The organism is Candidatus Ozemobacteraceae bacterium (assembly GCA_035373905.1).
GTDB lineage: Bacteria > Muiribacteriota > Ozemobacteria > Ozemobacterales > Ozemobacteraceae > MWAR01.
Window position 1 is genome coordinate 1 of the sequence record DAOSOK010000016.1, and the last position, 56,653, is coordinate 56,653.

51 protein-coding genes and 1 riboswitch (1 of these 52 cut by a window edge) are annotated in these 56,653 nt (G+C 59.9%); of the genes, 20 read left to right on the plus strand and 31 right to left on the minus strand.

Annotation, left to right across the window (positions count from 1 at the left end):
* Nucleotides 1–101: 101 nt before the first annotated feature.
* Nucleotides 102–1,412 carry a DUF2252 family protein gene (locus PLU72_09375; GenBank protein HOT28388.1) on the minus strand — a complete coding sequence of 437 codons (1,311 nt, stop codon included), beginning with the start codon at nucleotides 1,410–1,412 and terminating at the stop codon, nucleotides 102–104.
* A gap of 189 nt (nucleotides 1,413–1,601) precedes the next feature.
* On the opposite strand from PLU72_09375, the gene gltX reads away from it, so the two are divergent.
* The 4 genes from gltX (at nucleotide 1,602) to PLU72_09395 (ending at nucleotide 5,294) form a co-directional block, all read left to right on the plus strand.
* Nucleotides 1,602–3,053 (plus strand): glutamate--tRNA ligase, encoded by a 1,452-nt coding sequence (gltX, locus tag PLU72_09380; GenBank protein HOT28389.1) that lies wholly within the window; start codon nucleotides 1,602–1,604, stop codon nucleotides 3,051–3,053.
* 33 nt (nucleotides 3,054–3,086) lie between these two features.
* A complete protein-coding gene (locus PLU72_09385; protein HOT28390.1) occupies nucleotides 3,087–3,716 on the plus strand; it encodes a Maf family protein in 630 nt (209 codons plus the stop codon).
* 37 nt (nucleotides 3,717–3,753) lie between these two features.
* On the plus strand, nucleotides 3,754–4,245 hold the full coding sequence (gene coaD / locus PLU72_09390; protein HOT28391.1) for a pantetheine-phosphate adenylyltransferase: 492 nt from the start codon (nucleotides 3,754–3,756) through the stop codon (nucleotides 4,243–4,245).
* 143 nt (nucleotides 4,246–4,388) lie between these two features.
* Nucleotides 4,389–5,294 carry a response regulator gene (locus tag PLU72_09395; protein ID HOT28392.1) on the plus strand — a complete coding sequence of 302 codons (906 nt, stop codon included), beginning with the start codon at nucleotides 4,389–4,391 and terminating at the stop codon, nucleotides 5,292–5,294.
* Nucleotides 5,295–5,449: 155 nt separating this feature from the next.
* Here PLU72_09395 and nifS read toward each other — a convergent pair whose 3' ends face one another.
* Entirely contained in the window at nucleotides 5,450–6,667 is a 1,218-nt protein-coding gene (gene nifS / locus PLU72_09400; GenBank protein ID HOT28393.1) for a cysteine desulfurase NifS, read from the minus strand.
* 16 nt (nucleotides 6,668–6,683) lie between these two features.
* Nucleotides 6,684–7,544, minus strand: a complete 861-nt coding sequence (gene nifU / locus PLU72_09405; GenBank protein HOT28394.1) for a Fe-S cluster assembly protein NifU — start codon at nucleotides 7,542–7,544, stop codon at nucleotides 6,684–6,686.
* A gap of 363 nt (nucleotides 7,545–7,907) precedes the next feature.
* Nucleotides 7,908–8,052: riboswitch (cyclic di-AMP (ydaO/yuaA leader) on the plus strand.
* A 47-nt stretch (nucleotides 8,053–8,099) separates the two neighbouring features.
* Between nifU and PLU72_09410 the strand changes: the two genes are divergently transcribed.
* Entirely contained in the window at nucleotides 8,100–8,771 is a 672-nt protein-coding gene (locus tag PLU72_09410) for a M23 family metallopeptidase (GenBank protein HOT28395.1), read from the plus strand.
* A gap of 526 nt (nucleotides 8,772–9,297) precedes the next feature.
* Here PLU72_09410 and PLU72_09415 read toward each other — a convergent pair.
* Entirely contained in the window at nucleotides 9,298–9,858 is a 561-nt protein-coding gene (locus PLU72_09415; GenBank protein HOT28396.1) for a hypothetical protein, read from the minus strand.
* A gap of 149 nt (nucleotides 9,859–10,007) precedes the next feature.
* On the opposite strand from PLU72_09415, the gene PLU72_09420 reads away from it, so the two are divergent.
* The 3 genes from PLU72_09420 to mazG all read left to right on the plus strand — a co-directional run bounded on the left by PLU72_09420 (nucleotide 10,008) and on the right by mazG (nucleotide 12,076).
* Nucleotides 10,008–10,544, plus strand: coding sequence for a hypothetical protein (locus tag PLU72_09420; GenBank protein ID HOT28397.1), 537 nt, complete (start codon nucleotides 10,008–10,010; stop codon nucleotides 10,542–10,544).
* 69 nt (nucleotides 10,545–10,613) lie between these two features.
* Nucleotides 10,614–11,207: a shikimate kinase gene (locus PLU72_09425; protein HOT28398.1), complete on the plus strand. Its 594-nt coding sequence runs from the start codon at nucleotides 10,614–10,616 to the stop codon at nucleotides 11,205–11,207.
* 35 nt (nucleotides 11,208–11,242) lie between these two features.
* On the plus strand, nucleotides 11,243–12,076 hold the full coding sequence (gene mazG, locus PLU72_09430) for a nucleoside triphosphate pyrophosphohydrolase (GenBank protein HOT28399.1): 834 nt from the start codon (nucleotides 11,243–11,245) through the stop codon (nucleotides 12,074–12,076).
* Here the strand turns inward: mazG and PLU72_09435 are convergent, their stop codons facing one another.
* Complete coding sequence (locus tag PLU72_09435; GenBank protein ID HOT28400.1) at nucleotides 12,077–13,873, minus strand: tetratricopeptide repeat protein; 1,797 nt, start codon at nucleotides 13,871–13,873, stop codon at nucleotides 12,077–12,079. It abuts the gene before it with no gap.
* 154 nt (nucleotides 13,874–14,027) lie between these two features.
* On the opposite strand from PLU72_09435, the gene PLU72_09440 reads away from it, so the two are divergent.
* Entirely contained in the window at nucleotides 14,028–14,444 is a 417-nt protein-coding gene (locus PLU72_09440; protein ID HOT28401.1) for a hypothetical protein, read from the plus strand.
* A gap of 59 nt (nucleotides 14,445–14,503) precedes the next feature.
* Here the strand turns inward: PLU72_09440 and PLU72_09445 are convergent, their stop codons facing one another.
* The gene (locus PLU72_09445; protein ID HOT28402.1) at nucleotides 14,504–14,662 is read right to left on the minus strand and encodes a hypothetical protein; all 159 of its coding nucleotides are present in this window, start codon (nucleotides 14,660–14,662) and stop codon (nucleotides 14,504–14,506) included.
* Nucleotides 14,659–15,252: a tetratricopeptide repeat protein gene (locus PLU72_09450; GenBank protein HOT28403.1), complete on the minus strand. Its 594-nt coding sequence runs from the start codon at nucleotides 15,250–15,252 to the stop codon at nucleotides 14,659–14,661. Before PLU72_09450 ends, PLU72_09445 begins: the two co-directional genes overlap by 4 nt.
* Between PLU72_09450 and PLU72_09455 the strand changes: the two genes are divergently transcribed.
* Complete coding sequence (locus tag PLU72_09455; protein HOT28404.1) at nucleotides 15,251–15,781, plus strand: gamma carbonic anhydrase family protein; 531 nt, start codon at nucleotides 15,251–15,253, stop codon at nucleotides 15,779–15,781. The two genes, PLU72_09450 and PLU72_09455, sit on opposite strands and share 2 nt — an antisense overlap.
* On the opposite strand, the gene PLU72_09460 is transcribed toward PLU72_09455, so the two are convergent.
* Together PLU72_09460 and PLU72_09465 are read right to left on the minus strand one after the other, a co-directional pair.
* Nucleotides 15,782–16,429 (minus strand): hypothetical protein, encoded by a 648-nt coding sequence (locus PLU72_09460; GenBank protein ID HOT28405.1) that lies wholly within the window; start codon nucleotides 16,427–16,429, stop codon nucleotides 15,782–15,784.
* A gap of 37 nt (nucleotides 16,430–16,466) precedes the next feature.
* A complete protein-coding gene (locus PLU72_09465) occupies nucleotides 16,467–17,096 on the minus strand; it encodes a 4Fe-4S binding protein (GenBank protein HOT28406.1) in 630 nt (209 codons plus the stop codon).
* A gap of 176 nt (nucleotides 17,097–17,272) precedes the next feature.
* Between PLU72_09465 and PLU72_09470 the strand changes: the two genes are divergently transcribed.
* The 4 genes from PLU72_09470 (at nucleotide 17,273) to PLU72_09485 (ending at nucleotide 21,038) form a co-directional block, all read left to right on the plus strand.
* Nucleotides 17,273–17,785 carry an MTH938/NDUFAF3 family protein gene (locus PLU72_09470; protein ID HOT28407.1) on the plus strand — a complete coding sequence of 171 codons (513 nt, stop codon included), beginning with the start codon at nucleotides 17,273–17,275 and terminating at the stop codon, nucleotides 17,783–17,785.
* A 74-nt stretch (nucleotides 17,786–17,859) separates the two neighbouring features.
* Nucleotides 17,860–18,498, plus strand: a complete 639-nt coding sequence (locus tag PLU72_09475) for a HEAT repeat domain-containing protein (protein HOT28408.1) — start codon at nucleotides 17,860–17,862, stop codon at nucleotides 18,496–18,498.
* Nucleotides 18,499–18,557: 59 nt separating this feature from the next.
* Complete coding sequence (gene hydF / locus PLU72_09480) at nucleotides 18,558–19,769, plus strand: [FeFe] hydrogenase H-cluster maturation GTPase HydF (GenBank protein HOT28409.1); 1,212 nt, start codon at nucleotides 18,558–18,560, stop codon at nucleotides 19,767–19,769.
* An 87-nt stretch (nucleotides 19,770–19,856) separates the two neighbouring features.
* Nucleotides 19,857–21,038 (plus strand): molybdopterin molybdotransferase MoeA, encoded by a 1,182-nt coding sequence (locus tag PLU72_09485; protein HOT28410.1) that lies wholly within the window; start codon nucleotides 19,857–19,859, stop codon nucleotides 21,036–21,038.
* Between the two features lie 80 nt (nucleotides 21,039–21,118).
* Here PLU72_09485 and PLU72_09490 read toward each other — a convergent pair whose 3' ends face one another.
* The 4 genes from PLU72_09490 to PLU72_09505 form a co-directional block, all read right to left on the minus strand.
* The gene (locus PLU72_09490; GenBank protein HOT28411.1) at nucleotides 21,119–22,642 is read right to left on the minus strand and encodes a sodium:solute symporter; all 1,524 of its coding nucleotides are present in this window, start codon (nucleotides 22,640–22,642) and stop codon (nucleotides 21,119–21,121) included.
* 208 nt (nucleotides 22,643–22,850) lie between these two features.
* Nucleotides 22,851–23,750 carry an MBL fold metallo-hydrolase gene (locus PLU72_09495; GenBank protein HOT28412.1) on the minus strand — a complete coding sequence of 300 codons (900 nt, stop codon included), beginning with the start codon at nucleotides 23,748–23,750 and terminating at the stop codon, nucleotides 22,851–22,853.
* 14 nt (nucleotides 23,751–23,764) lie between these two features.
* The gene (locus PLU72_09500) at nucleotides 23,765–27,055 is read right to left on the minus strand and encodes a methylmalonyl-CoA mutase family protein (protein ID HOT28413.1); all 3,291 of its coding nucleotides are present in this window, start codon (nucleotides 27,053–27,055) and stop codon (nucleotides 23,765–23,767) included.
* Between the two features lie 133 nt (nucleotides 27,056–27,188).
* On the minus strand, nucleotides 27,189–28,205 hold the full coding sequence (locus tag PLU72_09505; GenBank protein ID HOT28414.1) for a beta-ketoacyl-ACP synthase III: 1,017 nt from the start codon (nucleotides 28,203–28,205) through the stop codon (nucleotides 27,189–27,191).
* A gap of 202 nt (nucleotides 28,206–28,407) precedes the next feature.
* On the opposite strand from PLU72_09505, the gene PLU72_09510 reads away from it, so the two are divergent.
* From PLU72_09510 to PLU72_09520, 3 genes are all read left to right on the plus strand, one after another.
* Nucleotides 28,408–28,896 (plus strand): DUF1311 domain-containing protein, encoded by a 489-nt coding sequence (locus PLU72_09510; protein ID HOT28415.1) that lies wholly within the window; start codon nucleotides 28,408–28,410, stop codon nucleotides 28,894–28,896.
* A gap of 34 nt (nucleotides 28,897–28,930) precedes the next feature.
* Entirely contained in the window at nucleotides 28,931–29,362 is a 432-nt protein-coding gene (locus PLU72_09515; protein ID HOT28416.1) for a hypothetical protein, read from the plus strand.
* 77 nt (nucleotides 29,363–29,439) lie between these two features.
* Nucleotides 29,440–30,456: a metal-dependent hydrolase gene (locus PLU72_09520; GenBank protein HOT28417.1), complete on the plus strand. Its 1,017-nt coding sequence runs from the start codon at nucleotides 29,440–29,442 to the stop codon at nucleotides 30,454–30,456.
* Here PLU72_09520 and PLU72_09525 read toward each other — a convergent pair whose 3' ends face one another.
* From PLU72_09525 to PLU72_09555, 7 genes are all read right to left on the minus strand, one after another.
* A complete protein-coding gene (locus PLU72_09525; GenBank protein HOT28418.1) occupies nucleotides 30,457–31,470 on the minus strand; it encodes an NAD-dependent epimerase/dehydratase family protein in 1,014 nt (337 codons plus the stop codon). It lies immediately after the preceding gene.
* Nucleotides 31,471–31,484: 14 nt separating this feature from the next.
* Nucleotides 31,485–31,715 (minus strand): hypothetical protein, encoded by a 231-nt coding sequence (locus PLU72_09530; GenBank protein HOT28419.1) that lies wholly within the window; start codon nucleotides 31,713–31,715, stop codon nucleotides 31,485–31,487.
* A gap of 126 nt (nucleotides 31,716–31,841) precedes the next feature.
* The gene (locus PLU72_09535) at nucleotides 31,842–32,504 is read right to left on the minus strand and encodes a tetratricopeptide repeat protein (GenBank protein ID HOT28420.1); all 663 of its coding nucleotides are present in this window, start codon (nucleotides 32,502–32,504) and stop codon (nucleotides 31,842–31,844) included.
* A complete protein-coding gene (locus PLU72_09540) occupies nucleotides 32,480–33,031 on the minus strand; it encodes a hypothetical protein (protein ID HOT28421.1) in 552 nt (183 codons plus the stop codon). Before PLU72_09540 ends, PLU72_09535 begins: the two co-directional genes overlap by 25 nt.
* Nucleotides 33,028–33,573: an RNA polymerase sigma factor gene (locus tag PLU72_09545; protein HOT28422.1), complete on the minus strand. Its 546-nt coding sequence runs from the start codon at nucleotides 33,571–33,573 to the stop codon at nucleotides 33,028–33,030. Before PLU72_09545 ends, PLU72_09540 begins: the two co-directional genes overlap by 4 nt.
* Nucleotides 33,574–33,693: 120 nt before the next feature.
* Nucleotides 33,694–34,614 (minus strand): UDP-N-acetylmuramate dehydrogenase, encoded by a 921-nt coding sequence (gene murB, locus PLU72_09550; protein ID HOT28423.1) that lies wholly within the window; start codon nucleotides 34,612–34,614, stop codon nucleotides 33,694–33,696.
* A 65-nt stretch (nucleotides 34,615–34,679) separates the two neighbouring features.
* Complete coding sequence (locus tag PLU72_09555; GenBank protein HOT28424.1) at nucleotides 34,680–35,210, minus strand: peptidylprolyl isomerase; 531 nt, start codon at nucleotides 35,208–35,210, stop codon at nucleotides 34,680–34,682.
* Between the two features lie 402 nt (nucleotides 35,211–35,612).
* On the opposite strand from PLU72_09555, the gene PLU72_09560 reads away from it, so the two are divergent.
* Entirely contained in the window at nucleotides 35,613–36,956 is a 1,344-nt protein-coding gene (locus PLU72_09560) for a phospholipid carrier-dependent glycosyltransferase (GenBank protein HOT28425.1), read from the plus strand.
* Between the two features lie 70 nt (nucleotides 36,957–37,026).
* On the opposite strand, the gene PLU72_09565 is transcribed toward PLU72_09560, so the two are convergent.
* From PLU72_09565 to PLU72_09590, 6 genes are all read right to left on the minus strand, one after another.
* Nucleotides 37,027–38,031, minus strand: coding sequence for an energy transducer TonB (locus tag PLU72_09565; GenBank protein ID HOT28426.1), 1,005 nt, complete (start codon nucleotides 38,029–38,031; stop codon nucleotides 37,027–37,029).
* The gene (locus PLU72_09570) at nucleotides 38,018–38,440 is read right to left on the minus strand and encodes a biopolymer transporter ExbD (GenBank protein ID HOT28427.1); all 423 of its coding nucleotides are present in this window, start codon (nucleotides 38,438–38,440) and stop codon (nucleotides 38,018–38,020) included. Before PLU72_09570 ends, PLU72_09565 begins: the two co-directional genes overlap by 14 nt.
* Complete coding sequence (locus PLU72_09575; protein HOT28428.1) at nucleotides 38,421–39,080, minus strand: MotA/TolQ/ExbB proton channel family protein; 660 nt, start codon at nucleotides 39,078–39,080, stop codon at nucleotides 38,421–38,423. The genes PLU72_09570 and PLU72_09575 overlap by 20 nt, the downstream gene beginning before the upstream one ends.
* A gap of 9 nt (nucleotides 39,081–39,089) precedes the next feature.
* The gene (locus PLU72_09580; GenBank protein ID HOT28429.1) at nucleotides 39,090–40,703 is read right to left on the minus strand and encodes a hypothetical protein; all 1,614 of its coding nucleotides are present in this window, start codon (nucleotides 40,701–40,703) and stop codon (nucleotides 39,090–39,092) included.
* A gap of 287 nt (nucleotides 40,704–40,990) precedes the next feature.
* Nucleotides 40,991–43,111, minus strand: coding sequence for a tetratricopeptide repeat protein (locus PLU72_09585; protein ID HOT28430.1), 2,121 nt, complete (start codon nucleotides 43,109–43,111; stop codon nucleotides 40,991–40,993).
* A gap of 7 nt (nucleotides 43,112–43,118) precedes the next feature.
* Nucleotides 43,119–43,301, minus strand: coding sequence for a twin-arginine translocase TatA/TatE family subunit (locus PLU72_09590; protein HOT28431.1), 183 nt, complete (start codon nucleotides 43,299–43,301; stop codon nucleotides 43,119–43,121).
* A 215-nt stretch (nucleotides 43,302–43,516) separates the two neighbouring features.
* Between PLU72_09590 and PLU72_09595 the strand changes: the two genes are divergently transcribed.
* Nucleotides 43,517–46,822 carry a mechanosensitive ion channel gene (locus tag PLU72_09595; protein HOT28432.1) on the plus strand — a complete coding sequence of 1,102 codons (3,306 nt, stop codon included), beginning with the start codon at nucleotides 43,517–43,519 and terminating at the stop codon, nucleotides 46,820–46,822.
* A 75-nt stretch (nucleotides 46,823–46,897) separates the two neighbouring features.
* Here the strand turns inward: PLU72_09595 and PLU72_09600 are convergent, their stop codons facing one another.
* On the minus strand, nucleotides 46,898–47,044 hold the full coding sequence (locus PLU72_09600; protein ID HOT28433.1) for a hypothetical protein: 147 nt from the start codon (nucleotides 47,042–47,044) through the stop codon (nucleotides 46,898–46,900).
* 549 nt (nucleotides 47,045–47,593) lie between these two features.
* Here PLU72_09600 and PLU72_09605 point away from each other — a divergent pair.
* Nucleotides 47,594–49,126: a hypothetical protein gene (locus PLU72_09605; protein HOT28434.1), complete on the plus strand. Its 1,533-nt coding sequence runs from the start codon at nucleotides 47,594–47,596 to the stop codon at nucleotides 49,124–49,126.
* A gap of 64 nt (nucleotides 49,127–49,190) precedes the next feature.
* Here the strand turns inward: PLU72_09605 and PLU72_09610 are convergent, their stop codons facing one another.
* The 4 genes in view from PLU72_09610 to PLU72_09625 are tightly spaced (each overlapping or abutting the next) and all read right to left on the minus strand, a layout consistent with a single transcriptional unit that may run on beyond the window.
* On the minus strand, nucleotides 49,191–49,970 hold the full coding sequence (locus PLU72_09610; GenBank protein ID HOT28435.1) for a secretin N-terminal domain-containing protein: 780 nt from the start codon (nucleotides 49,968–49,970) through the stop codon (nucleotides 49,191–49,193).
* On the minus strand, nucleotides 49,954–51,576 hold the full coding sequence (locus PLU72_09615; protein HOT28436.1) for a gamma-glutamyltransferase: 1,623 nt from the start codon (nucleotides 51,574–51,576) through the stop codon (nucleotides 49,954–49,956). Before PLU72_09615 ends, PLU72_09610 begins: the two co-directional genes overlap by 17 nt.
* Nucleotides 51,573–54,461, minus strand: a complete 2,889-nt coding sequence (locus tag PLU72_09620; protein ID HOT28437.1) for an adenylate/guanylate cyclase domain-containing protein — start codon at nucleotides 54,459–54,461, stop codon at nucleotides 51,573–51,575. Before PLU72_09620 ends, PLU72_09615 begins: the two co-directional genes overlap by 4 nt.
* Nucleotides 54,458–56,653: the 3' portion of an adenylate/guanylate cyclase domain-containing protein gene (locus PLU72_09625; protein HOT28438.1), read on the minus strand. It continues 756 nt past the right edge of the window; the window shows 2,196 of its 2,952 coding nt (coding positions 757–2,952); its start codon lies beyond the right edge, outside the window; it ends in the stop codon at nucleotides 54,458–54,460. Before PLU72_09625 ends, PLU72_09620 begins: the two co-directional genes overlap by 4 nt.

Here is a 56,653-nt window from a genome sequence, read left to right on the forward strand (position 1 = left end):
AACGGCATCGAGTATGCGAGTATACGGGATGAGTGTCGTGTTCCTTTTGCGACGATGTAGTAGTGATTGTCGTGTTGTTTGTAATACGAGGAGTATCTGTATCAATTGCTTGGGGACGACCCCGTATGGCGTTTGCCGACGTCGCTCTTCGCGTTCCTGTCCAGCGAGCGTTTCGCGGTTCCCCAGTCTTCACGGACCTGGAGGGCATAGCGAAGAGATTGAGTCACCGTCGCGTCGATGTTGTCTTTCAGCCAGCCGGACATCGCTGTCGAAACCTTTGAGGGTGCATGGAAATCAGCCAGTATGGCTCCCAGTGCCCGCCCCATGGTTGCCACGGTGTCGCGTTCGCCCCATTCGGAGGCGTCGAAGCGGTCGCTCCAGCTAAAGAGTTGTCTCACGAGATAGGGGCGCCCGTGAATTCCAACGACGCCGAGAAACACGTCTCTGTCCCGGTGTGCCCGCATGAGTGCGGTGATGGTGTATTTCTGCTGGTCTGCGAGGCTCGTCGGCTTGACGCAGGAGGGCCGCATTTCCTTGACTTCGATGATTCTGTTGTCTTCCCACGCACCGGCGCGCCCTTCGATGAGAACCTGATAGCGTTTCAGCCCGATGCTCGAAAGCCCTTTGTCCTCGCGGGCGATGATGTCCAGTATGGTTGCGTTGTCTTTCGGCAGGTGGTTTTCACGAACCTTCGCAAGAAGAAACGGCATCAATGCCGATTTCACGTCATCGCTTTCCTGCGGGGACAACTTCAGGAACGTATCTTTCTTTTTGAATCGGTTCGGAATCTGCGCGACCGTGTATTTTGAAAGGATCGCGGTTTTGTCGGTTGCCGCGACCTTTTTGAGAAAATGCCTGAGCTTCGGTGGGAAGGAAAGATCCGGCCAGTCGGGGGCGTTGGCATGGGCGAGTCCTTCCCGATACCCGTCGATCGTCGAAACGAGAATCCCTTTCAACGTGCCCTGGTCGAATTGTTCGAACGCGACCGCCAAGCTGACGCACAATCGGAAAAGATCGTAGGAAAGCGGCGCCGTCCTGGCTTCGTCGAGATCTTCCGGGGAGTAAGACGGGGTTTTTCCGGGAAAATACAGCACTCCGAAATTGTGGACGTGCATATCTCCGCCAGCCAGCCCCTGAGGCGAGGTTGACAAAAATTCGAGTTCCGGGCTCTGTTCGATATCGCGATACATCACATGCGCCGTGGCCCGAAGGAACGAAAACGGGTCTGCCAGCATGGTTCGGAGCTTCAGCCGGTAGAGATCCGGCCGCTCGTTTTTCACCGCGGCATTGAACGACAGAATTTCCGGCACGACGTCTTTTAATCCGAACTGGCGGGCGTCTGCGACAATGGGAGAAAGAAGAAATGCCGCGATGAAGATTCCTGAAATCCAGTTGAATGGGCGAAGAAGCATGGGTGAACCTTTCTTTTCGGGGAATGGGGATATGGTAGAAATGTTCCGAATCGATTGTCAAATTCCGCTTCGTCCGCGGCCGGGATGGTTTGTACGACGGGGCATTGCTCAAGAGGGCGAGTTGAGGTATGATTCCGCCTCCGTCAGTCCCCATTTCGCACCGTTGCCCTCAGGAACAGGAGATATCGCATGACCGCACCCGTCCGCGTCCGATTCGCCCCGTCGCCGACCGGCCACCTCCACGTCGGAGGCGCTCGCACCGCTCTCTTCAACTGGCTGTTCGCCCGTCACAACGGCGGCACGTTCATCCTGCGAATCGAAGACACCGATGCGGAGCGCTCGAAGGATGTCTATACCCAGGCGATCCTCGACGGTCTTCGCTGGCTGGGCATCGACTGGGACGAGGGACCAGACAAGGACGGCGGCCACGGCCCCTATTTCCAGACTCAGCGGCTCCATCTGTATCGCGCGGCCGTCGAACAACTCCTGCGCGAAGGAAAGGTGTACCACTGTTTCTGCTCGCCCGAGATCCTCTCGGCAATGCGCGAAGAACAGATGGCTCGCAAGGAGGACCCGAAATACGACGGCCGATGCTCGCAGCTTTCGCGTGAAGAGGTCGAGAAGCGCATCGCGGCAGGCGAAAAGTTTACCCTGCGGCTCCGCGTCGCCGCCGGCGAGAACGTCGCCTGGAACGACCTGACCAAAGGCGAGTTATCGTTCGGCTCGCATTTGCTCGACGACCTGGTTGTCGTGAAATCCGACGGTTTTCCGACCTACAACTTCGCCGTCGTCGTCGACGACTCGCTGATGAAGATTACTCACGTGATCCGCGGCGAGGATCACATCTCGAACACGCCCAAGCAGATCCTACTCTACAAGGCGCTCGGCTACCCGGTTCCCCAATTCTCCCACATCCCGATGATCCTCGGTTCCGACCGGTCGCGGCTCAGCAAACGGCACGGGGCGACCTCAGTCATCGAATACAAGGACATGGGCTTTGAGCCCGAGGCGTTCCGCAACTTCCTCGCCCTTCTCGGCTGGTCGCCCGAGACCGGGGCGGAAGTGCTGACGCAGCGTGAGATGTTTGATCTGTTCTCGCTCGAGCGGGTCAGTTCCCACGGCGCCATCTTCAACATGGAGAAGCTCGCCTGGTTCAACGCCGAATACATCAAGAAGATGGACGGCGCGACGGTGCTCGACCGCTGCCGGCCCTGGCTCGAAAAGCTCCCCGGTTTTCCCGGCGAATACGACACCGCGCGTCTCGAGAAGATGGTCGGCCTGTATCGCGAACGCATGAAAACCTTCAACGAGATCGAGGCACAGATCGGCTGGTTCTTCGCCGAGCCCGTCGAATTCGATGCGAAAGGCATGGAAAAGGCCGCCAAGATTCCCGATGGAAAGGCGCTGCTCGCCGAGTTGATCACGCGACTCGAAGCGCAGGCGGATTTTTTTGAAGCGCCGCTCGAGGCCCTCATTCGCGGCTTTGCAGAGGAAAAGGGACGTAAAGTCGGTGATATTATCCACCTCTGCAGGTTGGGTCTCAGCGGCCGGACGGCGACGCCCGGACTGTTCGAGAGCATGACCGTTCTCGGGAAGCCTTCGAGCATGAAGCGCCTGAACGCTTTCGTGGCGCGGCTCTGATGGAAGACTCGGCATAGCCGTGAGGAGCACGCGATGAACGCCCGCCAAAAACTTCCGACCCTCTATCTCGCCTCCCAGTCGCCCCGCCGGCGCGAGATCCTTGCCGACCTGGGCATCCCGTTCAAGCTCAGGACGTCTCCGTATCACGAGACGACGAGGGACGTCGTCGGCCTTGTGCCGAACGAGCAGGCCGCGCGCCTCGCCGGCCTGAAGGCGGTCCACGCCGCCGCGGGCCTCGACGAAGGGATCGTGATCGGAGCCGACACGATCGTGGTGCTCGACGAGCACGTGCTCGGCAAGCCCCGCGATCGCGACGACGCCCGCCGCATGCTCGAGATGCTGTCCGGAAGAACGCACCGGGTCATCACGGGAATCTCCCTCGTAGACCCGAAAAACGATCGCACCGTGACGCACGCCGAATCGACCAACGTCGTGTTCAAACAGCTCCGTGAGCGCGAGATCACCGACTATATCGACACGCCCGAACCCTACGACAAGGCTGGCGCGTATGCGGTCCAGGGACTGGCGTCGCTGTTCGTCGAGCGCATCGAGGGCTGTTACTACAACGTCGTCGGATTCCCCGTCGTGGCGTTCGGAAACTTGTTGAAATATATCGGTATAGATATTATGGACTACGTGAACAGGGCGGAAACGGCATCATGACGCATCCGCCGATGACGGGATGCCGGAGGTCGCACCCATGCGCATAGCCGTTTACCCCGGAAGTTTCGACCCGTTTACGAACGGTCACCTCGACATTTTGAACCGCGCGGCGAAAGTGTTCGACCACGTGATCGTGGGCGTGCTGGTCCATCCCTCGAAACGCTGCCTTTTCCCCCCCGAACAGCGCGTGGAGATGATCGGCGAGGTGCTGAAGGAGAGCGAGAACGTTCGCGCCATCCACTTCGACGGCCTTCTCGTCGATTTCTGCCGCCAGGTTGGCGCATGCGCCGTCATCAGGGGCCTGCGTGCCGTTTCCGATTACGAATACGAACTCCAGATCTTTTCGGTCAACAAACAGCTCGCCCCCGACCTGGAAACGGTGTTCCTGATGTCGTCGACCCAGTATTCCTTCCTCAGTTCGAGTATCGTCAAGGAAGTCGCGAAGTATGGGGGCGATGTTTCGACGATGGTTCCGCCGGCGGTCGAAACCTTTCTGAAACGCCGTTTTTCGGCCGCATCCGTCGAGTGACGAAAACTTCGATGTGCCGGTAAAGCTTTTTTTACAACAGGGTGGTTCTGTGATAAATTCATGAAGGGGTATCTTCCGGCAGGCTGTTTGCGAAACCGTCATATCGTTCGATCCTTTGAAACGCCGATAACACGAGAAGAGGCATGATGAAAGTTCTGATTGCAGACGACGAACCGATGCTGCGGGAGATCCTGCGGGAACTGGTTACCATGCGGGGACACGAGGTTATTCTTGCCTCGGACGGCAAGGAAGCGCTCGACCTTTTCAAGAAAGAAACTCCCGACCTCGTCATCTCGGACATCATCATGCCCCAAATGGACGGGCTGAAATTTCTCTCCGAGATTCGCCAGCTCGATCAGGAGACCCTCGTCGTCATGACGACCGGCCTCGGCAAGGAAGAATTCACTCTCGAAGCCCTCCGTCTGCGGGCAAACGATTTCATCAAGAAGCCCATCGAGCCGAGCATCCTGTTTCCCCTGCTCGACAAGTATGCCGGCATCGTCGAATCGCGGACGCGCCTGAGCGAAACGCTCAACTACTGCGTGCGACGGTCGAGCACGATGCGGATTGACAACCGGATGGAAATGATTCCGATGGTCGCCCAGCGCCTCCTGATGGAGACTTGCGATGCGATCCCGCACGATCAGCGCCTCGGGCTCAAGATCGCCCTGGTCGAGTTGCTCGCGAACGCCGTCGAGCACGGCAACCTGAATATCACCTGCGAAGAAAAGCAGTCCGCGATGGAAGAAAGCCTCGAGGGGATCGACAACCTCCGGGAAGAACGATTGCGGAACGACGAGTTCGCGCGCCGGCGTGTGACGATCGATTTCGTCATGAACTCGGAAGCCTGCGAATGGACGATTACGGACGAAGGACTGGGCTTCGATTTCACGACCCTGCCGAACCCGCTCGATCCCGAAAACCTGGCTCAGCCGAACGGCCGCGGTATCTTCCTCGCCCGCCTCAGCTTCGAGGAACTGGAATTCCTGGGAAAAGGCAACTCGGTGCGGGTTCGGAAGCTTCTCCCCCGCGCGCCGCAGAAACCCTGAAGAACGCCGGCCTGTCTTTCCGGATTCCCGAAGAAGAGCCTATGTCGCGTTTTCGCTCGTGAAGAGCCTGTCGAAGCGCGAACACTGTACGTTCTTCGACAGGCACGGCACGAACGGGCCGGTATTACTCTGCGGGTCTCGATAGGTGGCGCGGTTCAGACGGGCCCTTGCGCGGCCTGTTCGCGCCTGCCCAGTTCCTTGAGCTTGTCGGCGTAGAACGGGGACATCGATCGCAGTTTCGATACAATATCGGGCAGTACATTCAGCACGTGATCGACATCGGCGTCCGTGTTGAACCGCGAAAGCGAAAAGCGAACCGAGCCGTGGGCATACGTGAACGGCACCTGCATCGCCATCAGGACGTGCGATGGTTCGAGACTGCCGCTGGTGCAGGCCGAGCCCGAACTGGCGGCGATGCCGGCGGCGCTCAGGTGCAGCAGAATCGCTTCGCCCTCGATGAATTCGAAGCCGATGTTGGTCGTGTTGGGAAGACGCCACTGGGGATTTCCGTTGATGTGCGAGTAGGGGATCCGCTCGAACAAGCCTCTCTCGAGACGGTCGCGGAGCTGACGGACGCGATTGTTCTCTTCGAACATCGCGTTCATGGCGATCTCGCAGGCTTTGCCCAGGCCGACGATATACGGGGCGTTTTCGGTTCCCGCACGCCTGTTCCGTTCCTGGTGGCCGCCGAGCATGAACGGCGAAATACGTGTGCCGCGCCGGATGAACAGCACGCCGATTCCCTTCGGCGCGTGCAGCTTGTGGCCCGATATCGAGAGCAGACTCACGGGCATCTTTTTCATATCGAGCGGTATTTTTCCGGCCGCCTGGACGGCGTCGGTGTGGAAGATGACGCCCTTCTCGGCGCAAATCTCGGCGATCCTGTCGATCGGGAACAGGGTGCCGGTTTCGTTGTTGGCGGCCATGATGCTGACGATCGCCGTTTCTGGAGTGATCGCCGCGGCCAGCTCGTCGAGGTCGAGGTTGCCCTGCTTGTCGACGGGAAGTTCGGTGAGGCGGTACCCTTTTTTCGCCATATACCGACAGACGTTCAGCACGGCGGGATGCTCGACCTTCGTCGTGATGATGTGGCGCTTTTCCGGATGGGCCTCGCAAACGCCGCGGATGGCGTGGTTGTCCGACTCGGTGCCGCAGGACGTGAAAACGATCTCTTCCGGCTGGGCGTTGAGAAGCGCGGCGACTTTTCCGCGGGCCTCGTCGAGGTGTCGGGCCACCTGGCCGCCGAAGATATGCATCGAGCTGGCGTTTCCGTAAAGATCCTTGAAAAAGGGGATCATCGCCTCGAAAACTTCCGGGGCGACGCTCGTCGTGGCGTTGTTGTCGACGTAGACGGTTCGAGCGGGAGTTGTCATGGGGGCTCCCTCCTTCTTATTCCTGCTGGACGACGACGATCTCCGGTGCGACCCGGCGGCGGAGCGTGTCCTGGACCATGAACTGCAGCGTGGCGGTCGAGCTGACGCAGTGGGCGCAGGCCCCCTGGAGCTTGACGGTGACGGTCATGCCGTCGATGTCGATCAGTTCGATGCCGCCGCCGTCGGCGCGCAAATGCGGGGCGATCTCGCTTTCGATCACGTTCGCGATCAACTGCATGCGCTGGATGTTCGTGAGTTTCTTCGGAGCCGACCCGGTTTCGGCGACGACGGCCGGTTTGGGGGCTCTCGCCGCGACCATCTCGTCGAGGATGCGCCTGATGTCGGGCAGACAGCCGCCGCAGCCGCCGCCCGCCTTGGTGTAGTTCGTGACCTGCTCGACCGTCGTCAGGTGATTTTCGGAGATGACATCGCGGATTTTACTTTCGGTCACCCAGAAGCATTTGCAGATGACCTGCGACTCCTCTTCCTCATGCTCGACGGTCTTTTCGCCCCGGTAATGGGCGACCGCCGCTTCGAGAGCCTCCTTACCCATGACGGAACAATGCATCTTCTGCTCGGGAAGACCGCCGAGGAACTTTGCGATATCGTCGTTCGTGATGGCGAGAGCTTCCGCGACCGTTTTCCCCTTGATCATCTCGGTGAGAGCGGAAGCGCTCGCGATGGCGCTGGCGCAGCCGAAGGTCTGGAACTTCGCGTCGAGAATCCGTTCGTTGGCAGGGTCGATCTTCATATAGAGTTTCAGGGCATCGCCGCAGGCGAGCGACCCGACCTGTCCGATGGCGTTGGCATCGGGGATTTCACCGACGTTCCTCGGATTCGTGAAATGATCAATGACGGAGTTGGTGTAATTCCACATGATATCTCTCCCGTTGGAGCAGAATTGGCGATCAATGATACCATAAACAGGCCTTCTTTCCCATGATCTGCTTTCATCACTCTATCCATCGATTCGGGAAAATTGCATGGCCATCGATGGCAGGATGCTTCGTGAACGGGCGAAGGGAAGATGCCGCGAAAATGCGGGGGTCCGCCGAATAATCGAGACGATGCAGCCGTGGTGTGTTAGGCGGATGTGTGCGAAAAATCGATTATTCTTGCGAAATTGCACGATCGGGTCATGCGCCTTTGAAACATTCGGGCTAATGCCCTTTTTAGAGCAATTGGCGAGTTTTTTCAAAAAAGGATCTTGACAGACGATCCGATCTTCTATAAAGTGCTTGCATCTAACGTGCCGAATCATGATTGCCCATCATGAGCGGGGGACCCAGGTTCCTTGGGGTGAATCCCTGATTTTCATCAGGGTAGGGGGCCTTCCAGACTCCGAACCCGTCAGCTAACCTCGCAGGCAACAGGAAGGAGGAACATCGTCGGTCGGCGACTGCGCCGGCAGGGCGGGACGATGAGATACTGAATGCGTTACGATTCTGTCACCAAAGTGGGGGTGCTGGCCTTGTTGTGCCTGCTTCCCGCCACCCTCTTCGCGGCTCTCGAGGCTCCGAAGCAGAAAACCCCGGCGAAGCGGCAGGCGCCTGCCGTTTCCGAAATCGCTCCGTTCTTCGGCAATCTCGATCCGGTGTCATCCTCTCGCGGTCTCGTGCAGACCTTTGCGATCAAGTCCGAAAAGGAGCCGACCCCTGTCGAGTCCCGTTGGAAAGACCAGCCCGCCTCGACCGTGGCGCTCAAATCTTTCAATGGTTCCTTCCTGATGCCGGTATCCGGTGAGATCAGCTCGCGCTTCGGCCGCCGGGCGCATCCGTTCCGCCGGGTGACGCATTTCCACACCGGAATCGACATTCGCGCACGCCGCGGAACGCCGATCATGGCCGCCGCGGCTGGCCGCATCGTCTACGCCGGATGGAAGCGCGGTTACGGCCTGATGGTCGAGATCGAGCATGGAAGCGGGTTCAGGAGTGTCTATGCACACTGCTCGAAACTCCAGGTACGCGTCGGAACGATGGTCCAGCCTGGCTCTCCCATCGGACTCGTCGGATCGACGGGAGTCACAACCGGCTCGCACCTCCATTTTGAAATCATGCGCGGATCCGTTCTCCTTGATCCGTTGAGCTTCTTCCGCAGAGCGTAAGAATGTGCGAAAGCCGCACGATGTGCGGCTTTCGCAAGTCTTTTTCGCGCGCGTTCCCGTCGTTTCGTGCGGAGGAGCGGTTTGCAGCTTTGGGGAAAAAAGAATGCCGGCGAGACGCCGGCATTCACAGAGAGTGCATCTGAGAAATCAGGAAGGGCTTTTCATCGCCCTTTCGGAGGCAGCTTGACCCAGACTTGGAGATTCGTCTTCGGGTCCACCCGGACTAATACGTAGTCCTGATAAGTTGCAAGAATGTTATTCGTATGCATCGCTGTACCTCGTTGATTCTAATACAGCAAAATGCATGCCACAAGCGAACTCAGAGCCTGAGCCCACCTTCGGGGTCCGCTGTCCAACCCTTGAAACGCCGATCAACGCTGAAAAAATCCCCTTTCGAGCGATAGGGGCGGCCCGAAACCCAGCTGTTCTGAAAATGAGCATCTCCATGTGCCGAAACTGATCATCATGAAAACTCGGCAAGCGTGTGCGCGAAAATTCATCAGGCGCCTGGAACGGAACTCAGAGGTTATTCCGGCGAGTGGGGTTCGTCTTCTTCGTTCTCATCGTCATCCGCCAGCGAGGAGAGCGGAAATACAACCCTGTCGTGCGTCTTGCCGTGAATGATGAGGGCGGCGCAGACGCCGATGATTCCCCAAATAAGCCATTTTATACCGAGATCGATATGTCGCTCTTCCTCGATATAGATGAAGGGAGACCAGGCCTCTTTCGAAACCCGGTACAGCGGTTTCGCCTGGCCGAACACAATGGACGAGACGCCGACGCGCCTGGTCGGGTGCGTCCCGCGGACAGCCTTGAGAAAGGCTTTCGAAGCTTCCTCGCCGGAAAGTCCGTCCGTAACGGCAAGATCGAGCCAGTAGGCGGAGCGGAGCCCCTCCTCTTCGCGAGTGTCCGTGACCAGGCCGACGAATTCCCTGCTGAGAGATTTTCCGGCGGAAATGAACATCGATATCGCGATGCCCAGAAGCATCATCGCGATCAACTGAACACGGATTTTCCCCGCTCGCGCCGACAGGCCGCCTCCCTGACGAATCCGCAAACAAGTTTCGGCGTCGGTGAATCTCTGCATGCGGCAAATCATACCACGCCGCGCGGGATGAATTGAATAAAATCCCAGGGAATTTTGAAGAGAAATTCTTCCTGACACATGAATATTCTGGTAGAATAGAAGTATTATCACTGTGACCGTTAGTATGACCCGAACGGAGGAAATGCCAAATGAAACGAATCTTCGTCGCTCTCGTTCTCGCCGTGTTGATCGCCGTTCCGTCCCATGCCCAGAATTGGAGCGGAATCAAGGTGAACCCGACCGACCAGGTGATGGTGAGCCTGCTGACAATGGTTCTTTCAGACCTTGACATGTGCGGCCGCTCTCTCACGACGGGGATTTCCGACACGATCACCGCCGTTGGCCATCTCAACAACGCCCAGTCGGCTCTCCGGCGCACCCCGCTCGATCCTGCCTACTCGACCCTTATCACCGAAATCGGCACGCGCATCGGCAAGATCAAGTTCTACGTCGTCATGAACGACGTTCCGGCCGCCGGGATGCGAATCAACCAGCTCATCGGCATCATCCGGGGCGTCCTCGGCGCCGAAACCGGCACCGGCTCGGGCTACGGCTACGGAACGGGATACGGCAACCAGATCGGCACCCCTCAGCCGTCGCGTCCCTCCGAAATTCCGGTCGGAACGGGCGGACAGATCGACTCGCCGTCCGGTGTCAGCGGCATCGGACTTCCCACGACCAACTGATACGCACGTGAATCGTCACCCCGGGCGTTCCGCAACGGAATCCCCGGGGTGTGTTTTTCAGAGCATCTCATGACGATACGCCCGGATCTCCCCCTCGTTCTCATCGGCTTCATGGGCGCCGGAAAGACGACCATCGGGAGATGCCTTGCCGAAGCCCTTCAAAGGCCGTTCTACGATATCGATGACGAAGTGGTGGCCTCCACCGGGAGGACCATCGCGAATATCTTCGCAGAAAGCGGGGAAACGGCGTTTCGCGAAATCGAGGGAGCCATTCTCGCCTCCGTCGCTGCCATCCGTCCGCCTGCCGTAATCGCTGCGGGAGGAGGAATCGTCCTGCGAAGGTCGAACCGTGATCTCCTCCGCGAAAAGGCCGTCACGGTCTTCGTCGATCCCCCATTCGATTCTATATGGATGCGTATAGAACATGAGCGCTCCCACCGGCCGGTCGCGGACGGGAAGACCCGCGAGGATTTGGCGCATCTCCATGCGCAGCGCGCCGACCTGTACCGCGAATGCGCCTTGCTGACGGTCCCGGCGCGTGGGACGCCGGTCCAGATTGCCGAGAATATCCTTTTCCGACTCGAATCCCTGAAAAAATGGACGTTGGCAGGCATTCGCGGGGACGAACGCGAGATACTTGAAATCCGCCGTGGGAAAAGGTAAAACATCCAGACTCAAACGAACCGAGGATGGGAAGAATGCCACGGAACTCATTCCTTGACGAAGCGCCGGTTCAGTTCCGGCGGTTGCTCGAGATCATGGTCCGCCTCCGGGCCCCCGACGGCTGCGCCTGGGACCGGAAACAGGACCACGCAAGCCTCCGGAAATACGTTCTCGAAGAGGCGAACGAGGTTGCGGAGGCGATCGACAAGGGAGACCCGCTGCATCTCTGCGAAGAACTCGGAGACCTCGCGATGATGATCGCGTTCCATGCCCAGGTGGCCGCCGAAGCCGGTACCTTCACGATGACGGAAGTGATGAAGGGCATCTGCGAAAAACTCATCAGCCGTCACCCTCACGTGTTTGCAACGCCGGACGGCGAGAAACTGACGCCGGAACAGGTCGTCGACATCTGGGGAAAACTCAAGACCGACGAAAAGGCTCGAAAAGCCCGTATTTCATCCCGCATGCAGGAAGTCGAGGCGTTTGCCTCTCCCCTCAAGGCGGCGTTTCACATCCAGGCCGAAGCGGCGACGGTCGGATTCGATTTTCCCGAAGCGCGCGGCGCCGTCGACAAGATTGCGGAGGAAGCGAAGGAACTGGCCGGCACGCTCACCGAGGAAGATGTCGATGCCGCCGAGGACGAACTCGGTGATCTCCTCTTTTCGATCGTCAACGCCGCAAGGCTGCTTGGCGTTGATCCCGAAGAGGCGTTACGACGATCGACGGGCAAGTTCGTCCGCAGGTTCGGCCGCGTCGAGGAAATTGCCGAAGCCGAGGGCGGGTTCAAGGGAAAGTCGATTTCCGAACTGGATACGTGGTGGAACAGGGTGAAGGAGCTCGAAAGCAAAACACGGCGGCCGGCCCGTTGATCAGCGTCCTTCCCTGAGCGACTTCTGAAGCTCGACGAAGCGTGTTCGCCGTTCCGGATCGGTTTCAAGCGCGAGCCCGATGGCGATTTCCTCGAGGGCGTTTTCCCGCCTGTCGGATTTCGCGAGGGCTTGTGCCAACACCAGGCGGGCCTCGCCGTTGTTCGGGTTGTTCAAAAGCGACGACCTGGCCTCCTGTTCCGCCTTGTCGGTCTCGCCGTCCTCGAGGAGAATCGCGGCGAGCAGGGACCGGGACTGGCTGTCGGCGGGCTTGATGCGAATGGCCTGCTGCAGCTGGGCGACGGCGTCGGCGTGGTTCCCTTCGAAATGGAGAACTTTGGCGAGCGAGTAATGGGCTTCGCTGATCCCGGGATTGGCCCTGAGCGTTTCGTTGAGAAACAGCTTCGCGCCAGGGATATCGCCGGCCCGGGCGAGCTTGAGCGCGGTGGCATACTGGAGTTTCGCATCGCGGGGATTGTTGAGGGCGGCCCGCTTGATATCGTCGAGCCGTGAGCCGGGATCTTCGGACGCCGTCGTGCGCCTGCTCTCGAGTTGGTGCCGGAGGGCGGCGATCGCGGCGTTGCGATCCGCGTTGGCTTTCGCGAGATAGGCGTTGTAGGCGGATTCGCGCTTCAGAACGACGTCCGCTTCGGCGATCAGCCGTTCGGCGTCGGCACGCAGGAGGGGGGTTTTGAGCGATGGGAGAAGCGTCCGCATTTGCCGGGAAGCGTCCGAAAACTCGCTGTTGATGAATGCGAGAAAGGGCTTGAGGAACGCCTTCTCCTCGGCGGTCCCTCGCGTCTTCACGAATTTTTCGACGGCCGCGATTGTTCCCTGATCGTCGCGCCCGAGGAGTCCCCGATCCATCGTGAAGGCGGTGCGCAGAAACTTGAAGGCGATGTCCGGGCGGTTCGCCGCCTTTGCGTCGATGGCTGCTTCGAAGAAGATATACGGCAAATTGGGATTCAGGGCATGAAACCGTTCGAGCTCCTGCAGGGCTTCCGTCGTTTTGCCGGACTTCCTGAGAATTCTATAGATGTAATAATACGGTGAGGAATTGCTCTGATCGAGTTTGACGCAGGCGCGAAACATCTCGAGCGCCTTGTCATACTCGCCCGCCTCGAAATGGACGGAGCCGATCCAATAACAATAGCTATAGTTCTTGGAGTGGAGCAGGTCGCCGCGTTCGCGAATTTTGTCGAGCCCCTTTGATGTTCCTGCGGCTTTCATCAGCTTCAGGATGCCGATAAAGGGCTCGAGCTTCGTCGCGTCTTCCTGAATGATGTATTTGTAAGAATCGAGGGCGGTCTTCGGATCGTTCACGACGAGCGAGCAGCGCGCGAGACCCTGGTGGACTTTCAGCAACAGCTGTTTCGGAAGCGGCGCGGTGGTGAGGTCCCTGTAGAGCGTTGCGGCGCGTTCGGGAGCGCCCATCGACTCGAGGGTGTAGGCGAGAGCGTATCCAAAACGGATGTCGCGCTTTTTCTCGAGAGCCTTTTCGAACGCCGAGACGGCCGCGTCGAAGTTCTTCAGACCGGCATGGGCATACCCGAGCAGAGACTGCACGGCGGGATCTTCGTTCGAGGAGACCGGTTCGAGAATCGCCACGACTTCTTCAAAAGCGTTCCTGTCCAGGGCCGCTTCCGCCTTTCTGACGAGATCTTCGGTTTTCTGCGGCGACCGGGAGTCGGCCGTGGCTCTTCCCGGTTTTTGCTGCTGGCCCTTGGGTTGGGTGAAAAAAAACGCCGTAAGCGCGGCGATGAGGACCAGGAGGATCAAAGGAAGTTTCAGCGAATCCATGGAACAAAAATAGCATGATGCCCCCTGGGTGGCAACCTGACGGCGACGGCGTCTCATCGAATGACTTGAAAAAACGGCGATACCGTCCGATAAGAGTGGACGATGGCGAAGACGATTCGCATCGGAGAATGACCATGTTCCGGAGGTGTCATCGATGAAGCTTGAAATAAGGGTCAATGAGACCCCGGGAAACGCCAGAGACGACGAAGTCAGCTCGGTCGCGGCGGAATCGGCCGGCGCGTTGCAGACGATCCAGGCGGGGGGGCAGGATATCGCCATCGACATCGCGCAGGTGCTTGCGGCGAATCAGGCCCTTCTCACGAACATCGCCCGGAAGATGGAGGCGATGGAAACGCGCATGCGCGGCCTGGAATCCGTGATCGAGAGCCAGAAACAGGCGATGCTCGCCTATACCCAGGAGGTCGCGTTGCTGGCGGCCCCCGTCGCGAGACTTGACGTGTGGAAACCCGCAGCTCCCCAACTCGACGAGGCCTGGTTCGGGAAGTTCTCGATGTTCGATCGCATCTTCAGGCCCTATCGCATGCGAAGGCCATCAGCCGAAGAGCATTGATGACGGAAGAGCACAAACCCCGCCGAAAGGCGGGGTTTGTGGGGTTTCGGTGCGGGAAATCAGTTCGCCGGAGGTTCGGATGCCGTTGCTTCCGGCACGACGACGACGTCGCGGGCGTTGGCGTCTTTTTCCAGGTCGAGCGTGCCGTCGGTGAAGGATTTGTAATAGGGGCACGCATCGCATTCCGACTTGTTGTAGACATCCCAGCAGTATTTCATATGAGCCTCCTTGAAGCAGTCCGGTCATCCGTTGCATGGGCAGGTTGCGCCGGAACGGCGTCTGCGCACGGCATGATCTCGGTTTCACGAATTTCGTGGTCGATGTCGAGGGCGGTCATCAGTTCATGGCGATAATTCCCGTTGAGCCAGACGGCCCTTGCCCAGGCGCGGATCGCCTGATCGTTTTGTCCCTGCATCGCCAGATCAACCCCAAGATTGAAATACGCCTGCGGCATATCGGGACATATCTGAACCGCCTCGCGATACGACTCGATCGCTTCGGCGGTTTTACCCTCAGCATCGAGGTCGACGCCCTGCTGAAACTTGATCAGCCCTCGAGATGTTCGTTCCGATTCTTCCATGGATATGCTCCATGCTGAGTATCGGCATGTCCCTGCGTTAACCGAAGCTGATATAATATACCACAAAACGGTCGCAGAATCAAGTCTGAAGCGTAAAATACGCCATTCGAGGCGATCAAGAAATGGATGGGAATGAGTCCAGAAAAAATGATACCCGGTGACCGGACGGGTGAAAATTCGGCTGGAAATGAGACATCGTTCAAGCCATCGAGCAGGAGGAGCAATCATGTTGATCAGACCGTTTCAAAACAAGTTTCCCCGCGTCCACGAATCTGCGTTCGTCGCCGAAACCGCGGCTGTCATCGGAGACGTCGAGATCGGCGCGGGATCGAGCATCTGGTACGGCGTCGTTCTGCGCGGCGATATCAACAGCATTCGGATCGGCGCCGACACGAACATTCAGGACAACGCCATCGTCCACGTCGACGACAGAAGACGGGGCGGTGACGACGGTGGAACGGTCATCGGAGACCGCGTCACGGTCGGACACGGCGCGATCATCCATGCCTGCCGCATCGGCGACAACTGTCTGATCGGGATGGGGGCCGTCGTCCTCAGCAGGGCAAAGATCGGCGAAAACTGCATCGTCGCGGCCGGCGCGGTGGTGAAAGAGGGGATGGTCGTTCCCCCGAACTCGCTTGTCGCCGGGATGCCCGCGGTGGTCAAGGCGACGCTGACGCCAGAAAAAATCGCGGGATTGGCCGCGCACGCCGTCAGATATGCGGAGCTGGGAAACGAGTTTCGCCGCTCGTCCTGATCAGGCTTTGTCGGGCCGCCACAGCCCGTCGGGGTTCACGCCGAGCATGCCGGCGCGATAGCTTCGCTCGTCCATTTTCTGCAGCCGTTCGGCCTGCGCTTTCGAAATGAGATCGTATTTCCGCTGACGATCGAGGGCGTCGGCGATCTCATCGAGTCCTTCATTCCGCATCATCCAGTCGATCCGGTCGAATCGGGAAAGATCGAGCGGCAGGGTGTAGCCGCGCAGAGTCTTTTCCCCTTCGATATTGTAGAAATCCTCGAAATATGACATGACGAGCTCGCGGAGGGTTTTATAGATCGGCTCTCGGAAACGGAGACCGACGAAATTCGATTTTGCGATCGCTCCCCAGAAACCGTCTTCCCTGAAAAGCGCCAGCAGGTGGTCGTCGTCACGCTCGGCGAGCATGTCGAGAACGCAGGGCGTGTAGCCGAGACGCCGCAGAGCGGCCGCCGCGAAAAGGGCCCCGTCGAAACAGTGCGCCTTGCGGTCGCGGATGACGCTGCGGGGACAACGATAGATGGGATCGGCACTGTAGGGGATCTCGTCAAGAAAGGCCTGGATTGCGAAGGGGGTAGCCAGCGGCCGGAAGATCTCGAGTTCCCTGTCGGTCCAGTGTCGGGTGTCGTGGCGTTCGTCTTTGTTCATTGCAGCGTCTCCTACGTTGATCGGCGGTGCCGGAGGTTCACGATCGTTTCACTGGATCGATCGTGATGGCGGGTTCGGGCCTGACGATGCAGGCCGCTTCGCACGCTCCGCAGCCGACGCATCTGCCGGCGTCTACCATGGGTTCGACTGTATTCTTCATGAAATATATTGCAGAGAATTGTTTTGGGCAGGCGTCGCGGCAAAGAGTGCAGGACTCCCCGGACGCCCGGAGGCAGGACTTCCCGGAAACGTTCGCAAGGCCGATGCGTCCGAATCTGCCCGAAGAGGACGCGCGAAGAGCGCCGCTCGGGCATGAGGCGATGCAGGGGGCGTCTTCACACAGGCGGCAGTAGGTATCGCGAAGCAGCATGAACGGGGTCCCCTCGTCGAACGAGCCGGGTGTCAGAACCCGTTTGATCGCGAAAAATCTGCAGGCCGTGGCGCAAGCGCCGCATCTGATGCAGGTCTCGAGAAACGCGCCCTCGGCGACGGCTCCCGGCGGGCGGACGTAGGTCGGAAACATGCGGACAAGCCCATCCAGGCTTTCGCCGAAAAGGGAATCGAGGATCGTGCCCAGAAAACCGGCGGCGGATGTCATGCCGCGACGAAGAAATTCGGCGCGGGTCAGAGGAGCGGGCTGGCTTTGACGGTTCGAATCGTCAGCCATCGGACAGTCCCTTTGCGAAAGAATGCCATCGTTCGAGCGGAAGCGAATGCATCATCACCGTTGAACCTATCATATCCCGGGTCGCTCTGCCACTGCGGGGCATCGATGGGTGTGCGGGAGGAAGGATGTGCTCATGTGGAGGATGACAACAGCCGATGAAGTGAATGGAGGTGTCGATGGAAGGTCGGATTCTCGACGAGTTGATCCTGGAAGTGGTGGCGATCTGCCTCATCGGAGGGATCATCCTGTCCTGGATCGGCTGGAAGGTCATTCGGTGGAGCGTTGGAAAACTGTATTTTCTCTGGCGTTCGAGAAAAGCCGGGGTCTTGCTTCAGGACGAGAACGGGATCATCGAAGAAGTTCGCTGGGGGTGCTTCAGAATCTCGGGAAAAGAGTTTCAGAAGGACATCCGATGCGTCGTTCACGAGCCGAGCCTCTGGACGGACCGCAGAGGCCACGTTCTCGATGAAGAGATGATCACCGGCGTCTGGGAAAAGGATATCGAGGTTCTCGTCATCGGTCTTGGGATTGACGGGGCTTTGCAATGCCCGTTGGATCTTCAGGACCGACTTCGGAAACGCGGAATCCGTGAAATCGTCGCCAAGCCGACCGTCGAGGCCTGTCGCATCTTCAATTCGTATATCAAATCCGGACGGCGGGCGGCTCTGCTCGCACATGGGACTTGCTGATGCAAGGGATTTGCTGAGTTGCCTGAAAGATTCGTACCATATTATACTGATCGTACAGGAGAAACAATGTGGGAATGAGTGCCAAACGCAATGTTGTCCTAGGTATTGTCATTCTTCTCCTGTCTTTTTCATCGGCCGTATTCGCGGAAGATGAAGTTGACAAGCTCATTCTCCAGGTCAAAGGCGAAGCGCAGTTTTTCGATGCCGAAGGAAAGGAACTCGGGTTCTTCGCCTCGTGGAGCATCAGGCATTTCGACGAGCAGTGCAGGATCGCTGCGGCCACGCTTCTCGGTAGGAAGGGCGGGTTGGCTGCCAAGGCCGTCGATCCGCTCATCATGATCCTGAAAAACGGTCCGAACGATATCGATACCGGTGACGGTATCCTGCCGATGCGCTCCTCGGTTGCGCTTGCCCTCGGAAGAATCAACGACCCAAAGGCGATCGGCCCCCTGCTGGAAAAGCTGAAACAGCCCGAGCCCGCCGCCGTCCTGAACAGCACCAGTCTCGCTTCCGGTTCGACTCCGAAGACGGGGCTGGAACAGGAGGCCATCGTGAGAGCCCTGGGAATGTTTGGCGGACAGGCGAAGGAAGCTGTTCCCGTTCTCGAAGAGCTCCAGCGGCAGACGACGAATGAATCCCTGAAAAAAACGATAGAAAACACGATATATCGAATTCAAAACGACAAGTTCATCATGCCGGAAGATTTCTACTGATCCCGGAGACTGAACCTTGAACTCTCTCCCGCGATCGCGGGATGCACTGGAGAATCGGCATGGATGCGACGCCTCGCGGAATTCGCCCTCATATCGCACTTTTCGGTCGCCGGAATGTCGGCAAGTCCTCGCTCATCAATGCCCTGACCGGGCAAAAGATCGCGCTCGTTTCTGATGTGGCGGGGACGACGACGGATCCCGTCTACAAAAACATGGAAGTGCTGCCGCTTGGCCCCGTCGTTTTCATCGACACAGCCGGCCTCGACGACGTTGGCGAACTCGGCGCGATGAGGGTCGAGGCCACGAAAGCCGTCCTGAAGAAGACGGACCTCGCCCTGGTTGTTCTCGAGCCGGCGGAGACGCTCGACGCATGCGAAAAGGAGCTCCTCGCCACCCTGGCTGCGGCAGGAACTCCGCGCATCGTGATCGTGAACAAATGCGATGACGGTTCCGTGCCGGGCGCTCTTGCGGAGCAACTGCGGGGCATGGACATAGCACCGTTGCCCGTCAGCGCGAAAACCGGCTTGGGAATCGATATCCTGCGCGGCACGCACATCACGCAGAAACTGAAGGATTTCGAGCCGGGAGCGATTCTCGCAGATCTTGTGAAGCCCGGAGATTTCGTCGTCCTGGTCGTTCCGATCGATTCCGCCGCTCCCAAGGGGCGGATCATCCTTCCGCAGGTCCAGGCGATTCGTGATCTGCTCGACGGCGGATGCGTTTCCGTCGTCACGCGGGAACACGAGCTTCGCGCCGCGATCGCCGGCCTGGCGAAGCCTCCGGCGCTCGTCGTCACGGATTCCCAGGTGTTCAGAAAGGTTTCCGAGGATATTCCAAAGGGAACGCCGTTCACCAGCTTCTCCGTCGTGTTCGCCAGATACAAAGGCGATCTCGCGACGTATATCGAAGGCATCAGGGTGCTTGACCGGCTGAAGCCCGACGCGAAAATTCTCATCGTCGAAGCTTGCACTCACCACCAGATGCCGGATGACATCGGACGGGTGAAGATTCCGCGCTGGATGCGCGAAAAGTTCGGTCCGGCCCTCCAGTTCGAGTATGCCCGCGGCTCGGCCCTTCCGGCCGACCTCACATCCTTCGACCTGGCCGTCCAGTGCGGCGGATGCATGGCGAACAGGCGCGGCATCCTGTCGCAGATGTCGGCCGTGGCGGAGGCTGGCGTCCCGATCACCAACTACGGCATCCTGATCGCCTGGCTCCACGGTGTGCTGGATGACGCCGTCCGGCCTTTTGGCCTCCGTCTCGGGGCGTGACCGTCCGAAGTGAGCCGCCGGCCGTCTTGAAGTCGCATTCGGTGACGCCGCCTGACGGGGCTCGATTGCAAATACCATTACATATATATGATCAAGTATGAAGATGCGAAGCGGTTGATGCTGACGAGCGCCGGCCGCACGGCCGTCGAACGCGTCGGGCTTGATGATGCGGATGGGCGGATCCTGGCGGAGGATATCGTGTCGGACGTCGACATGCCGCCATTCAACAAGTCGGCCATGGACGGCTATGCATGTCGTCGCGAGGATCTCGGTCTCGACGGGCTGACGGTGATCGACGAGATACCCGCCGGTTGTCAGCCGGGACGGGAAATCCGTCCCGGAACCTGCGCCCGCATTTTCACGGGCGCGCCCGTGCCTGAAGGGGCGGAAACGATCGTCATGCAGGAGCACGTCGAGCGGGTTGGGAACCGCATACGGATCGTGAAAGTTGACGCAGCGCAAAATATCTGCTTCCGGGGGGAGGATGTTCGCGCCGGTGATATCGTTCTCCGGCGCGGCGACCGCATCTCCCCGACCCATATCGCCGTCTTGGCGACCGTCGGGTCGACACGTCCTCTGGTGGCGTGTCGGCCGCGAGTGACGCTGTTCTCCACCGGAAGCGAGCTTGTCGAGCCGCATGTGAAACCCGGAGCCGCCCAGATCCGCAACAGCAATGGTGGCCAGCTTGCCGCACAAATCAGAAGCGCAGGAGCCCTTCCCCGGAACGGCGGGATCCTCGCGGATGATGAAGCGATGATGACCGAGGCCTTTCGACGCGCGATGTCGTCATCCGACCTGATCGTCGTGAGCGGCGGCGTCTCGACGGGCGAGTATGACCTTGTGCCGGGAATTCTCGGCAAGCTCGGCTTCGAGATCGTGTACAAGAGCGTCGGCATACAACCCGGCCGCCCGACGTTGTTTGGGAAATGCGATTCGGTCTTCTGCTGCGGCCTGCCCGGAAATCCCGTCGCTTCGTATGTGATGTTCGAACTGCTCGTGAAGCCATTCATCTTCAGGATGATGGGACATGCATACCGGCCGCTGGTCGTCGAGGCCCGCGTGGCGGCACCGCTGAAACGTGATGGGGCGAAACGGCAGGCCTGCATTCCGGTTCGATTCCTGGCTCCCGATCTCGTCGAACCGCTCCCGTATCACGGTCCGGCTCACATCAGCACGATGGTCGATGTTGAGGGACTGATTGTAACTCCTCCCGGCGGCATTTCTCTGGAGGCGGGGGAGCGGATACAGATACAGACGATTCCCCGGTAATGGCAACGGCAGTTCCCGTGAAAAAGCGATGAAAAATGCGGTGACGATCGTCACCGCATCGATTCACTGAAGGCGGGAGGTTATTCAGCGGTCGGGGCCGGAGCGAGTTCCCCCTGCGGTTCGGGGACGAGGAGACCGAGTCCGACGACGGTCCAGCCGGCCAGAATGCCGAAGGTCGCAAGAACTGCCGGATTGTTGGCGAGTGTCAGAATGGAAGCGTCAACGCCCATGGCGCGAGCCGTAGCGGGAAGAGCGTATCCGAACACCGAGGCGATGATGCCGGTCGTCACGAGCCATCTGCTCGCCTTGGGAAAAAAGAGGCCGCAGCAGATTGGAAGGAACGTTGCGGTGAACAGCAGATAGACGCCATACTGAGCGAAGATGGCCACCGAGCCTCCCGTCGGATTCCGAAGCTGATACCAGGCCATCCCGACGCTCGCGATGCCGGCGATGACGAGAGCCGTCCGGCCGAAGGCGAGCGCCCGGCGGGAGACCGTTTCCGGATCTTCGCCGGGGACGGGCGTGCGAAGGGCAAGATACAAATCCGATGAAAAGATGGCGGACAATGCCAGGAGGAGACCTTCGAGGGTCGATATGCCGGCGCAGAGCAGACCAATGGCGATCAGCACCTGGACGGGACTCGAAAAATTCGCGGCGATATAGGAGGGAACCACCTTGTCCATGGTGACGACCTGGGTCAGCGTGGCGCGGGCATAGAGACCGACGACGAGGACGGAGAGAAAGACGGTGCCGGCAACGACGGCGGTCGCAAGATACTTCTTCACCTGAATGTCGTTCTTGAGCATCAGCGATTTGGCGAGAATATGCGGCTGGCAGACGATGGCGAGCCCGACCAGGAAGTTGCAGACGAACACCTCGAAGACGTTCCGGAAATAGAGAGAGGCCGGATTCGTCAACCCGGTCAGCTGCGGATCGATGTTGCCGATGGCCGCCAGGAGTCCTCCTTCTTTCCATAAGAGGGGCAGGCCGCTTCCGATCAGGATCAGGGCGACGACCAGCATGATGACCGCCTGCAGGGCGTTTGTGTAGGTCGATGTGTTGGCGCCGCCGATAAGGGTGTAGCTGAAGACGAACACCATGACGGCGACGACCAGCCAGGACAGAGCCGATACGCCCTGGACCTGAAGGAGAGATCCCAGGGTGAGCGCAAGGGCGACAGCGATGAGCACGATGAAGCTCATGAGCGAGAGGGAAAGCAGCGCAAAAAAGACTCGAAGCCCCGTGGATTCGTATCGGGCTCCGATCCACTGGGGAATCGTCAGTGCCTTCACCTTGCTGCCGACCATGCGAAACCTGTTGGAAAGGATGACCAGTCCGAGCATGATGCCCGCGCCTGCTGCAAGCCCGTATCCGAGGAGGGCGGACAATCCGTAGTTATAGACGAGGCCGGGGTTGACCACGAACGTTGCGACGCTCGTCAGCTGGGCGGTGAGCGAAAGGCCGATCCAGACAGGGCCGATGTCGCCGGTGCCGACGGTAAAACTCGAGAGATCTTTTGTGCGGCGCATGCCACGGACCGTCAGATACAAGGTGACGGCAACATACAGCGAAAGACCGATGAAAACGATGCTAGAGTGTCCCATGTTCCCTCCCGAAAAACTCTGTGTGATTGCTTTGCAAAATAGATGATGCCATATCCGCAGCGAAAAAGCAATAAAAATTTGTGCAGTGCAGTATCGCGCGGGCGGATCGCGTGAAAATGCCTGGGCAGGAGGTGGACGGAGGACATCGCGGGTGATCCGGAGGCATTCCGGAGCCCCGCGTATGGGCGTCCGAAAAAGGGGGTGAAAGTCAGCGGTTTGCGGTTTCTGTCACCGAAAGGGGGGAGGCGAGGAGTTCCGCGGGGCAGGCGGGAACGGCGGCGAAGCGACCTTTCGCGTCGAGGCGGAGGCGGGAGAACGGCATTTGCGGATCGTGAGTGAAGAAGAGATACCCGTCCCGCCGGGCGACGGCGTTCAATAACGACTGTTTTTCTTCGAGGAGAAGCTCGGGAAACCGGTCGTACCCCATCGAAATCGTCGGCAGGACCCAGGCGGCTCCGGGGATCAGGTCGGCGACGAAGGCGAGTGGGGCGGCGGGAGCTTCGATCCACGAGATCAACATGCCCGGCGTATGGCCGTCAGAGATCGTGAAGTGGACGAGCGGGGCGAGATCCGACTCGCCCGAGTCGGGGATGAGCGTCACGCGGCCGGACTTCTCGAGAAGATCGTTCAGGACCGGAACGAACGAGGCGCGGTCCCGGGCATGCGGTGTACGGGCGCGCCGCCATTGCTTTTCACCGATATAATATCGCGCGTTCGGGAACAGCAGACGGGGTTCTCCGTCTTCGAACGCCGACAGCATGCCGCCCGCATGGTCGAAATGGAGGTGAGAGAGTACGACGGCGTCGATATCCTCCTCGCGAATGCCGGCGGTGAACAGGCTCGCGAGAAGCATGTGGTGAGCCGGGTTGACGCCGAACCGTTCCTTCATCTTCGGATCGAAAAACGCCCCGATGCCTGCTTCGAACAGGACGGTCCGGTTGTCGTCGGTTTTCGCGAGGAGCGAACGGCAGGCAAGGTCGATACGGTTGCATTCATCGGGCTTCGACCAATTCTTCCACATCTCTCGCGGCGCGTTCCCGAACATCGCTCCGCCGTCGAGCCGCTGACGGTTGCCTTCGAGGCCGGTCAGAAACGTGATTTTCGGCATGTTCGTTCCGTTCGTCAGACCGAACGGCGATACTGGCCGCCGACCGTGAACAGCGTCTCGGTAATCTGGCCGAGTGTGGCATAGTTTACAGTATTCAACAACTCTTCGAAGATGTTCCCGCCGGCGAGGACGACGTCACGCAGACGGCTCAGGGCTTCGTCGCACTTCTTCGCATGCTTCCGCTTGAAGCCGTCGACGCGGCCGAGCTGCTCGCTCTTCTCGTCCGCCGTCGCGCGGGCGAGTTGGATCTCGACCTTCCCGCCGAGTTCGTCCTGCTGCGGATTCAGATAGGTGTTCACACCGATGATCGGCAGTTCTCCGGTATGTTTGAGCATCTCGTAGTGCATGCTCTCGTCCTGGATCTTCGCCCGCTGATATTGGGTTTCCATCGCCCCCAGGACGCCTCCGCGCGAGTTGATGCGGTCGAACTCGGCAAGCACGGCCTTCTCGACCTCGTCGGTCAGCCACTCGACGAAGTAACTTCCCTGCGTCGGGTTCTCGTTCTTCGCCATGCCATACTCGCGGTTGATGATCAGCTGGATCGCCATGCTGCGGCGAACGCTCTCTTCGGTCGGCGTCGTGATCGCCTCGTCGTAGGCGTTCGTGTGCAGAGAATTCGCGTTCTCGTTGACGGCGAGCAGTGCCTGGAGAGTGGTGCGGATGTCGTTGAACTGGATCTCCTGGGCGTGCAGCGATCTACCGCTCGTCTGGCAGTGGTATTTCAGCTTCTGTGACCGCTCGTTCGCATGGTAGCGGTTGCGCATCGCGATCGCCCAGATGCGCCGCGCGACCCGGCCGATGACCGAATACTCGGGATCCATGCCGTTGCTGAAGAAGAACGAGAGATTCGGGGCGAAGTCGTCGATCTTCATGCCGCGGCTCAGGTAATACTCGACGAACGAAAAGCCGTTCGCCAGCGTGAACGCGAGCTGGGAGATCGGGTTCGCGCCGGCCTCGGCGATGTGATAGCCGGAGATGCTGATCGAATAGTAGTTCCTGACTTCGTTCCTGATGAAGAACTCCTGGATGTCGCCGAGCATCTTGAGCGCGAAGTCGATCGAGAAAATGCAGGTGTTCTGAGCCTGATCTTCCTTCAGGATGTCGGCCTGGACCGTGCCGCGAACGGTCTTCAGCGTGTCGGCGCGGACCTTCGCTCTTTCTTCCGCGGTCAGCGGCGAGCCCTTCGCCGCTTCGGCCTTCGAAACCTGCTGGTTGACGGCGTTCGACAGATAGAATGCCAGCATGATCGGCGCGGGGCCGTTGATGGTCATGCTGACGCTGGTGTTCGGGTCGCACAGATCGAACCCGGCGAACAGATCGCGCATGTCCTCGATCGTGGCGATGCTGACGCCGCTCTCGCCGACCTTGCCGAACACGTCGGGCCGTTCCTGCGGGTCCTGGCCGTAGAGGGTGACGCTGTCGAACGCCGTAGACAGGCGCTTGGCCGGGTCGTTTGCGGTCAGGAAATGGAACCGCCTGTTGGTTCGCTTCGGCCCGCCTTCACCGGCGAACTGCCGCTTGGGGTCTTCATCGGCGCGCCTGAACGGGAAAACGCCTGCGGTGTAAGGGAACGAGCCGGGCACGTTCTCCTCGCGAATGAACTTCACGAGTGTTGCGTAATCGTCGGTGTCGGGAATCGCGACGCGGGGAATCTTCAACCCCGACAGAGACACCGTGTGCGTCGGCACCTCGAAGGTTTTCCCGCGGACGGCGTAGCGGAACACCTCGCCACGGTAATTCGCCGCCGTCTCGGGCCATGTCAGCAGGGCGCTCTGCATGCGCGGGGGAAGCTTGCCCCACGCCTCGTCGCGCTGCCGGCGAAGCTCATCGCGCGTCTCTTCGCCGCTCACGAGGCCGAGAGCGGTCTCGCATGCGTGCGCCTGTTTCGCGGCGAGCGCCTCGCACGCGGTTTCCTCGTGGTAGGAACGGACGGCGTTGGCAATCTCGGCAAGATAGTTCGTGCGATTCTGCGGTATGATCGGAGCGATATTACTCGTGCGTCGGGCGCATTTGAGTTCGACAAGAGGCTGCCAGGCATCGACGCCGCCGCGGCGATTCAACACGGCCTGGAGTTCGCGATACAGGCCGTTCGCGCCGTCGTCGTTCCAGGCGCTTGCCATGGTGCCAAACACCGGCATCGTTTCGGGCTCGATATATTTGCCCTCGTATCTGGTGCGGCGAAGCTGGCGGCAGACATCGCGCCAGGCGTCCTCGGAACCGCGCCGGTCGAACTTGTTGATCGCAATCAGGTCGGCGAAATCGAGCATGTCGATCTTCTCGAGCTGCATGGGGGCGCCGAACTCGCTGGTCATCACATACAGGGCCACGTCGGCGATGCCGAGGATGCCCGTGTCGCCCTGGCCGATGCCGCTCGTCTCGACGACGATCAGGTCGAAGCCGGCGGCGCGGGCGAGGCTGACCGAGTCGGCGATGGCGTCTGACAATTCGCTTCCGCTCTGCCTGGTGGCGAGACTGCGCATGAACACATGCGGGTGATCGATCGCATTCATGCGGATACGGTCGCCGAGCAGGGCGCCGCCGGTTTTCTTCTTCGACGGGTCGATGCTGAACACGCAGTAGCGGCGGTCGGGATACTCAAGACGGAAGCGCCGGATCAGCTCGTCGGTGAGGCTGCTCTTGCCGGCCCCGCCAGGGCCCGTCACGCCGAGCACGAGGGGCGGTTTGCCCACGTGATTCGCGCCGGCGCTCTCGAGCGTCGTTGCGCGGCGGCCCTTCTCGAGTTGTTCCAGGATCTTCTTCGGAAGCGCCGTGCGCGACGTTTCGAGGAGGGTGAGCGCTCGCGCGAGACGGATCGGTTCATCGGCCTTGACGGGACCGGTTCCGAGTTCTTTCGGCCAGGCGGAGAACGCGTGGTCGCACCGCTCGAGGATGTCGGAGATCATCCCCTGGAGGCCCATTTTACGGCCGTCCTCCGGGGAGTAGATGCGCGTGACGCCGACCGCGTGGAGTTCTTCGGCTTCCTGCGGAAGGATGACGCCGCCGCCGCCGCCGAAGATCAGAAGGTCTTTCCGGCCCGCCTCGTCGGCGCACGCGCGCAGGTATTTGAAGAACTCCATGTGACCGCCCTGGTAGGAACTGACCGCCACCGCATGGACGTCTTCCTGGACGGCCGCATCGATGATCTCGCGGACACTGCGGTTGTGGCCGAGGTGAATCACCTCGGCGCCGCCCTGCTGGAGTAGACGACGCATGATGTTCACGGCGACGTCGTGGCCGTCGAAGAGAGATGTGGCGGTGACGATCCGGACCTGGTTCCGGGGCTTGTAAATGCTCTTGTCGCTCATGGCGTTCCTCAACGATGAAGAATATGACGATGGAATATTATATCAGAAAGAATACTCCTTTGGCCGCAGCGACCGTTGACGCATCGTCCCGCGCTGCACGGAACCCGGGCGGCCGACCGCCTGGGCACCGCTCTCAGGCCGCCGGGGGTTGGTAGGAACCCCAGCGAAGGGCCAGGGTGCCCCAGCTGAGTCCGCCGCCGAACCCGGCGAACAGGACGAGGTCGCCTTCCTTGATGCGGCCGGCCTGAAGGGCTTCGTGGAGACAGATCGGGATCGTCGCGGCGACGGTGTTACCGTATTTGTCAAGGTTGACGAAGAACTTGTCCAGCGGGCAGTTGAACCGGCCGGCCGCCGACTCGATGATCCGGATATTGGCCTGGTGAGGGATGATAAGCTTGACGTCGTCGAGCGTCAGGTTGTTCCGACTGAGAACCTGTTCGATCATGTCGCCGACGATGCGGGTCGAGAACTTGAACACGTCCTTCCCGTTGATCTTGACGTAATGCTGACGCTTCTCGACAGTCTCGGCTGATGTCGGCAGTTCGGTGCCGCCCGCCGGAATGGTGATGTGTTCGGAACCGCCGCCGTCGGCTCCCAGGAGGGCGTCGAAGATGCCTTCCCGCTCGTTCTTCGCGGGGCCGAGAACCATCGCTCCGGCGCCGTCGCCGAACAGGACGCAGGTGTTGCGGTCGGTGAAATCGATCACCTTCGACAGGATGTCCGCCCCGATGACGAGAACGTAGTCATACATGCCCGTCGCGATGAAGTTTGCGCCGATCGTCGCCGTGTAGACGAATCCCGAGCAGGCGACCTCGATGTCGCACGCGGCGGCGTTTTTGCAACCCAGTTTGTGCGCGATGACCGCCGATGTCGCGGAGATCGGCCGGTCGGGGGTGAAGGTGGCGAGAAGCACGGCTCCGATCTGATCGGGCCTGATACCGCTGTTGCGGAGGGCCATCTCGGCGGCGTGAATCGCGATGTCGGAGGTTTTCTGACCCGGTTCGACAAGCCTGCGCTCACGAATGCCCGAGCGGGTGACGATCCACTCGTCCGTCGTGTCGACCATCTTCTCGAGGTCGAAATTCGTAAGTCGCTTTTCCGGAAGATACATTCCGGTTCCTATGACGGTGGCCTGCCGAAGGGTACGCATGTCGGTGCTCCTGTAGGATGGTCTCTTCCAAGGGTGGAATCGAGGGAAAAAAGGTGTCTGAATCTACTTGAACGAGACATCAAAGTCAAGACGTCCTCCACGACCGGTTATCACCCTGACGGGAACGGCGTGAAGCGGGATGAAAAAATCGACAAACCATAGTACAATACTCGTAAAAGATTGGGGCGGAGGATCGGTTCTCATGAGACACCCGTTAGTCCCGTGTCTGGTTTGTTTCGCGCTCTTCACGGCAGTTCCGGGAACCGCTCAGCCGGACGTTCCTGACCTGCTTACCGGGCAACCCCGCGCCGCAGCCGCATTTGCAACCGGGACCGCCGATACGCGGCAAGCTCATCCGATCGACCGCGAGATTTACGCTCTCCTCGAAAAAGACCCTTCGACGGCCGGGCAGATGCAGGCGTTCGAACGCGGGATCGAGCTCTGGGATGCCGAGCTGAACAGAGCCTACAAGACGCTTTCCGCAAAACTCGGCGAGGAAGACCGCAAGGCGCTCAAGGATGCCCAGAGAGCCTGGATTGCCTTCCGCGATGCGGAATTCAGGCGGACCGACCGCCTCTATGGCGGGAAGGACGGCTCGATGTTCATCCCGATGAGTGTCGCTGCGCGGATGGAGCTGGTCAGGGCGCGGGCGCTGGAACTCGTGCAATCGATCGAGATACTCGGCATGTGAGCCACGGCCGCCGGGCCGCGAGAGGTGATGAAAAATGACGGGAAAACTGCAGTACAAAGTGGATTTCGGTCTCGCCCTGGGGATCATCGCGTTCTGCTGGCTGACGGTCAAAGCCTCGCTGCAGATCGAGGACGGGCCGCTGATCTCGATTTACGGGTATCCCTACTATTGGCTCTGGTGGGATCCGGCACGGTTCAAGATGCTGGTGATCAATCCCTTGAGCCTGTTCGCGAATTTCATGCTGTACGTCGGCACAATCGGTGTGGCCGGAAGTTTTCTCGCGTTCTGGGGCCGCTACATGACTTTCATGATCATTCTCCGCTTCGCCCTGTGGATTCTGGCGGTGGTGTCGATGATCCACTTCCTGGGCTTTTTCTACCATGCCGGCCTCACGATCGAATGGGTTTTACCGAAAGGGACGATTTTTGGCGAGGCGTGGTATATTCTTCGGAGCATTCCGTTCTGATCCGATCGGTCGGGCGTTCAAAAAACGTTCGGCGCAGCGAAAGTATCATAAAGTCATAAATACATCATAGCATATATATGGATCCCGTTACGCATACGATCATGAGCGCCGCCCTCGTCCGGGCCGTTTTTGCCGACGTCGATCAGCGCCGGGGGCTGCTTCTCGGCGTCATTGCAGGCACGTTTCCCGACATCGACGTCCTATTCCGGTCGCTCGGAGAAGGGCCGCTGGACGGGATGCTGCTGCACCGGCATTTCACGCACAGCGTCTTTTTCGCGCCCGCAGGCGCTCTCGTCTGCGTGCTCCCGTTCCTGTTCTGGAAGGACGAGCGGGAGCGATGGCGACGGCTCTGGGGAGTCGCTTTGACATTGTATCTGGCGCATCTCTTCATGGACGTCTGCACGAGCTACGGGACGCTCCTGTTCTGGCCGTTTTCTGGCCGTCGCCACGCGTTCGACGTCATATCGATCTGCGATCCGATCCTCATCGCCGTCTTTTTTGCAGGGCTGGTGTGGAGTTTTCGGCCGGCGCGGCCGCTCGCGGCGGTCATTGCCACGCTTCTCGCCGTCGGCTGGCTGACGCTCGGCTGGAGCCAACGCGACAAGGCGCTCGAACTCCAAAAGACGATGGCGGCCAAGCGCGGCCACGTCGTCACGCACGGCCGGGTGACGCCGATGCTGTTCAGCATCACCCGTTGGCGTTCGATCTATCGCACCGGCGACACCCTGGTCGCCGACTCGGTCGAGACTCCGTTTTTCGGCCAGGCCGTCTCGGGCGATTCTTCGACGGTGCCCCTCTACCGCCTACCGTCAGAAGGGGATCCCTCGTTCGATGCGCAGATGCGCGCCGACGTGGCGAAATTCTCCGACTTCGCCGATGGGTTCGTCGCCGTGGCACCGGGGACGGACGGCATCATCAGCGACATGCGGTATTCGCTGAACGCCGGGGCCTTCAGGCCGCTCTGGGGAATCCGCCCCCGCGCCGGGCGCCCGGCCGAGTTTGTCAGGCTGGGGGATTCGCCGCTGAAGGTGATCGACGAAATGAGCCGGGACGGCCGGGGAACGCCGGCCTCGGGAAAACACGCGAAGCCCTGATCAGCCTTTCGTCAGTGACTTCCACGAGGGCGGCAGGCTCTTCTCGATCTCGACGCCTTCGAACGGTTTTCCCGCCCGCGCGCCGACGGCTTTTGCCCATTCCGACATGCCGGCAAGGCCGGCCTCGAGCGAAACCGGGTCGTCGGTGAGTCCGAACGCCTCACGCACTTTTTCGTGGGAGGCGAAGGCGTGGACGACTTCGTTCCGGGCGGGAAGATGGCGGATCTCGACGCGGGTGCCCATCGCATTCATGACGGCCAGGGCGAGATCGTTCACGGAGACCGGCCGGTCGGCGCCGACGTTGAACACCTGGTTGCGGGCCGACGGAACATCTATACTTCTCGCTATAATGGGAGCGACGTCGTCAATATGGCTGAACGCTCGGGTCTGAGATCCGTCGCCGAAGATCGTCAGCGGCTTCCCCTGCATGATCTGGTTCATGAAGATCCCGATCACGTTCCGGTAGGGATCCCCGAGATTCTGGTTCACGCCGTAGACGTTGTGGGGTCGGAAAACGATCCAGTCGAGGCCGAACATCTCATGCGCCGCCCGCAGGTCGAGCTCCACCGCGTATTTTGCGATGCCGTAGGGGTCTTCAGGCTGGGGAACGAGTTCTTCCGTCATGGGAAGCTGGTTGCGGCCATACACCGCGATCGAGCTCGTGAAGACGAAACACCTCACGCCGTGCCGGACGGCGGCGTTGATCAGCGTGACGCTCGCAAGCAGGTTGTTCGTGTAATTGAAGCAGCGGATGAAATGCGAAAGCCCCTCTGCCGCATACGCCGCGAGATGAAAAATGCAGGTGAAGGCATGGTCTTCGAACAGTCTCTCGATGAGGCCCGAGTCGCCCGCATCCCCCGCGATGAACCGGGCCCCCGCCGGCACGTTATCTTCGAAGCCGCCCGAAAGGTCGTCCACGACGACCACGTCGTGCCCGGCCGCGATGAGATGACGGGCCACGTGCGATCCGATGAAGCCGGCCCCGCCGGTCACGAGAATCGACTGTTTTTCCATGCGTCCGTCCACCTTCAGCTCGGGCAGAACTCTTCGAAGCACTCGCGGATGAGCGCGATGCGCCTGACGATGCGATCCATTTCGAGAACGAGTTCGTCGTTGTCGGGATTGTAGGCGGGGTCTGCGAGAATCTCGTTGCGCCGCCTGTCGAGAAGATCGAACAGGGCGTGAAGCTGGCGGCAGAGGGTCTCTGCGGAGTAGTCGGACTTCTTCTTCGAACGGGCCGGTGCGGAGCCTGTGGGCATACGAAGCCTCCGTGAGGGAAGTGACGCTATCATACCACACGGTATCCGTGTCGATTCAGGTCGAGTTGCCGGAAGATGAAAAACGGTTCCGGACACAGGTCCGGAACCGTCGAACGAAGTGGGCGATTACTTCTGATCGGCCTTCGCGGCGGCGTTGAGCTCGATGACTCGCTGGAAGGCCTTTTCGGCTTCGGCCGTCTTGCCGGCCTTGCGGAACATGTCGCCGAGCGTCAGAACCATGCGGGAAGCGGTTTCGGGGTTGTCGTTCTTCGTTTTCTCGACACCCTCGTTCAGGATTGCCTCCGCCTCGGCTATTTTATTGTTTTTGAGATAGATCTGTGCGATCTCGATGTAGACGCGGCCGATCTGATCGGATACCTTGCGCTTCGCTTTCTCGTCGGTCACCGAGTTGGCCAGTTCGAGAATTTTCTTGAGCTGTACGACGGCTTCATCGCTTTTGCCCTGTTCGATATACAGGTCGGCGAGTTTCTTGTGCGCTTCGGACGTCATGCGGAGTGCTGCGAGTTTCTTATGGGTCTCGGGATCCATTTGCTCACGCATGCCGCGAGGCCCCATCCCGGGACCGCCCGGCCCCATGCCGGGACCACCCGGCCCCATGCCGGGACCACCCGGCCCCATGCCGGGACCACCCGGCCCCATGCCGGGACCACCCTGGCCCATCATCTCCGGACCTTCCCCGGGAGGCGGTTCCTGAGACCACGCCATGCCGCTCAACGCGAGGACGAATACGAGGACGATACCGCTCAACCATTTGACAGATCTTCCCATAAAGCCTCCTTGTCGTTCTCGAGGAACGAAAAATGTGGACTCGGTTCGAGGAAACTCCAATCGTAAGAGTCGGGATCGGCGCCGTCGGTTACAGCCGGTGAGAATTCCTGCATCTCTTCGACGAACGTGTATTCGGAAAGGGCTTCGGGGCCTTGCTCGAGGCCGGGTTCGAGAAAGGAATACTGCTCGATGACGGGAGCGCCTTCCGGAAGTGCCGGCATCGGAGCCGACCGGATGACGATCAAAAAAACGACCGCCGCAAGGGCGAAACCGGAAAGCCCGGCGAGGAGATACTGCCAGAAATCCGAAGCGCCGCGGCTCATTGTATCTTGAAGGATATTATATGAGAGGGAGGACGGCAGGCATTCCCATGCCGGATGCTCGAGCCCGTCGGGGGGGGGCTCGAGATGACGGTCGAGAAACGCGGCGCACCTGGGACAGACTTCGAGGTGATGCCATGCCTCGTCGTCGGGGCCGGTTGCGGGCGATTCGAGCCGGCGGCGAAATTCGGCACAATCCCTGTTCATGATGAGGTCTCCTCTTTCGCAACGGGCGGCTTGCCGTTCCAGATGCCGGCAAATCTGTTGCGGGCACGGTACAGAAGGATTTTGACGTGATTCTCGTTCGTCGAGAGGACGTCGGCGATTTCGGAGCAGGTCAGGTCGTCCCAGTAGGCCATGATGAGGACCGCGCGATCCCTGGACGGAAGACGGTCGAGAACGGTTCTGACGTCGAGCCTAGTTTCGAGTTCCGCATGCCGGTTGCGACCTGAAGGGAGTTCGTCGGGCAGGTCGCAGCAGCCGTTTCCGCGGCGCCTTTCCTGGAGTCTGAGAACGGACCTATAGAGGATGCTGTACAGCCACGTCTTGAGGCGGGACTCGCCGCGAAAGCCGCCGATCGACCGGAAAGCCGCCGTGAAGGCTTCCTGGACGGCATCCTCGGCCAGCGGACCGTCGCGGAGAAGGCGGAATGCAAGGGTGTAAAGATAGCGGCCGTAGGTTTCCCAAATCGAGCGGAAACCTTCGGGCCGGCCCTTGCGGGCGAGTTCCAACGCTTCGGCGTCGTTCATCGATATCTATGATACGACGATCGGGGAAACGGTTACAGTGCGGAAAACGTTTTTTGCCGGAATGCCCGCCGAAAAGCGAAACAGCCGCCGAAAAGCGGCGGCCGTAAGAATGAGCCGGGGTCAGCGACCGACGTACAGGACCTCTTCGTGGAGTTCAATGCCGAACATTTCCATGACTTTGCTCTTGAGCAGAAGAGCTAGGTTACGCACGTCGGCGGCGGTCGCCTTGCCGTAGTTGACGATGAAATTCGCATGCTTCGCATAGACGCTCGCTCCGCCGACCGTCATTTCCTTCGCGCCGGCCTTTTCGAGGACCTCTCCAGCGGCTCTCCTGCGGGCCTCTCCCGGATTCGGGTCGAGATTCTTGAAGAACGAGCCGGCACAACCGACCTCGATCGGAGGATGCTTGGAATGGCGCTGGGCGAGAATGTCCTCCATCTGGGCGAGGATCGCCTTCGGATCGCCCTGGCTCAGACGGAAGGTCGCGCGGAGGACGATGCCCGGTTTGCGCTTCAGCGCGCTGGTGCGGTAGCCGAACTCGAAAAACGACGCATCGACGCGATGGATCTCGCCGTTCGAAGGGTCGAGCACGTCCGCGGCGACGAGCAGGTCGCCGATGCATTTCCCGTAGGCGCCCGCGTTTCCATACAAGGCGCCGCCGATGGAGCCGGGAATGCCCGCGAGCGTTTCGAAACCGGTCAGTCCGCTGCGCTGGGCAAGTTGAACGACATCCCAGAGGGTGTGTCCGGTGGACGCGGTGAGCAGACCGGCTGCTGCATCAACGATGTGCCCTTCGCGAGCACGGTTGCGGATCACGAGACCTTCGATGCCCTGGTCGGAAATGACGAGGTTTGAGCCCCCGCCAAGCAGGAAAAATGGAATGCGCTTCGCAAGGGCCAGGCGAACGGCCGCCGCAAGTTCCGCTTCGTCGTTCGCTTCGAGAAACAATTGGGCGGGGCCACCGATGCGGAAGGTCGTGAAGGGCGCGAGCGGGACGTCCTTCTGAAGGCGTCGTTCGAGTTCAAGCATCAATGCATCCATACAAACCTCCGGCAGTATCAGTCAATACATCTATCGGCTGATACGTGCCGGAGGGATAAGGGTTCTTACTTTTGCGCCTGGCCCTGGAGGATCTCGATCTTCATCTTGTCGCCCATCTTCACCTTCTCGGGCAGCTCGTTGCCCTTGACGACGCGGCCGAAAACGGTATACTGGCCGTCGAGATGGGGAATTCTATCGAGACAGATATAAAACTGGCTGCCGGCCGAGTTGGGGTCGCTCGTGCGGGCCATGGCGAGCGTGCCTTTCTCGTGCTTCCTGCTGTTGAATTCGGCGGGAAGCGTGTAGCCGGGGCCGCCGGTGCCGTCGCCCTTGGGGCAGCCGCCCTGGATGACGAAGCCCGGAACGACGCGGTGGAACGACAGGCCGTTGTAGTATCCCTTTCCGATCAGGGTCAGGAAACTCTCGACATGTTTCGGGGCGGAATCGGGGAACAGTTCGATCCAGATCTCGCCGGCGTCCGTCGTCAGCTTGACGAGAGGATTGTCGGCCTTTTCGAGTTTGATGTCGGCCGGAACCTGTGCCATCACGGTCGTAGCGGCGAAAAACAGGAACCCGAGTGCGGCAAAACGCAACATCTGGATGAGACCTCCAAGAAAGATATTGTCGAATCGGACGAGGCATTCTACATCAGAACCTTGAATATGAAAAGCGACAAGTGACGGGTGATCGAGTGTCTTTTCGATTGCTCCGGACACGAGTGCAATCGAATGACGAGCACCTTGCGATATATCCCCGCCCTTGAATTCATCAGTCAGGTATGGTGAAATCTTGGTCAGATGAATACGCTTCGAAAAGTCGTTCCATGGATCTGCCTGAGCCTCGTTTTTTTCTCTTTCATCGCGACGGGGTTGCGCGGGGTGGATTTCGGAATACACTGGGATGAACCTCGCATCATGCGTTCCGTCGCATTTTCCGCGGAGAACGGGTATGTATTTCCACTTGATTATATATGGCCCTCCATGACGTGGGATATCGCCATGGCCTGTCTCGCGCCGGACGCCGTGAAGACATGGTGGGGTGGAAGCGGATCGGCTCACCTCGTGGAGATCGCCGGATCGAAACCGTTTCTTCTCAGGGTGCGATCCGTTTTCATCGTCATCTGTTCCTTTTCGATAGCCTGGGTTTTCCTTGCCGCGTTCATCGCACGGCGCGGCCCCTGGGAGGCCCTTGCCGCCGCGGCGTTGATGGGTTCATCGTTCGAATACGCCTACCACGCGAGATGGGTCGTTCCCGATGCCGTGATGGCGCAATGGGCGGCCCTTTTCCTGGTGGGAATGAGCCTGTATTTCTTTCAGCCGGCTCGTCGTGAGAAGGGGCTTCTCCTGTGCGCTGTCGCGGGAGGACTCGCCTGTGGAACGAAGTATCCCGGAGGAGCCCTCCTCATCCCCCTGTCGATCCTGACGTTATGCTCCTTGAACGGTGGTGACGAACAATCGCGTATCAGCGGTGGAAAGACGATCGCCGTCTTGTCCATTTTCTGCACCGTGTTCCTTCTTACAACACCCGGTTTCGTCAAGGACTTCGAGCAGCTTTTTCGGGAACTGGCCTGGCACGTCAACTATTACGCGCACAATTCGGCCGTGTATTCCGTCGGAAGCGGATTGGACCACGCAATCCGTATTCTGACCTATTTCGGCGGCGTGGTATTTTCCCCCTTTCCGGTTGCAGCCGTCTGTTTCTCCCTCTTTTTTCCGTTCGGTCTCTGGGACCTGAAAAAGGAGAGCGGACGGTTCGTCATCGCCTTTCTATCATTTCCGCTATTCTATTTTTGGTTTTTCAGCCGTCAGGAGGCGATGATCGTCCGAAATCTCCTCGTGCTTATCCCATTCGCAGCCCTCATCACGGCGAGGGGAATGAGCCTGGTATTCGCCTGGGCCGAAACGGTGATTGCTGGCCGTATCATACGCATGGCCCTCGCTGGAATGCTCTTCGCCGGCTTCACGGCGAATGTCGCATGGCTCTGGTATGCCGCGGAGACCATCGTCCGGAGAGGAAATACCGACCAAGTCCGGCGCCTTGACGATTTCATCGTCTCCCGACCGGAACGAAAGTTTTTTGTGTCCCCGATGATCGCCCGGGACCTTGCACGCATTCGAACTCCCGGCTCCTCCAACGTTACGACCGAGCTTTCACCGTCGTGCGACTTCAGCGTGATCAACACCGACGAAATCAACAGCAACCGATGGAAGTGGGAAAACCTCTGGGAGGCGAACCGGTTTTTCAATCTCGAAGCCGTGTTCGGCCCTTGTGAGGTGAACATCGAATGCTACCCGAGTTGGCTCGGAGACGGGCGAATCCTCGTTCTTCCGATGAAACAATAGCGTTCGATATATCAGGAACGTTGAAGGCCGCCCTGAACTCTTCGGGCGGCCTTCAGCGTTCGTGCGACGATCAGCCGTTGAGGGTGAACTGGACGGTGATCTGGACCCACGTTTCTCGCGGCTCTCCGTTCAACAGCACCGGCGTGAAGCGCCAGCGCCTGAGCGATTGCGAGCCGACGATCGCGAGGCGGGGATCGATGGTCGAACTGAGCGTAATGACGTCACCGACGGTGCCCGCTTCCTGAATGAGAACCTTGTAGACGGCTTGCCCGTGAACGCCCTGCCGCCTCGCCCAGTCCGGATACTCTGGGACGACGCGGGAAATGACCCTTGGCGGTTCGAGACGTTCGCCGCCTCCGCCAAGCGACTCGATGCCGGCGATCGAAACGTCGCCGCCCCCCGGAACCGCACTGACGTCCGGATTGCCGCTGGGCGAAGACTTCTCGTTCCCCTGGCCGCTTTCGAGCGGGCCGCTCAGTTCTTCAGCCGGTTCCGGCGTGTCGATCGGGTCTCCGAGATCGAGCCCGGCGATGGGAGGAGCGACGGGCGAAGGAGCCGAAAGATCCGGCGAGAATACGCTGACTTCGTCGAAACTCGGATTTTTCAGCGTCGGGCGCAGTTCACGAGAGTGCTCCGGACCTTCCTGCACGACGGTCGGCTTCACGTCGGACGCCTGGACGGGATCGGCCTTGCCGGGCTTCAACCGCTCCCCGACTTTGGTCTTCGTCTTCGTGGTCACGGGGCCTTTCAGGACCGGCGAATGCTTTTTCCGTGACTGCGCGGAAGGGCGCCTGGGGCCGGTCAGGCCCGTGGACAGTTTTTTGTTGGTCCCGCTGCGAAGGGCGGACGCCGGCGTCGGGAGCGGCGTTTTCCCCGATCCGGGCTGCGCGACGATCAGCGGCCCGACCAGTCTGACCTGATGAACGACCGGAAGCGCGGGGCCGAACATGCCGCGCCATGCCATCCATGCGGTCATGAAGAGCAGCAGCGCGAGATGCAGAAGAATCGATACCTTGTATTCTTCCGTCCCCTCGTTCGGGTCGATCGTCAGCGTCTGGATGTCAGCGTTTGGCATTGGTCACGGTCTTTGTCGAAAGTCCGACGTTGATTCCGCCGGCGGTGCGAATCCGGTCGAGGACCTGCACCACGCGGCCGTAGTTGGCCGACTCGTCGGCCTCGAGGAGAATCGGCCTGTTCACGTCGCCGGAAACATACTCCGCCACCTTTGCCGAAACCTCTTCATCACCGACGACGGCAGCGGCGAGCATGACGTTGCCGTCGCGGTCGACCTGGAACGACAGCGTTTCGCCTTCGATGGCCACCCCCGACGACGCTTTCGGAAGCTCGACCGGAAGTTTCTTCGCATCCTTGGCGAACGAGCTCGTGATCATGAAGAAGAAGACGAGCAGCAGGATGACGTCGATCAGGTTCGTGACGACGATCTGGGGTTTCTCCCGGCGCCGTTCAGGCAGCAGCTTTTTCACGGGTTCCCTCCGTGGCGGCAGATGCCAGGGACAGGTTGTTCGCCAGATCGAGCGAGTAATACTCGACCTGCTCCTCGAACTCCTTGATGCGGCCCTCGCACCAGTTGAACGCGACGAGGGCGGGGATGCCGATGAACAGGCCGGCGGCGGTCGTATACAGCGCCTCCGAGATGCCGCCGGCGAGCGCCGTCGGGTCGCCGATGCCGATCGTCGAAATGATGCTGAACGAAGAGATCATACCGGTGACGGTCCCAGTGAGGCCAAGCAGCGGGCTGATCGCGGCGATCGTGGAGAGGACGCCGGTATTCTTCTCGAAATGTTTCATCTGGCGGAGTGCTTCCTGTCTCATCACGTCGAGCAGCGCGTCCTTCGGCAAGTCGAGGCGGTCGATGCCGGCTGCGATAACCTTCGCGAGAGGATGCTTCTCGGTGCGGCACAGCCTGACGGCTTCGAGGTAGTTCCGCTCGGCGAGAGCGGACCGCACGTGAACCATGAACGTATCGACGCGGTTCATGTGACGAAGATAGAACCGTGCCCGCTCGATCATGACGGCGACGCCGATGATGCTGCACAGCAGGATCGGGACCATCACGGGGCCGCCTTTCACGAAAACGTCGACGATGAAGAGATTGCTGAACATGGCTGCCTCCTAGAAGTGCGCTTCGATGCCGGCCAGGGAAACGCGTCCCTCTTCCGGAACCGCGTAGCGGATGCTTTTCGCTTCGTCGTAAAGATCCTTGATCTTCACGTACGCGTGATACCGCGGGGAAAACCTGTATTTCAGAGTCAGATCCGACCTGCTGTAATCGCCCGCATCGACGGACGCCGCGGGAACATACGCGATCCGGTCCATCATCGCCTGGCGCGAGAACTCGCCTTCGAGCCTGCCGCCCGAATAGGCGAAACTGATGTCGAGAAGACGCTTCGCCTCGTAGGACAGCCGCGCTCCCGTGTCGTCATTTTTTGGCGTCTGATAGGTCGTCGCGGTGCGCAGGGAAAAATGATCGTCGAGCTTGAAACTGCCCTTGAACCGAACCCCCGTCCGGCGTGCGTTCGGAACGAACCGGAAGGCCGATGCGAGGAATCCGCGTCCGGGAATATAGTTATCGATATATTCCATCGCGTCCGATTCGTTTTCCGAGAACACCTCCATGCCGACCGAATTGTCGTTTTCCCAGCGGTAGCTGACGGTGCCCGAACTGCGCTTCCGCTGCGAAGCCATGAGGTTGCTCGTCATCACGTATCGGCGCGGCATGAAAATCCTGCCGAGATCGTCGTTTCCCAGCGACTCGTCGTAACTCAGCACGACCTGCCAGGGCTTCGCCCACCGATAGTCGTATCGAAGAAACGGCGCCGTCCGGTCGCGGCCCATCAGGCCCATCGACTTGAGACCCAGCTCGAGATATGAGCGGCCCTTGAAATCGAACTCGCCGGAAACGGCGAGCGAACGGCCGGTCAGTTTCTGCTCGGCATCGTTCTCGGGACTCCAGGACGCCTGTTTCAGGCCGATGGCGGCTTTCCCCTTGAGGTTTGGGCGAAGGTCGGACTGGTATTCCGCGCCGATCTCGCTCGAGAACAGCGAGTCTTCCTCGGCGTAGGAAATCAGCGAATTCCCCGCCTCGCGGCTCGAGGATTCCAGGCGCCCATAGGCCTGGAAAAAGGCGCCGTCGGACAGGGTGGCGTTACCCTTGGCGGAGATCACCTTCGTGGTGTCCGTGATCTTCGCGTTCGGCGTAGGCCGCAGCGACGTGCCGCGCTGACCGAACGTTTCGCCCGCGACGTCGGCGAACATGGTCATTTCGTAACTGCCTTCCCCGATCGAGGTCACGGCTGCGTGGAAACTCGTACGGTCGTCGTTCACATACGACTTGAACCCGTCATGGTCATACCTGTCCAGGCGAAGATCGCCGACATATCCGTTATACGTGCCTTTTCCCCGAAGGATGTATTCGGATGTCCCGCTACCGCCCCGGCCGACCGACAGACTCATTTCGTCCGTCTTCGCCTTGCCGGCGACGGGCGGAAACGGCTTTTCGACGAGCGGACGGGCTTCGGCCTCGGCCTGTTCCGGAAGCAGGTCGGGCAGGGGGGTGTTCTTTTCTCCCATGGAGAGAGCGATATCCTGCGGGTTCGGAGCGAACGCGTCGGACTGGGCGTCTTTTCCGACGACTTGCACCTGCCCGAGATCGTAGGTGTCTTTCGCGTCGCACGGCGGGCAGACGGCCATGACTGCAAGCAACGCTCCAAGTGTGTACCAGCGCATGTTTACCTCCGGACGGCATATGTTCTGTATTCCCTATCGGCATTCTGACGCAGAAGCATGAGCTGCCCGGCCGGACAGGCATTCGTGTGTCCTGAAAGAACGAAAAAATCGCACGTTTTCTCAGGGCTTGTCGAAGGGTGAAAACGCTCGCGCATCGCCAGGCATATCGAGAGCCGATCTCCGAAATCGGCTCGAACCGTGCTGAAATCAGGAACCGGCGATCGGGCCGAAAGAAAACGCCGCATCATCGAACGAACGAGGCGCGGCGGACTGAAAGGCGCGAACGATCAGGGTTTGAAGGCGGCAGCCTCCGAAGCGAAGGGACCGTTCGGCTGCACGCGAAGAACCTCGCCCCACATCCTGCGCGCCTTGTCCCGACGGCCAAGCTTTTCATAGCCGCGCGCCGCTTCCGCATAGGCCTCCGCATGGAGCGGGGATTTCGGATACATGATGGGAACGTTGAGGAACTCGATGATCCCTTCGTCGATCTTGCCGAGCGAGACGAGCGTTCGCCCGAGCCACAGGCGGGTTTCGGGAATGGCCGCATCGGAAGCCGGGTAGTCCTTGAGAATCGACCGGAACGCCTCCTCGGCGCCGGCGAAATCCTTCATGTGGAAAAGGCAGATCCCGACCGCCCGCCGTGCCCGGGCGGTGATCGGATTATTCGGCTCTTCCGCGATAATCGCCTTATACTGCTGAATGGCGAGGGGGTAGTTGCCGAGATCGCGCGAAATCTCGCCGATCTGGAACCGGGCTTCCTGTCGGAAATAGCCCTGAGACTCGCGCAGTTGCGAGAATGCGGCGAGGGCCTGGGCGGGGTCCTTGAGCTCGAGACGGCAGAGACCGATCTTGAACTGGGCGTCCTCGCGAAGCGACCCTTTCGGAAACCGGACCAGATACTCCTCGAACCGTGCGACCGCATCGGCATACCGGCCGGCTTTCATCAAGACCTCACCGGCGCGGAACGCCGCTTGGGAAGCGAGGTCGTTCGACCCCTTTCCGATGGTGGTGAACGCCTCGAGGGCGTCCGCATGCAGACCGGTCTGGTAGGCGATTTCACCGAGCTGGAACAGGGCGTCCATCCGGGCAGCGCCCTGCGGATAATCCCTGATCAGGCGCTCGAACGACTCCTTCGCGGAGGCAAGGTTGCCGAGGTTGAAGTAGCACTCCCCCGTACGATACAGCGCCTTTTCGCGAAGTTCCGGGGGCGTCTCGCGGCGGAGGAGGGGAGACAGATCGTCGAGGGCCTCGCGGAAGTTGCCGAGCGAGATGCGCACGAGGGCGCACTGGTAGCGGGCATCTTCGCTGCGGCGATGTTTTGGATGCGCCTTGATGAACGACTGGAAGGCCGAGAGGCTGTCCTTGAATTCGCCGAGACGGGAGAGGGCGAGGCCGTACATATACTGCATCTCAAGAGCTTTTTCGTCGCCGAGGATGACCGACGCTTTTTTCATCCAGGCCGCGGCATCCCGGTATCTGTGAAGATTCATCAGCAGTTCGACGAGATTCTCGACCGACTCGTTCCGGACGACGGCCGTGGGATCTTCGGCGAGTCGCTTGAGAACGTCGACCGCGGATTCGGGCTTTCCGCTCTTGATGTGGCACCAGGCGAGGGAATACGCCGCCTTGTCCTTGATCTCCTTGGGGGCTGACGCAGTTGCGATCTCCTGATACTGCACGATCGCTTCCGGGAAATTCTTGTGACGGAAATAGGATTCGGCGAGGTAGAACATGACTCCGGGCTTCTGCGCGGCTCCGGACAAGGGCAGGGCTTCGCGGAAATGGGTGATCGCCGCGTCGTAGAGACTCTGATTGAACCGGATGATGCCTGATTGGAGATGGGCTTCCTGACGATGGGCGTCGGTGAGATCCTTTTCGAGCAGGAGCCCTTCATACAGATCGGCGGCCTTGCCTTGATCCATGCCGTATTTGACCATCAGAAAGCCGGATTTGAGGCGCGAATCGACGAACAGGCCGCGGTCCTTCGGTGAGACTCGGGCGAAGGCCTCGATCGCAGACTTGGGGTTGTTGTCCCGCGCGTGCGCCCAACCGAGGCCGTAGGCCGCACGGTTGAAAAAAGAGCTCTGGGGGTAGTCTTTCAATACCTGAGAGTACAGAGCGATCGCGGGCGTGAATTTCTTCAGGCGGTAGTTGCACTCGGCCTGCCAAAACAGCGCCCCGTCGCGGTTCGAAAACGGCGTCGGATCGGAATTGATTTTCGCGAGAACGTGGTCGGCCTCTTCGTACAACTGTCTCTGGATGAGGCCGAGGGCGTATTTATACTGTTGGACGGCTTCAGGGGTATCCCGTGCGGGGGCCGCGAAGGCCGGAACTGCAGAAAAGGAAGAGACGGAGATCAGAAGAAGCAGGAAAAACGCCGGTTTCCGCAGTGTTCGTTCAATTGTCATCGCGATGTTACGCCTTTTTGTCTTTATCGTTTTCAGATTTGTCCTCGTCATCCGTTAGTCCGCTCTGGGCCTTCTTAAATTCACGTATACCCCTGCCGATCGCCTTGCCGATCTCGGGAAGCTTTCCGGGACCGAACAGAATGAGGATGATGATGAGGATGACGATCAGCTCCGATAAATTGAGACCCATATATTTCTCCTTCTCGCGCCGCCGCGAGGCTCGCGTGCGGATGCCGGGAAAAGCTCTTGCAAGGCAGTACAGCGCATTGTAACATGGTCGCCCGACTCATACAAGGGAGGCCGCCGGCCCCGCCGGCGGCGGACCTTGCCGCGGAACCAGGCGCGACACCCGGTTGTATGCTTCGTGCGAAGCAAAGCGATTCATCATGACGGAGGAGATTCGACATGCGACGTTTCCCGTTTGCACTCTTGCTGACGGTGTTCTGGATCATCGGCTGGAGCGTCGCGCCAACAGCCGTTGTTGCGGACCCCGCCTCGGGAACACCCGCCGCCGGTTCGCCCGACCGGGAAGTCGTCGTCGCGGCCGTCGCTTCCGAATCCGTTGTCCTCGCAACCGAGGCACAGGAACTCGCGGACCGGGAACTGTCCACATATCAGCTCACGGCGATTGCCGTCGGAATGCGTATTGACCGCGCGAAACTCCGTGCATCCCAGGTCGCTTCGGTCACGCTCGAGGCGGACGAACTGATCGATCTCGAGGCGGAACGAGGCGTTCTGGAAGGGATGCTCCGATCTCATGCGGAAACCGGCGACCGGAACGTCGCGAAAAACCGGCTCGAATCGGCCCGCCTCGATCAGAAGCTGATGCAATCGCGCGCAAGCATCATGCTGTCGCGACTGGCCGCCCTCGAGGCTGAGCACCAGCGCCTGAACAAGGAATACGACGCATCGCAGGAGGAACTGGCCGAGTCCGTCCGGCTGAGAGCGGTGCTCGAAAAGCGTCGGGCCATTCTCGACCATAGCGAAGAGCAGGCTCCCGCCACGGATCTCCGTCAACGCAAGAAGGATGCGATTTCGGAGTTGATCGAGGCCCGGAAGGCTTTCGAAGGCCTGCTGACCGTCATTCTCGACGGCATCGCGAAGCGCCGTGATCTCCTCGAAATGCAGATCCAGGCCGGAAAATCCGCGGAATCGCTGTATCAGGAGTTCAACGAGAAGATCGCAACCGTCATCCGGAAGTTGGAAGAGTCCATCCGACGGATGAACCTGGAATCGGTGGCTCAGCAGGCGAAAGCAGCCGCCGACGCGGCGAGACGGGAGATCGAAACCGTTGATGATAAACTCGAAAATATAGATAAAGACCTCGTATCCGACAAGACGGCCAGCTCGACGAGTATTTCGTTGAAGGCAGAGCTGGTCGCTAGGCGAGATCATCTCCTTTCGCAGAAGGACGCCCTGACCGAGCAGGCCAGGTATCACGAACTTCGCGGGAAGAGCGCCCAGGACATCGCCCAGTTCGAGGAGATCGAAGCCGGAGCGGCGGCGGGGGAGGTCGCGTCGGGGCAGGTGCTTGCCGTCGGCATGAAAGAATGGATTCCGCGGATCGAGTATTCCCTGATCGAATACCAGAATGAAAAGCGGCTGGTCGAGAAGCGCCTCGAGCTGATGACATCGACACGCCTCATGATTGACCGTTTCCTTGCCGAAAAGCCCGATTCCGCAAAAAAAGAGGAGATCAGATACAAAAAACTGCAACTGGCCCAGATCCAGGCCGCTGTTCAGACATTGGGCGAGCAGATATCCCTTTACGATTCCCTGATCAAAAGCGCATTCTCCGCCAAACAGATCGTCCAGAGGGCCATCGAGTCGGAGATGGAACGCAACCTGTTCGCAAGACTCAAATTCAGACCTCGCCCCACCATCTGGAAAACCGTTCTGCGCGATCTTTCCGCACTCCCAGCGGCTCTCTCGTCGAAACTGGCCGTCCTGTCCGGCCTGCTCAGCATCGGCCTTCTCGCCCAGATACTGTTCACCCTCATCATCGGCATCGGGGCATGCTGGGTCCTCGGCCGGATGCGCGGCGACCTGCCTTCCTGCGACGAACGGCACACCCTCCTCCAGTGGCTGAAACGGAACAGGCATGCACTGGCGGCGGTGGCGATCCTCGTCGCTCTTGGAGGCCAGATTGAGCCCTTGATCGTTCTCGGAATCGTTCCGGCCGTTCTGCTCGGCGCGATTCTCGTCGGGAGATTCGCCGAACAGGTTCTGCTCAGGTTCTTGCCGGAGAAGCACATCCTGCGGATCGCCTTTTCCAGAATAACCGGCATTCTTCTTCTCGGCATTCCGCCGATCGCCCTGCTTCGTTGGTTCGATGTATACCCAGAGATTGTTTTCGTCGTCGGCCTGGTCTGCAAGATCGCACTCGTCTGGCCGTTCGTCTCCGTCATCAAAGGCGCCAACGCCTTCTATGGTCTGATGCAGTATCACTTCGACCTCAAACCGGACTCGAGACTGCTGCGGCTGACGGTTCTCGCCTACAAGTTCATTTCGGTGCTCAACTTCGTCTGCCTGCTGACGGCCTTGTACGGCTATGAGAATCTCGCCCTGTTCGTCTTCAGGCGCAACCTCGAAGCGTTCGGCATCATCATGCTCGTCGCCGTCGGAAAGCCGATGGCGGAACGATTGTCGGTGATCCTGTTCGATCCCGACAACGGAGCCGCGGCGGCGTATGTGGGACGGGAGCGGGCCCAGTTTCTCCTCTTCCTCGGGAAAAAGACCATCAGGCTGTTCGTCTACCTCGTCGCCGTTCTCGCCGCGGCATCGTTCGTTGGCATCACGACGGATTCCTTCGCGGTGCGGCTTGTCGTCAACTGGTTCGTCGGCCAGAGCGACTGGCTCGTCGCAAGAATAATACGTATTATTATAATAATAGCGGCGATTCTTCTCGTTCTCAAATTTGTCCAGACGCTCGGGGAGAGCGTCATCGAGTATGTCAAAAACGAGTCGCGATCGAGCCTGACAGAGAATGAGCGACGCGCGTCGACGCTGGTGCAGATTCTCAACACGAGCGCCCGGGTGGTCCTCTTCTGCATCGGTGGCATCATGATCCTGCGAGAGCTTGGAATGGACATCACCCCGCTGCTGACCGGCGCCGGAATCGTCGGCGTGGCGATCGGCTTCGGCAGTCAGAGCCTGGTAAAGGACTTTTTCGCGGGATTTTTCATCCTCGTCGAGAATCAGTTCAGGGTGGGGGATGTCATCGAGATCGGCGGCCGGTCAGGCGTCGTGGAACGGATCAATTTGAAGACGACGGTCCTCCGGGCGACCGACGGAAGCGTCTTCATCATTCCGAACGGCGAGATCACCTCGGTGAAGAACATGACCTACGCCTGGTCGAGAGCCGTTCTCGACATCGGCGTTGCGTATGAGACGGACCTCGACAAGGCCTTCGGGATCCTGCAGAAGGTCGGCGACGAACTCGCTGCCGATCCGGCGCTTTCGGCCGACATCTGGGGAAGACCGGAAGTCCTGGGGGTCGAGAACCTCGACAACTCCGCGATCGTCCTGAGAATGCTCGTCAAGACGCGGCCTCTCACGCAGTGGCAGGTGTCCCGCATCTTCCGCAAGAAGATCAAGGAAGCCTTCGACCTGGCCGGGATACAGATTCCGTTTCCGCAGCAGGTCGTCACGCTCAAGGCCGATCCGGAGCTGCTCAAATACATCGGAGGACGCGAAAAACAGAACGACTGATTCGTCGCTCCGCCCAACGGAGACAAAGCAGGCCGGTCGCATGCGACCGGCCTGCCGTTTTCGCGAAGGATACGATCAAATCATGTTCTGCAGGAAATACCAGGCGATTAATCCGACCACCACGGTTGCAACCGTCTTGACGATGATCGAAGTGACGACATTATCCTGCGATTCGAAGGGAGTTTTTGTTTCGGAAGTCGAGTTGTTTTTTTCGGATGCCATGATCGTTGTTTCCTTTCTATATCTGTCATACGACAAGAACCATTCGAAACGTGTCGGGAAACTGTGGTGATGACAGGGCGATCAATGATCCGCGCGAGCGAGCCTGACGACAGTCATGCCGCACTCGGGCGGCAGACCATGAATAAAGAGCCAGGGAAAACCGGAACGTTCAGGAAAGATTCTTCCGGTGGTGGGTGGTATGACTGGAGATGGCTGGAAATCACCGGATGAAAGGCATTTAAGAGCTGAGTGTCGCCATTCCGGGCGGATAAAACCGGTATTCTCGCCTTTCTGCACGGGAAGGGCCGAAACCGTGCCTGAAGACTCGTTCTTGAACGATGGCTTCGCGAACGGGTTCCCGGAGAAGGGAACGGCGGGCCCAGCGAACCCCGCGGACGGAATCAGCAGGCCCAGCGCAATAAGGAGGACGAGGATACGTTGCATAAAGAGAACATACAGTTGTTTCCATCGAAATTCAACATGCGGCGGGCAATCCGAGGCGGAAGGGGATCGTTGACAATCGATGAGAAGGTGGGATACTCTCAAACCATGCGTACATCGAGACTTTTATCGCTTTTTCTTGCTTTGCTGATGGTGTTCGGTGCCGGATTTCCGAGCGCGCTTCAGGCGCAGCAGATAGACGATCTCAGCACCCTGGCTGACGATATTCCCGAACCTCCGGGGGCGGGACAGGAACTCCCTTCGCCGGTTCCGATGATCTACGAGTTCGTCGGAGGGATGATGGCGGGCGAGTTCGACAAGTGCCTGGCGAACTTCGACGTGAAGACGTTTCTGGCTCTCATGTTCGACTCGAAGAAGCTCAGATACATGAATCCCTCCGAGTATGGCGAGTTGTATTCCTACCAGCTCCAGTCGCAGAGAAACGAGTTTCGGTTCCTGGCGAAAATCATGTACAGGCTGGCGAAGGATGCGAAGTTCAACTATTCCAATCCCCGATTCCGCGGCAAGACGCAGTGCAAGGTGAACGTCCAACTCCGCACGACGAAGGGGACGTTCGAGTTCGTCGTCTACTGCCGGTTCTTCGGCGAGCGCTGGATCGTGTATGACTACGCCCTGAACGGGAAGCGGTATTCCGAAACCTTCAAGGCCGCCCTCGCAAACGTGAAGATCGATGATTACCTCCGCCAACTCAGGCCCTTCTACGACGAGGACATGCGCTACCGGCAGCTCAGGAGTGACGCGTTCGGGGTCAGCTTGAAAGTGCCGGAATACGTCAATATCCGCGACAAGGTCAGCCCGTCGATTCTGTATTCCATTTCAGGCCTCGACGGCAAGCTGCTGATCCATATCCAGGCGGCGACGTATTCCACCCCGCAGACGCTGAAACAGGTGGCAGCCGAAATCAAGCGCAGCATCATGCCCTTCAAGCCGAAGCTGTATGACCAGTGGCGCACCGACATTGCCGGCGTCGATATCGGCCATATTCTGTTCCGGTTCGTGAAGAACGGAAAGACGCTCTACACGCATATGATAATCATCCCGATGGGGCAGAAGCTTGTCGTCATCAACTTCTATCACAGCTCTCTCCAGTTGATGAAGCACTACTCGACAATCCGCGAAAAGATCTTCGAAAGTCTCAGCCTTCCGAAAATCGAAGCGATGGGCGGCGACCTGAGCATCCCCGCGGAAGACGCGACGCTTCCTTCCGGCGCGGCGCAGCCGAGCGAACTCCCGGAATACGGCGATCAGGCCCCGTCGAGCCCTCCTGTCGAAGAAATTCCGCCGCCGCCGCCGGGTGAAGAGGGAACTCTCGTTCCTGACACCGGATTGCCTCCCGACACGTCCGAGGAACCGCCGCCGCCTCCCTCCGATGAAAACGACGAGGTCCCACCCCCCCCGCCCTCGGATGAAGAAATTCCGCCTCCGCCTCCACCGGCAGACGAGAGCGAGGTTCCGCCTCCGCCCCCACCTGAAGATGGCAGTGAAGTCGCCTCGCCGTCCGATGGGAGCGAACAGTCTCCCGCCGATCTGCATGGCGGCGAGGAGCCCCCTCCACCTCCGCCACCGGATGACAGCGGTGATGTTCCGCCCGCCGACAACGGCTCGGACGTTTCCTTCTGACCCGAATGCCCGAAAAAGAGCCCGCCGGTATCGGCGGGCTCTTTTTGGAAAAAGGCTTCCGAGATTATTCGCCCGGGTCCAGGAGGTCGACCTGAAGTTCCCAATCGTCGAGGAACGTTCCTGACGTCTTCCGGTTCGATATCCTTCCATCGTTTCCGATGGCGGCGCTTACGCCGGCGCCGGCCCCGTCTCCGGTCGTGCCGCCGAGGGAAATCCATCTGCTGAACGGGACCTCGAGCCTGCTCAGGATGGTCGATGTCCGGTTTTCCGGCCCGCTTGCGGCCCTGACTTCGATGATCGCGGTCCCGCTTGCGGATGCGCGAATGCCCTTGATCTCGACGCCCTGACGATGGCGTATGACAGCCGTCTCGGGCCCCCACGGCGTATTCATTGATTCGAGACGCAGCAGGTCGTCGGCGATGAGATGCCAGCCCCCCTCCATGCCGGTGACCGTCCGCGTTTCTGAAAGGGTGTTTCCGTCCTGCCTTGTTTCGAACCGCCCCGTTCCTCCACGCCGGGTGGAGACGCGGAACTCACGCGTCGTCGTCGTTCCGCGCTCACGACGCTTCACCGTGAAACGGAATGTTGCCGGTCTCCTGTCGAGCTGAGACAGGAGCACGGCTGCTTCGTTCACCTCGTCATCGGTATCGGCACCGATGACGACGGCATTGATCGAAGAGACCGATGCGAATCGCATCCGTTCACCGAACATCTGCCGGAGCGTGTCGCAGACTTCATCGGCGCTGCGCGTGCGGATACGGACGACGCGCGTCGCGGATTCTGCCGTCGTGCAGAACAGGAGAAAAGCAATAATAAATAATATATATCTATTGTTTGATATCAATGTCGTTCCTCCCTTCGGGGCTCGTGATGTCGGACGGAATGGCATCGATCGCCCCGGCAGAGCCGTCGCGGCGGTAATCACCGACCGCGATGAATCCCGAAGAGGCGACGCCGACGGCCGAAACGAGCCCGAAAAAGTCCGAGCCGGCCGGTTTGATGGCATACGAAGGGAAGGCGGAGGCGATGGATGGCTCCAGGGGAGCGGGCGACCACTCGACGAGCAGCCTTCGCCGGTCCGAAATGTGATATCGCGGCGACATGACCGCTTCCTGGAGGTTTTTTTCCCCGTGCAGGAGGGCATCGAGGATCAGGACGAGATTGGAAACGATCCGTCCCGCGCCGGCGCCGCCGATCGCGAGAACCGGCTTGCTTCCGCGAAGAACGATCAGGGGCGACTTCGTCGAGATCGGCCCGGCATTTCTCGGATATCCCGCGGGATAGGTGAAATACGATTTCCCGAAATTGGCGAGTTCATTGTTGTAAAAAAAGCCGAGCGGGGAATACTCGCCCGTGCCGAAATGGGTTCCGAGGGTGAGCGTCATGGAGACGATCATGCCGTGACTGTCCCAGACGACGAGATGTGTCGTTTCCCCCGGGGCCTCGTTTGCGGTGGTGGAGGACGGAACGTCGTCTTCCACTGGACGAGGTAGGGGAGTCCTGCTCGGGGCACGAAGGAAACGCCCGGGAGAACCGACGGAATCGGCGAGGGAGCCTGTCATACGGCTCAAAAGTCGTTCGAGCAGGAGGAGCCGGTCGCCGGGGGCAAGCCGGGAACCTGACTGTCGCTCGGCTTCGAAAATCGTCCTGACGCCTGACATGACGGCGATCGACGAGCAGGGCGGGGGAGGTCCGATGAGCGTGTATGACCCCACGGTGATGGAGACCGGCTGAGATACGCGGGGCTCGAAGCTTGATATATCATGAATAGTGTATAACGAACCGCGCGATGACAAGTCCGACAGCAGGAGGCGGGAAAGGGCGCCGGAATAGAGGTCGGATGCACCGTGGGACGCCAGACGTTCGAGGGTGACTGCCAGCGCCGGCTGGCGAAGGATTTCTCCCGCGCGAAGGGGCCTGCCCTCGGGGGCGAAGGTTTTCTGGGCCTGGGGATCCCGGAACAGCCGGAGTTTTTCCTCGATTCTTCTCTCGAGATACGCGGACACTGGAAAACCGTCGTGCGATGCCGATATCGCCGGGGCCAGCACCTCTGCCGGGGACTTCGATCCGTATCTTCGAAGCATGCCAAGCAGGAGTGCCGGTTCGGCCGGCATCCCGATCGTCGATATTCCGTTCAGGCCGGCGGCGGGCTTCCTGCTCGAGGCATCCCACGATTCGTATTTTCCTCCGGGCAGTTTCAGGACGGCGAAGCCGTCACCGCCGATGCCGGAGTTCGAGGGGTCGACGACGGAAAGCATGAATCCTGCGGCGACAGCGGCATCGACGGCGTTGCCGCCGCGGGCGAGCATCTCGAGAGCGGCGCGAGACGCCAGTTCGTGGCCCGTCGATACGGCTCCGTGATGCCCAGTCGCGAGAAATTCTCTCGCTGCCAGAAGATCGCAGGCTGCGAGGAAGAAAAAGAGGAGAAGCGCTGGAGAAAGGCGTTTCATATGAGTTCATATGCCTCGATTTTCTGGGTTTTTCCCTTCACTTCCTTGAACGGAAGCTTCCGTGTCTTGGTTCCGTGTGGTGCGAGATCGCGAACCGATCGTGCCAGAACGATCCGGTGGCCTCCGGTCGTGTGGGCGAGCACGGAGAGGCGGGCGGCAAGATTGACGGGATCACCGATGACGGTGTGATCGAGCCGTTCCCCCGCACCGATGACGCCCGAGAGAACGGAGCCGGTATTCATACCGATTGCCGTATCAAGCAGTATACCTGTTTTGGCCAGCTCGGGCCCGACGTCGCGGGCGACATTCAGAGCGGCCGCCACCGCCGCAGCGCCGCCGCCCATCTCGTCGTGCCTGAACACGAGCATCACCTTGTCGATGATGATTTTGTCGATCTCTCCGCCGTGGCGTGTGACCAGGGCGTCGATGACGCTCAGATGCGCCTGGAGAACGGAAAACACCTCGGCAGCGCCATGGGTGGTGGCGAACTCCTCGAACCCGACGAAGCTCGAAAAGAGGATCGTCACATCGCATGAACGGGGTGTTCGTTTCGCATCGCCGCTTCTGATGACTTCGAGGACGGAGTCGGAGACGAACGACTTCAGAAGCAGACCTTCCTGAAGGCCTTTGGCCATATGATTGAACGCCGTCGCGATCGACCCGAACTCGTCGCATCTCGAGGTGTCGAGCCGGACCGCGAATGTTCCGTCCGAGATCGCGGTGATGCCCCGCTGGAGCTCGGAAAGCGGCAGAAGGAAGAAGACGCCGGCCAGAACCCCGAGAAAAACGGCTCCAGCGACGACTACCGCGAGACCGATTGTCGCGTTCCGGCCGAGACGTTCGATGTTCTCCTCGATCGGTGCCGTGGAACGCTGGCCGGCGATCACACCTCGCAGATGTCGCGCGGGATACACCTCCTGGACGGGATGCCCCGGGTCGCTGGTGATCCGCCTGATGCTCTGCTGCGTCTGGAAGCCGGTGTTCAGAAGCTCGTGAAGGCTTCCGAATCTGTCGCGTTCATCGGCGAACGACGGGGGGGAAATCGTACGCTCGAATTTCAGGCCGCTCATGACCACGGTTCGGTCGCTAGACGGGGCGTGGGTCGATCGTTCGAACAGGTCGCGCAGATACGGCTTGTCGAGCGCGCGACAGCCCCACACCCAGGTGAGATTGATCGTGAGGCCGGGAGCGAATGTCATTTGCGTGTCGAGGGAAAAGTTGGACTCGTGAAGAAACTTGATTTCGAACAGCCGGTCCGTCTGGAAGGCGACGCTAACGTAGGTCGAAAGACCGGCGAGGTTCATGAGGATATCCTGGAAGGTTTCCTGTTTGACGGCTTCTGCAAGTGCGGCGCCTTCGGATTTCCGGTTTTCCAGGATCGTTTGAACGCCGAGAGCGTGGAGCCCCCGAAGGAGCATGTACCGGACGAGCGGGTTATCTTCGATCGTCGAAATGATCTGCGGCGGGGCAACGTCTGAAAAAATGGATTTCAGGCTGTAATTCCTGCCGTCGGAGGCGACGACGAGAATGGTATTCACGACCCAATCGTTGAGAACGTTGAACTCGCGGAGAAATCGTAAAAAATAGTTTTCGATATCGTCAGGATCGTCAGGGATGCCGGCGAATCTGTCGAACTGGACGCGGTGCTTCAACGACCGAAGATAGTTCGAGAAGGAGGCGATGTGCGCCCGTTCCCCTTCGTCGATGTCGACGAGTTCGTCATGGAGATCCCGCTGGAGTGCCGTTTTCTGCCCCATTTCCGATTCGAACATATACCGGTTGATCATCACGCCGGCGCCGGTCAGGGGAAGAAGGGCGACCGCGAGGAAGGCGCCGGGAAGGAGTCGGCGGACGGTGAGCGCGGGGCCGCGCTCGAAGACAATGCGCTCGCCCGCGACGAAGATGCCTGTTGAAGCGAGAAAGATCAGGAACCCGAGAATGCAGACCCTGGAAAACGGCCATGGATCATCGCTCGCAAGCCTGCGGCAGACGAGCAGGCGATATCCCGGGATCGAGTCGGGGGGGGCCGCGCAGACGATATAGGGACCGACTCGGGACGAATCGAACTGCGGAGACCTGAACCGCGGGTTTCCGATGAGAGAGCGTTGGAGAGCCGGGTGGGCTTTCAAAAGGGGGTTCGACAGAACCGGCAGACCGGACGCGAGAGGAAGCATCAGGGCGTAATCTCCCGGAAAATCCCAGTTGCCGACGAGGAGGGCGGGAAGGTGGGCGGAGGCGTCGGGGCCGAGCGTCATCCAGAAAATGACGATCAGATCAGAGGCGGCGCGAGAGTGAAACAGGACGTGGGTGGCGGAGGCCGTTCGCAAATAGAAGCCGTTGTCACGAAGGACCTTGATCGGTTCGATCGGAATGATCAGGCCGAGGCGTTCGTGGAGATACGTGCGAAGGTGCTCGGTCATGCCGGCGGCCGCCCCGTCGAGCGGGATACCGCATTCCTTGTAATGATCGATCTGCGCGAACTCGTCCGCGACGGGATCGAAGACGCCGCCGTGTGCCGATGTAAAAATGCGGATCGGCGCCGTGCCGACCCTGACCACATAGCACTCGTGTGGAGGCAGGACCGGGACGGCGCAACTCGCATGGGCCGCGGAGAAACGGTCCTTCAACTGGTCGTTCGAAAACAGCGCCGGAGGCTTCCCGTCGAGCGCGGCCGCAAGGAGTCGGGCGACGGTTCTGCTCAACTGGCTGGAATTGGAAAACCCTCCGGCGGAACCGTCGATATTCCATCTGATATAGGTGCGCGCCTCTTCGGCGTTCCCGTCCTCCCGGATCTGATGGTTGTATCGGACGGAGAGAACGTATGCGAGCGCAGGCAGGAGAAACAAAATGACGAAGAGAACGAACCGTGCGAGCCGACTTGTCATGCTCCGGTCCTCCTCGCCTCGACCAGCTCTGCTGCGCCCTCATCGGGGAGTTCCTCGAAGAGATATTCCGTGTCGACCAGAGCGGCTGTGGTCCGGTCGAGGATGATTCGGGTGTGACGGCCCGTCTTCGACCGGTTTTCGAGAACCTCCGCACGGCTTCTCGGCTCGCCGATCACGATGAAATCGCGCCGCCGCGCGCCGTCGAGGGTGCCCGCCATCAGATCGCCGCTCGCGATCCCGATTCCGATCCCGTAGGTGAATGCGCCGGCCTCCGCCCGCTGACGATTGATCGCTCGGGTTGCCTCGTTCATCTCGATGGCCGCCGCAACGGCGGGGGAAGCCCCGGAATTCTGATCCGTCGTCAGGAAGACGGCGACGACGGCGTCACCGATGAAACGGTCGATCTGCCCGCCGTGCCTCGCGATGGCGGCCGTCATCGCTTCCATGTGGGTATTCAGCAGGGCGACGATGTCGGCAGGAGGGTGGGATTCGGACATCGTCGTGAACGAGCGTATGTCCGAGACCAGAACGGTTCCCCTGACCGACTGGGCGAGCGGTTTCTCGATGCCCCTGGCAGCGAGGGCTGAATCAATAGCGCCTGATACAAATTTGCCGAGTTCACGCCGCTCGCGAAGACCGGCAATCATCGCGTCGAACGAGGCGGTCATCCGCCCGATCTCATCAGCCCGCGCCATTCCGACGCGCCCGGCCAGGTCGCCGGTCGATACGATCCTGAGCGTGCGTTCGACGGCTTCCAGCGGCGTCACGAGATAATCGGCCGTCAGACGGCCGAGAATGAACGCGATGATGCCGAGAGTGAGTGCGAAGAGCAACAAAAGTCTCTTGCTGCGGGCATCGGCTTCGAAGAGGCCGTCGAGCTGAAAAATGCTTCCGGTGACCATCGGCCCGAGGGTCCGGCAGGGCGCTGCCACGGCGAGCAGATTGCCTCGGCGGAGGATGACCGGCGTGTCGGAAATGGCTGAATGATCCATGCATTCCTGCAGCATCTTTCCGTCGGACGTGTTCCAGTATCCTGAATCCGGCGAAGGATACTCCGCCGTTGCCCCGCCGGGCGTCACTGTGCCGCATGCGTGCCGGGCAGGATGCCTGAGATTGAGGCGGCTGAGTTCGCGTACCAGGAAATTTTTCTGAGTTGTCCGCGTCGAGGAGTGAAACAACACGTAAGCGCTCGGCCTGCCCGCATCGAAGAAAACCTGCGACACGTGCAGACTGATATCCTCGGAGCCTGCAGAACTCATCTGCCCGTATTCCATGAGATTGTAAAAGAGGCTGTTGAAGGCGAGTATGCCGAAACTTTCGAAGATGGTGCGCCAGTTCTTTTGATTTTCGGTATCGAGCATGATCTCCGAATGGGAAAGAGTTCCAAGACCGGAGATGAGCGAATTGTGCGTCAAATTGATAATACCTGCGAAAAAGTCTAGGGTTTCGTCGGAACTGCTCTCGATGCCGCCGCGGGAAAAGGCCCGGCTTTTTTTCCCCGGCCTGAATATCAGCAGGTTTTCCAGGGGCTCGCCGGAAGCCCGAAAGGTTGCAAAACCATCGGATGCCGCCTGTGCGGCTGGGTCGGCCGTGGAGTGTCCCGAAGGCCCCGCCCCCTCATCGGAAGGGGTTCCAAGAATGTTCCGGATGAAGGCGGGGGACGAAAAAACCTTTTGGGCGCACTGGGCGAATTTCGGCAGGCTTTGCCTGCTCTGGATGTCCAGCGAGTTGAGGGTATCCACGGCGGACGTTTCGACGGCGTCGATGGCGCGCTGTGTTTCGGATGAAATCTGGAGATACCCGAAGGTGACGAGCATGCCGAGCGGCAGCGATGCGACGAGCAGGAAGAGGGTCCGGAACATCGTCCTGAGAGAGACCGGGGGCGGTCTTCCCGAAATGCAGATATAGCCGAAAACGAAGCCCCAGAAGCAAATGAAAAGACTGCGATATCCCGTCAGGAGACCGGCGGCCTGTGTTCGAATCTTCGGAACGGGGGCGATCGCAACCATATCGTACGGATATTCGGTGGAAAAATACTCCCTGAATACCAGAAAATCGCCGGAGATGAGAGTTTTTCCCCGTTTCATCCGCGGAATCGAGTCGACGAGGCGGCGGAACGATCGAGGGTGTGTCCGTGCGAACCGGCGCGTCGCGTGCGGCAAAAGAGGCTTCAGGGAGTGTCCTACCCCTGA

What these genes read in the sequence shown, in the direction of transcription:
- PLU72_09375 (HOT28388.1), bottom strand. Translation starts at nt 1,412, where the DNA reads ATGCTTCTTCGCCCATTCAACTGGATTTCAGGAATCTTCATCGCGGCA.
- gltX (HOT28389.1), top strand. Translation starts at nt 1,602, where the DNA reads ATGACCGCACCCGTCCGCGTCCGATTCGCCCCGTCGCCGACCGGCCAC.
- PLU72_09385 (HOT28390.1), top strand. Translation starts at nt 3,087, where the DNA reads ATGAACGCCCGCCAAAAACTTCCGACCCTCTATCTCGCCTCCCAGTCG.
- coaD (HOT28391.1), top strand. Translation starts at nt 3,754, where the DNA reads ATGCGCATAGCCGTTTACCCCGGAAGTTTCGACCCGTTTACGAACGGT.
- PLU72_09395 (HOT28392.1), top strand. Translation starts at nt 4,389, where the DNA reads ATGATGAAAGTTCTGATTGCAGACGACGAACCGATGCTGCGGGAGATC.
- nifS (HOT28393.1), bottom strand. Translation starts at nt 6,667, where the DNA reads ATGACAACTCCCGCTCGAACCGTCTACGTCGACAACAACGCCACGACG.
- nifU (HOT28394.1), bottom strand. Translation starts at nt 7,544, where the DNA reads ATGTGGAATTACACCAACTCCGTCATTGATCATTTCACGAATCCGAGG.
- PLU72_09410 (HOT28395.1), top strand. Translation starts at nt 8,100, where the DNA reads ATGCGTTACGATTCTGTCACCAAAGTGGGGGTGCTGGCCTTGTTGTGC.
- PLU72_09415 (HOT28396.1), bottom strand. Translation starts at nt 9,858, where the DNA reads ATGCAGAGATTCACCGACGCCGAAACTTGTTTGCGGATTCGTCAGGGA.
- PLU72_09420 (HOT28397.1), top strand. Translation starts at nt 10,008, where the DNA reads ATGAAACGAATCTTCGTCGCTCTCGTTCTCGCCGTGTTGATCGCCGTT.
- PLU72_09425 (HOT28398.1), top strand. Translation starts at nt 10,614, where the DNA reads ATGACGATACGCCCGGATCTCCCCCTCGTTCTCATCGGCTTCATGGGC.
- mazG (HOT28399.1), top strand. Translation starts at nt 11,243, where the DNA reads ATGCCACGGAACTCATTCCTTGACGAAGCGCCGGTTCAGTTCCGGCGG.
- PLU72_09435 (HOT28400.1), bottom strand. Translation starts at nt 13,873, where the DNA reads ATGGATTCGCTGAAACTTCCTTTGATCCTCCTGGTCCTCATCGCCGCG.
- PLU72_09440 (HOT28401.1), top strand. Translation starts at nt 14,028, where the DNA reads ATGAAGCTTGAAATAAGGGTCAATGAGACCCCGGGAAACGCCAGAGAC.
- PLU72_09445 (HOT28402.1), bottom strand. Translation starts at nt 14,662, where the DNA reads ATGAAATACTGCTGGGATGTCTACAACAAGTCGGAATGCGATGCGTGC.
- PLU72_09455 (HOT28404.1), top strand. Translation starts at nt 15,251, where the DNA reads ATGTTGATCAGACCGTTTCAAAACAAGTTTCCCCGCGTCCACGAATCT.
- PLU72_09450 (HOT28403.1), bottom strand. Translation starts at nt 15,252, where the DNA reads ATGATTGCTCCTCCTGCTCGATGGCTTGAACGATGTCTCATTTCCAGC.
- PLU72_09460 (HOT28405.1), bottom strand. Translation starts at nt 16,429, where the DNA reads ATGAACAAAGACGAACGCCACGACACCCGACACTGGACCGACAGGGAA.
- PLU72_09465 (HOT28406.1), bottom strand. Translation starts at nt 17,096, where the DNA reads ATGGCTGACGATTCGAACCGTCAAAGCCAGCCCGCTCCTCTGACCCGC.
- PLU72_09470 (HOT28407.1), top strand. Translation starts at nt 17,273, where the DNA reads ATGGAAGGTCGGATTCTCGACGAGTTGATCCTGGAAGTGGTGGCGATC.
- PLU72_09475 (HOT28408.1), top strand. Translation starts at nt 17,860, where the DNA reads ATGAGTGCCAAACGCAATGTTGTCCTAGGTATTGTCATTCTTCTCCTG.
- hydF (HOT28409.1), top strand. Translation starts at nt 18,558, where the DNA reads ATGGATGCGACGCCTCGCGGAATTCGCCCTCATATCGCACTTTTCGGT.
- PLU72_09485 (HOT28410.1), top strand. Translation starts at nt 19,857, where the DNA reads ATGATCAAGTATGAAGATGCGAAGCGGTTGATGCTGACGAGCGCCGGC.
- PLU72_09490 (HOT28411.1), bottom strand. Translation starts at nt 22,642, where the DNA reads ATGGGACACTCTAGCATCGTTTTCATCGGTCTTTCGCTGTATGTTGCC.
- PLU72_09495 (HOT28412.1), bottom strand. Translation starts at nt 23,750, where the DNA reads ATGCCGAAAATCACGTTTCTGACCGGCCTCGAAGGCAACCGTCAGCGG.
- PLU72_09500 (HOT28413.1), bottom strand. Translation starts at nt 27,055, where the DNA reads ATGAGCGACAAGAGCATTTACAAGCCCCGGAACCAGGTCCGGATCGTC.
- PLU72_09505 (HOT28414.1), bottom strand. Translation starts at nt 28,205, where the DNA reads ATGCGTACCCTTCGGCAGGCCACCGTCATAGGAACCGGAATGTATCTT.
- PLU72_09510 (HOT28415.1), top strand. Translation starts at nt 28,408, where the DNA reads ATGAGACACCCGTTAGTCCCGTGTCTGGTTTGTTTCGCGCTCTTCACG.
- PLU72_09515 (HOT28416.1), top strand. Translation starts at nt 28,931, where the DNA reads ATGACGGGAAAACTGCAGTACAAAGTGGATTTCGGTCTCGCCCTGGGG.
- PLU72_09520 (HOT28417.1), top strand. Translation starts at nt 29,440, where the DNA reads ATGGATCCCGTTACGCATACGATCATGAGCGCCGCCCTCGTCCGGGCC.
- PLU72_09525 (HOT28418.1), bottom strand. Translation starts at nt 31,470, where the DNA reads ATGGAAAAACAGTCGATTCTCGTGACCGGCGGGGCCGGCTTCATCGGA.
- PLU72_09530 (HOT28419.1), bottom strand. Translation starts at nt 31,715, where the DNA reads ATGCCCACAGGCTCCGCACCGGCCCGTTCGAAGAAGAAGTCCGACTAC.
- PLU72_09535 (HOT28420.1), bottom strand. Translation starts at nt 32,504, where the DNA reads ATGGGAAGATCTGTCAAATGGTTGAGCGGTATCGTCCTCGTATTCGTC.
- PLU72_09540 (HOT28421.1), bottom strand. Translation starts at nt 33,031, where the DNA reads ATGAACAGGGATTGTGCCGAATTTCGCCGCCGGCTCGAATCGCCCGCA.
- PLU72_09545 (HOT28422.1), bottom strand. Translation starts at nt 33,573, where the DNA reads ATGAACGACGCCGAAGCGTTGGAACTCGCCCGCAAGGGCCGGCCCGAA.
- murB (HOT28423.1), bottom strand. Translation starts at nt 34,614, where the DNA reads ATGGATGCATTGATGCTTGAACTCGAACGACGCCTTCAGAAGGACGTC.
- PLU72_09555 (HOT28424.1), bottom strand. Translation starts at nt 35,210, where the DNA reads ATGTTGCGTTTTGCCGCACTCGGGTTCCTGTTTTTCGCCGCTACGACC.
- PLU72_09560 (HOT28425.1), top strand. Translation starts at nt 35,613, where the DNA reads ATGGCCTGTCTCGCGCCGGACGCCGTGAAGACATGGTGGGGTGGAAGC.
- PLU72_09565 (HOT28426.1), bottom strand. Translation starts at nt 38,031, where the DNA reads ATGCCAAACGCTGACATCCAGACGCTGACGATCGACCCGAACGAGGGG.
- PLU72_09575 (HOT28428.1), bottom strand. Translation starts at nt 39,080, where the DNA reads ATGTTCAGCAATCTCTTCATCGTCGACGTTTTCGTGAAAGGCGGCCCC.
- PLU72_09580 (HOT28429.1), bottom strand. Translation starts at nt 40,703, where the DNA reads ATGCGCTGGTACACACTTGGAGCGTTGCTTGCAGTCATGGCCGTCTGC.
- PLU72_09585 (HOT28430.1), bottom strand. Translation starts at nt 43,111, where the DNA reads ATGACAATTGAACGAACACTGCGGAAACCGGCGTTTTTCCTGCTTCTT.
- PLU72_09590 (HOT28431.1), bottom strand. Translation starts at nt 43,301, where the DNA reads ATGGGTCTCAATTTATCGGAGCTGATCGTCATCCTCATCATCATCCTC.
- PLU72_09595 (HOT28432.1), top strand. Translation starts at nt 43,517, where the DNA reads ATGCGACGTTTCCCGTTTGCACTCTTGCTGACGGTGTTCTGGATCATC.
- PLU72_09600 (HOT28433.1), bottom strand. Translation starts at nt 47,044, where the DNA reads ATGGCATCCGAAAAAAACAACTCGACTTCCGAAACAAAAACTCCCTTC.
- PLU72_09605 (HOT28434.1), top strand. Translation starts at nt 47,594, where the DNA reads ATGCGTACATCGAGACTTTTATCGCTTTTTCTTGCTTTGCTGATGGTG.
- PLU72_09615 (HOT28436.1), bottom strand. Translation starts at nt 51,576, where the DNA reads ATGAAACGCCTTTCTCCAGCGCTTCTCCTCTTTTTCTTCCTCGCAGCC.
- PLU72_09620 (HOT28437.1), bottom strand. Translation starts at nt 54,461, where the DNA reads ATGACAAGTCGGCTCGCACGGTTCGTTCTCTTCGTCATTTTGTTTCTC.